A 57,671-nucleotide genomic window follows, 5' to 3' on the forward strand; every position below is an offset into this window, starting at 1 on the left:
GAAAGTCAGATTTATCGATCAAGGTATTGGAAGCAATGCTGATCAATCCAAAACTTAGGATAATCCAAAGGACAAACTGGGTGATGCCGACCAAGCCGATCCCGATTATCTTTCCCATCATCAATTGGAAAGGTTTGACGGAAGAAATAATGACTTCAATGATCCGGTTTGATTTTTCTTCAATAATTCCCCGCATTACCTGGGCTCCATAAAGGAAAAGGGATAAATAGATCAAGACGGAGAGCGCCATGGCAATTCCCATTGCAATCCGCGTGTCACTGTCTTTGGCTTCTCCTGAGGCTGTAATTTCTTTAGCAGCAGTATTGATCTTAGTGTCAATGCTTTTGATCTTGGAGGCGTCAATGTTGAGTTCCTTGTACTGATAATTTAGCAGGATATCCTCCAGTTGGGATTCCACTGCGGATTTGGTGCCAATATTCGGTTTTCCGGAAGAAAGGAATTCAATATGATGGGTTTGATAAAAGTCCTCAGGGATCATGAGGATATTGGTATTGCCATCAAGGTCCTTGATTTCCTGGATCTGCTGATTGAGTTCTTGGGTAGATTGGGTAAATGTAATCTGATCTGTATTCTTGAGTTGTTGACCGACTTCTTTAGTGTTGTCGACCACATAAATCAATGCTTTGGAGTCCTCGAAGCTCTTTTTGGTCAAAAAGAATACACCAACATACATCCCAATAAAAAATAGAGGCACCAGAAAAGTAGTGAGCAGGAAGGATTTTTTCTTGACCCTACTTAAATATTCCCTTTGAATGATTAATAATATCTTGTTCATATACTTTTCGGCTGTTATTTAGTTACTTTATCAATAAAGATATCGTGCATGGAAGGAATGATTTCAAAGATCTGTTGGATTTCGATCTGAGGAATCAATTGGGTCAATACATCATTTAAGGATTTGTCTTCTGGAATCTGTATGGTAAGGGCATTGCTGCCGTTGGATTCGTTTTCCATGATTTGCCATAATGTTGGATCGAGCTGAATTCGCTCGGTTTCAGGTTTCAAGTTATATTCGATCTTATAGGTTTGATTTCTATAATTATTCTTGATTTCCTTGACAGAACCTTCTAGTATAACCTTTGATTTGTTTAGGAGTGCTATGTTATCACATAGGGCTTCCACAGACTCCATGCGGTGGGTGGAATAAATAATGGTGGCTCCCTTTTTATTGAGTTCAAGGATTTCATCTTGGATAACCTGCGCATTGACAGGGTCAAATCCGGAGAAAGGTTCGTCTAGAATGATGAGATCAGGTTCATGCAGGACCGTTGCAACGAATTGTACTTTCTGCTGCATCCCTTTACTCAGATCCTCTACTTTTTTGTCCCACCAGCTTTCTATTTTCAATTTTTCAAACCAATATTTGATCTTTTCCTTAGCGTCGTTTTTGCTCAGGCCTTTCAGTTGGGCAAGGTAGATCATTTGGTCACCGATCAGCATTTTTTTATAGAGTCCACGTTCTTCCGGTAAATACCCGATTCTACTGATATGGGAGGAATTCAAAGGCTGGCCATCGAACAGGATCTGTCCTGCATCGGGTGCTGTAATTTGATTGATTATTCGGATCAGCGATGTTTTTCCAGCTCCATTTGGACCTAAGAGGCCAAATATTTTTCCAGAAGGTACATGTATGGAGACATCGTCTAATGCTTTATGATTGGCATATTGCTTAACAATATTCTTAATTTCGAGCATATATATGGATTTGTTGATGAAATTATGAATTTTTCTTGAATTGAATACGGTCTCGCTGTTATTCTGATAAGAAATAAAAGCGTTTTTAATCGTACCTTTGCCCTATGAATATCAATCGAGCAGAATTCTTAACTAGTAATACAGATGTCAATAAGCTTCCTGAGGCGAATAAAGCGGAGTATGCCTTTATTGGTCGGTCGAATGTGGGGAAGTCTTCTTTGATCAATGCAATCACCCGTAGGAAGGGCTTGGCTAAAACATCACAGAAACCTGGTAAAACCCAGTTGATCAATCATTTTATCATTAATGATGAGTGGTATTTGGTCGATCTACCGGGATATGGATTTGCTCAGACTTCCAAAAAGAACCGTGCGACCTGGGAGAAATTCATCCGTGAATATTTGACGAAGCGTGAAAACTTGCAATGTGTATTTGTTTTGATTGACAGTAGACATGAACCACAGAAGATAGATTTGGATTTTTGTTATTGGTTAGGGGAGCAGGGGATTCCTTTCTTTTTGTTATTTACGAAAGCAGATAAGCATTCTGCGGTCAAAGCGGATCAAAATATTGCCAAGTTCAGAAAGGCATTGAAGGTTTGGTTTGAGGAAGTACCTCCACATATCTTGACTTCTTCGGAGACCAAATTAGGTTGTGAGGATGTATTACAGACCATAGGTGAAATCAACAATAACTTTGTTTCTCCACTTAGCTAGTTTATGAAAAAATATATGTCCTTGGTGCTTTTTGCACACAGTATATTTGCTCTTCCCTTCGCTATTATCGGTTTTTTCTTGGCTATCCATACGACGGATTATCAATTTGAATGGAAATTGTTCCTTTTGATGTTGGTCTGTATGGTCACGGCAAGGAATGCAGCCATGGCTTTTAACAGGTATTTGGATAGGGATATAGATGCTTTGAATCCGCGAACGGCAGTTCGAGATATTCCAGCGGGGCGGATCAGTCCCAAGCAGGCCTTGTTATTTACGATAATAAACTGTATCGTTTTTATGGTTGCCTGTTATTTCATCAATTTCATGTGCTTTGTGCTGTCACCAATAGCCTTATTCGTGATTTTGTTCTACTCCTATATGAAAAGAATATCTCCCTTATGTCATATTGTTCTGGGGGTAGGATTAGGCTTGGCGCCGGTTGGCGCATATTTAGCCGTTACAGGGGAATTTAATATCGTACCGATTTTTTATGGATTGGCCGTATTGACATGGGTCAGTGGGTTTGACATTATTTATGCCTTGCAGGATGAAGAGTTTGACAAGGCGAATGGGTTGAATTCGATTCCAGCAAATTTTGGAGGAAAGACGGCATTAAGGATCTCTGAAGTGCTTCATGTCCTGTCCTTTATATTTGTGCTTTTACCTGTCTTATATATGCCGGTCGGTACCTTATATTATATAGGTGTTGCATTTTACGCGGCATTATTAATTTATCAGCATCGAATCGTAAGTCCGACAGATTTAAGTAGAGTGGACCGCGCATTTATGACCACCAATGGCATTGCTTCCGTGGTTTTTGCAGTGTTTTATTTACTGGATATTTGGATTAAATGATAAATGATTGTACTCACTTTTTTGCCATTGGGGATAAAAAAGAATTTGCATTCCATTTTGAAATCGTTTTCTTTGCATCAAATCAAAGAATTTAAATGGCAAAAAATTTATTGATAGTCGAGTCACCCGCAAAGGCTAAAACAATAGAAGGATATTTAGGCAAAGATTTTTTAGTGAAATCCAGTTATGGTCACATCCGTGATTTGGTGAAAACCGATGACGCGATTGACACGGAAGATAATTTCAAACAGAAATATGAAGTTCCGTCGGATAAAAAAGCTTTGGTCAGTGAGTTAAAGAAGTTGGCGAAATCTGCAGAGACAGTATGGTTAGCGTCCGATGAGGACCGTGAGGGGGAAGCTATTTCCTGGCACTTATTCGAGACCTTGGGATTGAAGGATGATAAGACCAAACGTATCGTTTTCCATGAGATTACCAAGCCAGCCATTTTAAAAGCGATAGAATCACCAAGAAAGATAGATTTTAACTTAGTCAATGCACAGCAAGCACGCCGTGTATTGGATAGGTTAGTTGGTTTTGAGCTATCTCCGGTTTTATGGAGAAAAGTTAAGCCTTCACTTTCTGCGGGAAGGGTTCAATCTGTAGCGGTTCGACTGATTGTTGAACGCGAAAGGGATATCAATAAATTTAATGCAGAAGCTGCATTCAAGATCGTTGCCATATTTAATACTGGCAATGCCAAGGATCGTTTCAAAGCAGAATTGCCACAAAGGTTTGCCACAGTAGAGGAAGCTAATCAGTTCCTGAACGATTGTGCCAATGCTGTGTTCCAAATCAAGAGTTTAGAAACTAAACCATCAAAACGTACTCCATCTGCACCATTTACCACCTCTACCTTACAACAAGAGGCAAGTAGGAAATTAGGTTTTTCAGTTGCCAGGACCATGCAGGTCGCTCAACGTTTATATGAGGCTGGACGCATTACCTATATGCGTACTGACTCGGTAAACTTATCTGACACGGCATTACAGGGCGCACAAGCTGAGATTATCAATGCTTATGGGGAAAAGTACCATAAATTACGTCAATACCGTACGAAGAGTGCAGGGGCCCAAGAGGCTCACGAAGCAATTCGTCCGACTTACTTCAACGATCATACGATTGATGGGGATAATTCGGAGAAACGATTATATGAATTGATCTGGAAGCGTTCGATTGCTTCGCAGATGAGTGAAGCTGAGTTTGAAAAAACGACGGCTAAGATTTCCATTTCGAGCAGAACTGAAGATTTAGTAGCAACAGGAGAAGTCATGAAATTTGATGGTTTCCTGAAGGTATATTTTGAGTCTTCCGACGATGATAACGATGAAATTGATTTGGACAATTCAGATAATGCCATCCTTCCTCCGTTAAGTAAGGGTCAGGATCTGAAATTAGAGATCATGCATGCTACTGAAAGGTTCTCTAGACCTCCGGCAAGATTTACGGAAGCTTCATTGGTTAAGAAATTGGAGGAATTAGGTATTGGTCGTCCTTCGACTTATGCACCTACCATTTCGACCATTCAAAACCGTGGCTATGTGGTAAAGGAAGACCGCGATGGGAAGGAAAGAGCCTACAGGGTTCTAACCTTAAATGGCGGACAGGTAAGTTCACAGACCAAAACTGAAATTACTGGGGCTGAACGTAATAAGATGTTCCCTACTGATATTGGTGTTTTGGTTAACGATTTCTTGGTTCAACATTTCAAGGGAATCGTTGATTACCATTTTACGGCGAAAGTAGAGAAGGAATTTGATGAGATTGCACAAGGATTCAAAGAGTGGACCGATATGCTGTCCAATTTCTATGGTCCATTCCATTCGGAAGTACAGAATACATTAGATAATGCCGATCGTGCAACCCATGAACGTGAACTTGGCGTTGATCCCGTATCGGGCAAACCGATTTCGGTTCGTGTGGGACGTTTTGGCCCATTGGTTCAGATTGGAACGGCGGACGATGAAGAAAAACCAGTTTTTGCTTCATTACGTAAGGGTCAGATGATCGAGACCATTACCTTAGAAGAAGCCTTGGAATTGTTCAAGCTTCCTAAAAAAGTGGGGGAATTTGAAGGGAAAGAAATGACGGTTGCTATTGGTCGTTTTGGGCCATATATCCGTCACAACAGCAGTTTCTATTCCTTACCTAAGGGATTGGACCCATTGGATGTTGAGCAAGATCAGGCTATCCAGATCATTGAGGAGAAACGTCAGAAAGATAAGGACAAGGTCATCAAGATCTTTGATGAAAACCCAGAGGCTAAGATTGAAAATGGACGATGGGGACCATTTGTTCGTTTTGGTAAGCAGAACCTTAAAATCCCTAAAGGTACAGAAGTAGAGAAGATCACTTATGCGGACGTACTGAAATGGGCTGAGGAGGACAGTAAATCACCTTCGGCGAGAAAGGCAGCCAAAGCAACGAAAGCGACCAAAACAACAGCAAAAAAGACAACGACGAAAAAAGCTACTGCTAAAAAGAAATAGGATAAAATGAAGAAGGATCTACCTTTAAATATAGTTGAAGATATCTCGGTTGCCGTTGTGCTGGAAACTGAGTCTCCGACTACAAAGGTTTGGAATGTTTATTTGATCAATGAAAAAAATGCAGCCCTCCAGAATGTACTGGTTTCCTCCAAAGGATATGGTATAAAGGATGGTAAGGAAGTGAAAACGACCATTTTGAGACATTTCATTGGTGATATGGAAGCCAAGACTTCTCAGAAAATTGAAGCGATCGACCCTCAGGTTTTCGGTTTGACCAATGAATATTGGTTGAGTTATTATATAGACGGTACTATTTATGACAAGAAGTATGTTTTCTTACCTGAAAGTATCGTTGATGAGAATATGATCAAGATTCCTTTGGTAAATAAACCCGGTGTAATGATTGGAGGAACCAACTAATGGTTATGAAGAATTTTGTAATTGCTATTGATGGTTTCTCATCATGCGGAAAGAGTACAGTTGCAAAAGCATTGGCGAAAGAATTGAACTTTGTTTTTATCGACAGTGGGGCAATGTACAGGGCAGTAACCCTATATATTCAACAGAACCAGATCGATATCAATGATGAGGAGGCTGTGTCTACTGCCTTAGAGAACATTCATATAGATTTTATTCCAAATCCTGAGAAGACACAGATCTTACTGAATGGAAATGACGTTTCAGACGCAATCAGAACGATGGAAGTATCTGAATATGTTTCTGAGGTTAGTGCATTGAAGGCAGTTCGTAAGGCTATGGTCAAGCAACAGCAGGATTTGGGAAAGAAAAGGAATATTGTAATGGACGGTAGGGATATCGGGACTACGGTATTTCCGCAGGCTGACCTAAAGATCTTTATGACGGCAAGCCCACAGGTGCGAGCAGAACGTAGATTTGCGGAACTGTCAGCAAAGGGAGAGGTTTTGACGATGGAAGAGGTGAAAGAAAATCTTTCACATCGCGATCATATTGATAGTACCAGGGAAGAAAGTCCGTTAAGACAGGCTGAGGATGCCATCGTTTTGGATAACTCAGAATTGAACCAAGTTGAACAGTTGAATTTTGTGATTCAATTGGTAAAGGAAAAGATAGAATTGCCCCAATCTTAGGGAAAAGATTTATAAAGAAAAATGCCTCCATATGGAGGCATTTTCTATTATTTCATATTATCGATTTCCTGTTGTTGTTTCAACTGATCGATATTATTTTTACTTCCAAAGTCATCTGTTTTCTCTTGGAAGGAATTGAGGATCTCCAGAATAGCTTCAGAGTTGTCGGCAGTTCGCTGATAGATATCAGGGATTTTGCTTTCGATAGTTTTATCTCCTAACTCTATATTGTCAATTTCTACTTTAGCGATTTTTTCTAAAACAGCCTGTTGGCTATTTCTAATGTCCTCTAATTCTCTGGATATTTTCTCCATTAATTCGAATTTCTTTAATTTATCCATATATATTATTCATTAGTTTCTACTATTATAAACGCCAAAGATTACAAATTGTTGTATATTTTTTATAAATAGCTGAAATACAGGGTTTTAATAAGTGTTATTTATGTATTTATTAAGATAGGTATGCGGGGAAAATAAAAAGGTCGCTAGGGAAACTAGCGACCTTCAAATTTGATTGAGGTATAAACTTAAACAGTTCTACCTGGATATTCTTCTAGACCTTTTTCTAAGCAAAGCAGTGCTTTTTTAAGATCATCTTGGTTTAAGACATACGCTAAACGGACTTCATTCGATCCTGCTCCAGGAGTAGAATAGAAACCAGTTGCGGGAGCCATCATAACTGTTTCATTGTTGTATGAAAATTTCTCCAACATCCATTGACAGAATTTATCAGCATTATCGATTGGCAGTTTTGCAATGACATAGAATGCACCACCTGGGTTAGGGCAGAAGACACCTTCAATTTTATTAAGACCATTGACCAATGTATCCCTTCTTGCAGTGTATTCTTTGGATACAGCTTCAAAATAACTATCAGGAGTATCTACTGCAGCCTCTCCAGCGATCTGACCTTCCAAAGAAGGACTAAGTCTAGCTTGAGCAAATTTCAATGCTGTCAAATAAAGTTCCCTATTTTTGGTGATGATACATCCGATCCTTGCTCCACAAGCGGAATAACGTTTTGAAACGGTATCAAATACCACTACATTTTGCTCTAGACCTTCTAATTGCATTGGGGAAATGAATTCGCGGCCATCATAACAAAATTCCCTATAAGCTTCATCAGAGAACAGATAAAGATCATGTTTCAGACATAATTCTTTCAATGCCTCCAACTCTTCGCGTGAATACAGGTATCCAGTGGGGTTATTTGGATTACAGATTGCAATTGCTTTAGTTTTTTCTGTAATTACTTTTTCAAAATCTGCAATGGAAGGTAATGCGAAACCATTGTCTATGACAGACATGATTGGTTTTACGATAATGTCTGCTGAACATGCAAAGCCATTATAGTTGGCATAGAAAGGTTCAGGGATAATAACTTCTTCACCTGGGTTCAGACAAGCTTGCATTGCAATGGTAATTGCTTCCGAGCCGCCATTGGTGACCAAAATGTCGTTAGGAGTGATGTTATAATGGATTTTATTATAATACTCAGCTAATTTAGTTCTGTAAGAAAGCGTTCCTTCAGATGAAGTATAGGCCCAAACTTTAAAATCAATGTTTTTTAAAGCATTTAACATGACTTCTGGAGTTTCAATATCAGGTTGGCCTATGTTCAAATGGTAAATTTTCTTTCCATCTTTTTTTGCCTGATCGGCAAAAGGAGTTAGTTTTCTAATAGGCGATGCAGGCATATTGATGCCCTTATGAGAAATAGTTGGCATTATAATTTTATTATGTTTTCAATCTTTACAAAAATACAAATAAAACTGAGCTTGTCCTAAAAAATGAAAGCCGACCTCAAGAGGTCGGCTTTCCATGATATTTTTATTTTTTCTCAGAATTGTTTCATTCTGAATGACATTTACCTTATTCTACGATACCTTTGATAGTAAGGGTTTTAACAGGGGTTTTGGTGTTTGATTTTACAATAAATGATTTTGTAAAAGGACCTTTAGCAGCTGCATTGAAAGTAACTTTAATGGTTCCCGCCTCGCCTGGTTTAACAGGGGTTTTGGTAAATTCTGCTACAGAACATCCACAAGTTGGTTGTACATCTGAAATAATGATTGGTTCATCTCCCGAGTTGCTGAATTTATATTCATGAGAAACCGGTTTATTCAAAGGAATCTTTCCGAAGTCATGGGTTTCTTTGTCAAATTTAAACTCTGCAGCAAACATTCCCATCGCAGTCAAACTAATAAATGCAATCAATACTGCACATATACTTGTAATCTTTTTCATCGTTTCAATTTTTTCGTTGCTTTATTCAATCAAATCTAAGACCATTTTTATAAGAATACGATTCTTTAGTGAATTTTTGAAATAAACACACAAGAATTTTACAATCTTGATATTAGATAATGCCTTCTTTTAAAATGTCTTGCAGGTGAATAATGCCCGCATATTTTCCTTCATCGGTAACCACCAATTGGGAGATACTATTCTGGCGCATGAGGTGAAGTGCATTTGCCGCTAGTTCAGTTTTGTCTATGGTTTTAGGATTTAAGGACATGATATCCTTTGCCTGAAGGCCAGAAACGTCCTCATATTTACCTAGCATCCGGCGGATATCACCATCGGTAATGATGCCAAGGATATTTTCGTTTTCAATGACCACGGTTGCTCCAAGTCTAAATTCCGTAATACTGATCAATACGGAACGGATATTCGCATCCGCAGCCACCATTGGGACACCGTTATGATCAGAAAGGTCACTTACTTTTAGATATAGTTGTTTTCCCAAAGCTCCACCTGGATGGTATTTTGCGAAATCTTGGTCGGTGAACTGTCTTTTGGTCTGCAGGCAGACAGCAATGGCATCACCCATAGCAAGTTGAACTGTAGTACTGGTGGTTGGAGCTAAATTATTAGGGCAAGCTTCCCTCGTAATGCTGGTGTCGAGGATATAATCCGCCTGTTCAGCAAGGAAGGATTCCTGGTTTCCAACCATGGCAACTAAGACGTTCCCTGTTTGTTTAAGATATGGTACCAGAACTTTGATCTCCGGTGTATTGCCACTTTTTGAAATCGCGATGATGAGGTCATCTTTTTGGATGATTCCAAGGTCACCGTGAATAGCATCTGCGGCATGCATAAAAATGGCGGGAGTGCCGGTGGAATTTAGGGTTGCGACAATTTTTTGAGCGATGATTGCGCTTTTTCCGATTCCGGTTAATATTACCCTACCTTTCAGCGTCAGAATCTTCTCAATTACCTCTACAAAATCGCTGTCGATTTTTTCAGATAGAGCCAATACGTTAGCCGCTTCAAGTTCAAATGTGCTCTGTGCCAACGATTTGATATCTATATTGTTTTTCACGTAATATTTCCTTAATTTTATATATAAATATGATGTGTTCGCTACAAAAATACATTATTTAACACGTATTATTCATACCGTTATTACATCTATTTATTTTGCATAGTCAATGGAAATAGAAAAATCACTTTTCGACAATCTTCAAGATTTTTTTGGGTTCGACACTTTTAAAGGCGATCAGGAAGCAATTATTACGAACGTTCTGAACAGGAAGGATACATTCGTCATAATGCCTACAGGTGGCGGGAAATCAATCTGTTATCAGTTGCCAGCTTTGATGAGCGAGGGGACTGCAATTGTAATCTCACCGCTTATTGCTTTGATGAAAAATCAGGTCGACCAGGTACGCGCTTTTGGAGGTAGAGATAGCATTGCGCACTTTTTGAATTCCTCCCTTACCAAAAATGAAATTCAACGCGTAAAACAGGATGTACAAGAAGGGAAAACCAAGCTCTTGTATGTAGCTCCTGAATCTTTGGCCAAAGAGGAAAATGTTAACTTTTTAAGGAGCATAACAGTTTCATTTGTGGCCGTTGATGAGGCGCACTGTATTTCAGAATGGGGACATGATTTCAGACCGGAATATCGAAAGATCCGTCAAGTCATCAATGAAATTGGTGAGGATATTCCAATTATCGCATTGACGGCTACCGCTACTCCAAAGGTTCAGTCGGATATTCGTAAGAACCTACAGATGAATGATGCTGCCTTGTTTAAGTCTTCCTTTAACCGTACGAACCTGTACTATGAAGTGAGGCCTAAAGAGGATGTTATCAAGCAGATCGTTCGTTTTATTAAAAACAATGCAGGTAAGGCCGGTATTGTGTACTGTCTGAGCCGTAAAAAGGTTGAAGAGATAGCTGAGGTATTGAACATCAACGGGATTAAAGCCCTTCCTTACCATGCTGGTTTGGATGCAAAGACCCGTGCTGATACACAGGATAAGTTTTTGATGGAAGATATTGAAGTGATCGTAGCGACGATTGCTTTCGGAATGGGTATCGATAAACCAGATGTACGATATGTGATCCATCATGATATCCCAAAATCAATGGAAGGTTACTATCAGGAAACTGGTCGTGCCGGACGTGATGGTGGGGAAGGCTATTGTTTGGCTTTTTACTCTGAAAAAGATGTAGAGAAGCTGACCAAGTTCATGAAAGATAAACCCGTTTCTGAAAAGGAAATCGGTACTCAAATATTGAAGGAGGTGATTGATTACTCTGAATCGGCTGTTTGTCGTCGGAAGCAGATCCTCCATTATTTTGGGGAGAAGTTTGACGAAACTGGATGTAATTCCATGTGTGATAATTGTCGGTCGGCAAAGAACTATTTCGATGCCGAGGAGCCTTTATTGACTGTTCTGAATTTTATAAAAGAGCAGGGTGATAAGTTTGATGATCAGCATATAATCAATGTGTTGATTGGACAGAACAATCAGCCTATTTCGAAATATAAACATGATACCCATGCCTTATTTGGCACGGGGAAGGAGCAAGGAGTGAATTTCTGGAATTCCTTGATCCGCCAGGCAGAATTAGCTGATTTTATCAAGAAGGATATTGATCACTATGGTCTATTGCAATTGACCCCTGGTGGTAATAAGTATATCAATAATCCGTATCCATTGAAGTTTATTTTAAATAAACCGATGGAAATGTCTAAATCAGACTCTTCAGATGAAGGTTCTGCTCAGGCAGGTGCATTGGATGCAGAATTGCTGAAAATGTTAAAGGATCTTAGAAAGAAGATCGCTAAACAGAAGTCGCTGCCGCCATTTGTCATTTTCCAAGATCCTTCATTGGATGAAATGTGCACCCATTATCCGGTAAGCATTGATGAGTTGAAACAAATCCAAGGTGTTGGATCGGGGAAAGCCATGAAGTTTGGAGCTCCATTTGTAGAACTGATCAAAAAGTATGTGGAGGATAATGATATCGATAGGCCACAGGATTTAGTGATCAAGAGCACGGCCAATAAATCTGCCTTAAAAGTTTCTATTATCCAGAATATCGATAGAAAGATCTCTTTGGAGGATATTGCCTCGTCAAAAGGAATCAGTTATGAAGATCTTTTGCGTGAGGTGGAGTCTATCGTAAATTCAGGGACTAAACTGAATATTGGTTATTTTGTTGATGAAATGATCGATCAGGACCGTCAAGATGAGGTCTATGATTATTTCAAAACTGCGGAGAATGATGCTATCGAAACTGCGTTGGATGAATTGGGGGAGGAGGATTACTCCTTTGAGGATATCCAATTGATGCGCATCAAATTTATGTCGGAACTAGGTAATTAAAATTATATGATCAATACATATTTGCCAGAAATAAAAAATGGCAACTCTACTTCATTCTTTTTGATGGCAGGACCTTGTGCCATCGAAGGTGAAGAGATCGCTTTGCGTATAGCGGATAAAATCGTAAATATTACTGATAAACTGAACATTCCTTATATTTTTAAGGGATCTTATCGCAAAGCAAATCGTTCGAAAGGGAATTCCTTTACTGGAATCGGTGATGAAAAAGCATTGAAGGTGTTGGAGAAAGTAGGGAAGACCTTTGGCATACCTACCGTAACAGATATTCACGAAAGTCAGGAGGCTGCAATGGCCGCTGCATATGTGGATGTGCTGCAGATTCCTGCATTCCTATGTAGACAGACTGACCTTTTGGTTGCTGCAGCGGAAACTGGAAAAGTCGTTAACATCAAGAAAGGACAGTTTTTATCAGCTGAATCGATGAAATTCGCTGTGGAAAAGGTTCAAGATGCTGGAAATCCTAAAGTTATTCTTACAGACCGTGGGAATACTTTTGGTTACCAGGACTTGATCGTAGACTATAGAGGATTACCTGTCATGAAATCTTTTAATGTTCCTACGGTTATGGACTGTACGCATTCCTTGCAACAGCCAAACCAGAGTTCAGGAGTGACTGGCGGTAAACCGGAACTGATCGAAACTATTGCTAAAGCTGCCATTGCAGTGGGTGCCGATGGTCTGTTTATTGAAACTCATCCTGATCCTGCAAATGCCAAATCTGATGGCGCAAATATGCTCCACCTTGATCTGTTAGAAGATCTGTTGGTGAAATTGCAAAGAATAAGGGAAGCGATTCTTTAAGACATAAAAAAGCTGGTTTATTAAAACCAGCTTTTTTTATGTCTTAGATTTTAGAAATTAGATTTGATTATAGAGATAGTAGAAATTCTATTCAAATTAATATCTCATGTCTCAGATCTCAAATCTCACATCTACTATTCAAAATACTCTTTAATTCTCTCAAAGAATGATTTTTCGCTTTTACCAGGTTGTGGTTTGAAGTTAGCAGAGTTCTTAAGTTTTTCTAGAAGTTCTTTTTCTTCTTTTGAAACTGTTTTTGGAGTCCACACATTCACATAAACCAATTGGTCACCTTTGTGGTAGGAATTTACTTCTGGAAGACCTTTGCCTTTTAGACGGAGGATCTTACCACCTTGAGTACCTGGTTCGATCTTGATTTTTGCCTTACCATCAATGGTTGGTATTTCTACGCTTGTGCCTAATGCAGCATCAGCAAAATTGATATAAAGATCATAGATGACATTGATGCCATCGCGTTTAAGTGTTTCGTGAGGGACTTCTTCAACCAGGATAATCAAATCACCAGGGATTCCACCACGTGGAGCTGCATTACCTTTTCCACTCATGGACAGTTGCATGCCTTCGCTTACACCTGCAGGAATATTGATTGAAATGGTTTCTTCACCACGAACTAAACCTTCGCCTTTACAAGAAGTACATTTGGCTGTGATTTCGACTCCTTCACCGTTACAGGTAGGACAGGTGCTTGTGGTTTGCATCTGACCAAGGATAGTATTGGTTACACGTCTTACTGAACCTGAGCCACCACAGGTGTTACAGGTATGGTAAGAGTTTTTGTCTTTGGCACCAGTACCATCACAGGTATTACATTTTACCTGTTTGTTTACTTTTACCTTTTTCTCGACTCCTTTTGCAATTTCTTCAAGGGTAAGTTTTACTTTGATTCGCAGGTTGGTTCCGCGTTGTACACGACGTCCGCCACGAGTACCTCCGCCGCCGCCTCCGAAGAAGCTTTCAAATGGGTTGCCGCCACCAAAGATATCTCCAAATTGACTGAAGATATCATCCATGTTCATGCCGCCACCCCCATATCCAGATGCAGAGTTGCCTGCATGTCCGAACTGGTCATAACGTCTTCTCTTTTCAGGGTTGCTCAGGACTTCGTATGCCTCAGCAGCCTCTTTGAACTTGTCTTCAGCCTCTTTGTCTCCAGGGTTCTTATCTGGATGGTATTTGATGGCTAGCTTACGATATGATGTTTTTATTTCTGTTACTTCTGCCGTTCTGGTTACACCAAGGACATCGTAATAATCTCTTTTTGACATCTTTTATATTTATTGGCCTACTACTACTTTCGCAAATCTGATTACGTTGTCATTCAATGTATAACCTTTTTCAATAACATCGATAACCTTATCTTTTAAATCTGGGGTAGGTGCAGGGATGAGGGTTATGGCTTCTTGGAATTCAGGATCAAAAGGTTGACCAATAACATCGATTTCCTTTACACCTAATTGTTCCATGGTTTTTTTAAGCTTATGATAAACCAAGTCAATGCCTTGTTTCATTGGATCATCAGCAGGAACGTCTTTCATAAAGCTTAGGGAGCGATCGAAATCATCAACTACAGGTAATAATTTTAATATTACATCCTTACCAGCTGATTGCATTAAATCAATCTTTTCCTTTGCAGTTCTCTTTTTGTAATTGTCAAACTCCGCAAACAATCTTGCATATTTATCGTTGGATTCGTTTAACTTATTGGTAAGTTCTTCGGTAGCTGCAGAACCTTGCTCTACATTTTCCTCCGAATTGTTCATTTCTGGGTCTTGAATATTCTCGTTCTCGTTTATCATCTCCTAATATCTAGTTTAAGTAACCTTAACATGGCATCCATCAATTTTTTTGCCAACAAAAAAAATCCGACATGCTGTCAGTGTTTACTGGTTTCGTTAGCAAAATTGTCGGATTTAAATGGTATTGTCAGCTATTAGATGCTGACATTGTCATGCAACGCACCATCTGCTGTTTTCAGGATGCGTGCAGGCATATTTCTAATAATTTGGTAATCGTGTGTTGCCATCAGGACAGCTGTTCCAGAGGAAGCGATGTCACGTAATAACAATACAATTTCTTCGGATGTAGCAGGGTCTAAGTTCCCTGTTGGCTCATCGGCAAGGATGATTTCCGGGTTGTTCAGTAATGCACGGGCAATTACGACACGTTGCTGCTCACCACCGGAAAGTTCATGAGGCATTTTCTTCAGTTTCGAACGAAGTCCAACTTTTTCCAACACATCGATAATTCTGTTCTCGATCTGGGCCTTTTCCTTCCAACCTGTAGCTTTAAGGGCAAACTCTAGGTTTTTTTCAACTGTACGGTCGTTCAATAAATGGAAATCTTGAAAAACGATCCCCAATTTACGTCTTAGGTAGGGGACATCATTTTCATGAAGTTTTTTCAGGTCGAATCCAGCAATCATCCCTTCACCATTCGCGATGTACAGGTCTCCATAGATTATTTTCAATAAACTACTTTTTCCTGAACCAGATTGTCCAATAAGGTATAAAAATTCTCCTTGGGCAATGTCTAAGTTAACATCTGAAAGTACAAGGTGTTTTTGTTGATAGATATCTACATGTTTAAGTTTGATAACCGTATTTGTCTCTCTCATGGTAATTTATAAGTCGATTTTCTTTATTTGGCCAAACGGTAATTCACGAACAACATCCATAATGTATTCGGATTTATCAGCAAGACCGATTTTTTCCAATGATTTGTCGGGTCTATCCACGCGGAAATAAGCCAAAAGCGTAAATGCATCGTCCCTTAATTGAACATAATCTGGAATTTTTGCTACACCTTTAACCTTAATAACATACATAGTCAACAAAATTATAATTTTTTACGAATTCACACTCATATAACGACAATAAAAGCTAATTATTGGTTGGCCAATAAAAAGTCTAATGTATTTACATTGTCTGCATAATCATCCAATGCAGGATATTGGCTAGCTCCAAATGGGAATACAGGAACATCAGCTACCTGAATATCCATATCGCTAGTTACGCATTGAATGTCCTCTTTGTGGTCTATGATGTATTTTTCTACATCTTCCTTAGCTTTATAGTATTCAAAATGAACGACAGCAAGGGGAGAAGCTAGACTTTCATCTTCCTTTAACAATAGAAATCCATTATCAAAATGTTTGTTCTTGTTGATCAAATAAATTGACTTATTGAAATCGTAATTGTTGTTGTATTTCGAATGGTCTTTTATGGGATGGAAAGATTCTAGATTGTCCAAAAGCTTAGCGATATCATAACCTTCCGGGATGAATATTTTGGAAACTGACCTGCATCCCAAACCGAAATAATCAAAGATGTCATGGCCAAGAGCTTGTAGTTGTTCCTTAGTTTCATTTCCAGAAAGCACAGAAAGTGAGTTTCTGTTTTTGCGGATAATATTTGGTTTTTTACCGAAGTAATATTCAAAATAACGCGCTGAATTATTGCTTCCTGTAGCAATGACAAGATCAAAATTCTCTAGCTTATCCAGTAATTGGATCTTATTGGCAAATTGAGGTTCGATATCAATTAATTGATCCAGAATAAATTTTGTTAAACCGGCATCATCTGAAGAAACTTTGATTTTAGCCGTGAATCCAGCCAATAGCACACACATGATATCGTGAAAACCAACTAAGGGAAGATTTCCGGCCAACACCAAGCCTACAGATTTATTAATATCCTGATCTGGAACATCCTTAAGCCATTTCTCCAATTGATCATGGGTCAGATTTTGCGCAATGGCATGGATCTGTTGCAAAATATTTGGTTTGGTATACCAAGCATTTTTATGAACTGCTGAATCAATGATTGGGGAGTTCTTCAACTCATCAGATTGAAGGAATTGTCCGAGTTTTACGAAGGCGTTTATTCTTTGTTCTCTTGTCAAAATCTTACTATTTATAATTAATCTGTGTTTTTTTTGCCGTATATTTGCCATATCAAAGTAAATAACTACTAATTTTGTATACTTTTATTTTTGAGTATATAGCTTTAGTATTACCTTTGAAAGTGCAAAATTAGTTTATTATTTTATTGTAAGGACATAAATGGCAATTAAAATTACTGACGAATGTATAAATTGTGGGGCATGTGAACCAGAATGCCCAAATAATGCAATCTATGATGCTGGTGTAAGTTGGAAGTTTTCAGATGGTACAGCATTGGATGGTGTGATTGATTTTGGTGATGGAGTAACTCTCGACGCGAACGAATCACAGGATGCTATTTCCAATGAAGTTTATTACATCGTTTCAGATAAATGTACGGAGTGTGTGGGATTCCATGATGAACCTCAGTGTGCTGCTGTATGTCCAGTTGATTGTTGTGTTGAGGATGAAGACGTCCGTGAAACTGAAGAAGAACTATTAGCGAAGAAAGCTTGGCTTCACGCTGAATAATCTTAAAGATATTCTATAGAGAAACCACCTTGTGAGAGGTGGTTTTTTTATTTTTCAGGATCGTTGAAAAGGAAAATCAGGAGATTTCTAAGTTCTATGAATCCTTTGTACCTCTTATTTTACAATCTTCCCCGATCTTTTTATCCTTAACCCATCTCTCTGATTCAATATTTTACAGATGAAAAAGCCGTAATTCAGCACAATTTAGGAAATACAATAACGTAAAAGATTTGGTTTGCAGAGCTATTTTTTTATTTTTGTTCGTCTAAAAAGTAAAAAAAAGAAATAAATAACCTTATTAAATCTACATGTCAAAAAAAACTACAGGATATGTTCTACTTGCGACCATTGCGATAGCATCTATCCTGACCCTCCTTTATGAATTTAATCTTGCGCCAATTCCTGCATCCTTGATGATGGCTGTCCGTTGGGTTACTGCCATTGTTTTGGTATGGAACGCGATTGTACGGAAAGGGTTGACCACATGGATCCTAACCTGTATGGTATTGGGTATTTTTGTTGGGCTTGATTTTCCAGATGTAGCTAAGGCATTGCAGCCCTTAAGCCAAGGGTTTATCAAGTTAGTGAAAACCATTGTGGGGCCAATTTTATTCTCCACCTTGGTGTTCGGTATTGCAGGCCACTCAGACCTTAAGCAAGTTGGTCGTATGGCTTGGAAATCCATGTTGTATTTCTTCTGTGCTACTACCTGTGCTATATTTATCGGTCTAGGTGCTATTAACTTAACCCGTGCTGGAGTAGGAATCGATATTGAGCACATGCCGCACGAAGAACTACCGCAGACATCCGCAGTTTCTGATGCAGATAAGATCGCGCTTGAACATATTGATGAAAGTGCCCATTGGATCTATAAATTCACCTCATTCTTTAGGGATACATTTCCTGAGAACATTGTAAAATCAGTATACGAGAATAAAGTTTTACAGATCGTTGTATTTGCCGTGATCTTTGGTATCGGTTTGGCCATGGTGGATGAGAAGAAGCGAAAGCCCTTTGTGGACTTCGCAGAATCGCTCTCCGAAGCCATGTTCAAATTTACCAACCTGGTGATGCTCTTTGCGCCCATTGGTGTTGGTGCAGCAATGGCCTATACGGTCGGGCATTTGGGTATCGATATCCTCAAAAACCTGTTTATGTTATTGGCAACACTTTACCTAGCATTGATTTTCTTCCTTGCCGGGGTGTTATTGCCGGTAGCCCTTTATCTGAAAATTCCAGTGAAGCAATTTATCAATGCCATTAAAGAACCTGTTTCTATTGCATTTGCAACCACAAGTTCTGATGCAGCTCTACCAAAAGCGATGAGTGCTATGGAGAAGTTTGGTGTGCCAAGGAAAATTGTTTCGTTTGTAATTCCTACTGGCTATAGCTTTAACTTGGACGGAACTTCACTTTATCTTTCATTAGCTTCCATCTTTGTAGCTCAAGCTGCTGGTATCCACTTATCCTTTGGACAGCAACTGATGATCGCCTTTACTTTGATGATTACTTCAAAAGGGGTGGCAGCAGTTCCTAGGGCATCCTTGATTATTTTGATCGCAACTGCTGATCAATTTGGATTGCCAGTGTTTGTTATTGCAGCAATTCTAGGTATTGATGAATTGATGGATATGGCCAGGACATCCGTGAATGTAATTGGAAACTGTTTAGCTACGGTAGTAGTCGCCAAGTGGGAGGGGGAATTTGATGAAACCGCCCCATTTAGGCAGGATTCTGATGAAGACGGCATTGAAGAGATTGCCGAAGTCATTGAAGAAGGACCGGAAGGGGAAACCAGGTCTTAGACCATAAAGATATTTAAATAAATAAGGGAGCTTTTCATTCGAATTGCTCCCTTTTTCTATCTATTAATTGTGATTATGAAATAAATCCTTTGACATACTGTTTCGTAATTTCATGCTTAGGTTCCAAGAGAATCTGTTCTGAGGGGCCAAATTCAATAACCTCACCATTGTATAGGAATAAAATATAATCTGATACCCTTCTGGCTTGGCGGAGGATATGTGTGACCAAAACAATGGTATAATCTTGTTTTAATTGTACCAATAAGTTTTCGATGACCTGAGTTGAAATGGGATCCAAAGCAGAAGTAGACTCATCTCCCAATATGATTTCTGGCTCTACAGCGAGACCTCTTGCTAAACAGAGCCGTTGTTGTTGTCCGATCGATAATTTACTCGCGGATCCATCTAAACGGTCTTTAACCTCTTCCCATAATCCTACATTTCGCAATTGTCTTTCTACTATAGCCTTTAAAGACTTTTTATCTTTGTTTCCATGGATTTTAGGACCATAGGCAATGTTGTCAAATATAGACATCGGCAGAGGAAATGGTTTTTGGGACAATAAGCCCATCTTTTTCCGGATATGGGTCACCTCAGCGTCCGGACCATAAATATCTTCTCCATTGACGAGTACCGACCCAGTGACCTTGACTTCAGTAGAATCATCCAATAGCCTATTAAGCGTCTTGAGCAAGGTGGTTTTGCCACATCCTGAGGGCCCAATTATAGAGGTAATGCAGTTATTTGGAATCTCAAGATTGATGTCCTTTAAAATATGTTGGTCTTCAACAAAAACATTCAACCCTTTAATCTCAATATGTGGATTTACCTGATGGATTATGCCCGGTGTTTTTTCTGTCTCGATGCTAGGTATTGCGTACATATAACAATAAGTAAGATGATTATAGTTAAAATTAATGCGGAAGCATAAGCTCTACCCTGAACTTCAGGTATAGGACTGCTCAGCTGAAAGAAAATCGCCAAGGGAAGGGTAGCAGTTGGTTCATCCAAATAAATCGGAATATTGTCGCTGAACCCGGTTGTCAATAATACGCCTGCAACATCGCCAATTGCCCTTCCGAATGCAAGTAAAATCGCGGTGAACAAACCTGGTTTAATATAGGTAATCATGACTTTGGCTGATTCCCAGCGAGTTGCTCCTAATGATGTCGTAATATGGCCTAAGTCTGTTGGAATGGTCTGGATTAGCTCATCTAAGGTCCTGACAACGATTGGAATAGTCAAAAGGGTAATCGTTATCACTCCACCGATCAGTGATGCTCGGACACCAAGCCATACCATGATACTGAAAGCTATAGCTCCATATACTATAGATGGAACTCCAAATAAAACATCAAATATTAATTTGGAAAATCTGCTGATCCTTGAACCTTTCTTAGAATAGATATTTAAATAAATACATATGGGTATCCCAATGATAGTAGCCAACAAAGTAGATAAACCTGCAAGGTAAAGCGATCCAAGTATCGCATTGAGAATTCCACCGCCTTTACCTACATAAAATCCTCCTTCAGGAGTCTTAGTGATCATATCTAAGCTCAAATATGGCAGTCCTTTGTAAAGGATCGTCCCTATGATAAAGAATAAGGAGCCTGTGATGATGATCCCAGAACCTTGCATAAGGATTTTGGCAAACTTTTCTTTTCTCAGCCTTCTATTGATGTTGCTCATATATTTTTTGCCTCCATTTTCTTTAATATCCCTCTTGAAATCAGGTTAAATCCTAAAATGATGATAAACAATAGCAATGCTGCGAACATCAATGCGGAATCATATAGAGGAATGGACATCATTTCCCCAAAGTTATTGGCAATTAAGGCTGGTAATGGATATCCCGCATCAAATATGGATTGAGGGATCTTTGGAATATTTCCACAGACCATAAGCACGGCAATGGTTTCCCCGAATGCTCTTGATACTGCTAGAACAATTGCCGCCATTATTCCAGGCCTTGCTTTCTTTAATATCACTTGTTGGATGGTTTCCAATTTAGTGGCTCCTAAGGATAGGGAAACTGATCTCAGCTCCTTAGGAATGGTTTGTAAGACCTCGACCATAATGCTGACCATGATTGGAAAAATCATGACAGCCAATACAATACCTCCAGAAAAGACTGAGTAACCGGTACTACTGATTCCAAAAATGGGAGCGATATACCCTCCAATTAAGGGAACTACAAATAGAACTCCCCATACTCCATAAAGTACAGGTGGGATGGCCGCTAAAATATTTACTAATGGCAGGACAAAATTCCGCAATCTGCTTCCGGCATACTCCACCAAGTAAACTGATGCAGCCAAACATAAGGGTACAGCAATGACTAATGCGATTAATGTAACCCATACAGTCCCCATGATAAAGGGTAAAAAACCGAAGTTTCCTTTCATAGGTGACCAAATGCTACTGCTCAGGATTGTCCACAAGGATTCAGTGGCAATCAAAGGTTCTGCCTTGATACTTAACCCAATGAGAATTGCCAATATTACCAAGAGGCATATTCCCAATAAGATCCCAGAAAGGTTTTTAATTATTTTATCTTTTATCAGTCTGTAATTCACTTGCAAGCAGTTTTTCGTTCTCTTTCTTATTCAATTCCTTATTGATTGGCACAAAGCCATTGTCCAGCAAATAAGCCTGTTGTTTGTCGGTCATCACAAAGCGGACAAACTCTTCTAGTAGCTTTGATTGATGTTCCTTATTAAGGACAAACATAAGCTCCCTTGAAGGGGGAGATGGGTATTTTCCAGTTGCCACTGCATTTGTGAGACTATCCAGTTCTGTGTAGAAGTTTTCCTGTGCATCAATCCTATGGTTTGAATTAATATCAAGTGGCAGTGCTGCAATATTTGCTGTTGTTCTTTTTGTTTCTAAATCAAAAACATAGTTGATGTTATTAAAACCAATAGCAAGCGGATTATCTTTGATAGCTTGAGCCAAGCCCGGATCACCAAATATCCCGATACCTTTTAATTCTTCTTGAGTTGCTCCAAGATACTTCGCCCAGGTCTCTGCTGCTCCGGCAGCATCCGAACGTATATACACTTCAATATTCTTGTTTGTAAAGCTTGGATCCAGATCACTCCACTTCTTGATTTTGCCTGTTACAAAGATTCCCTTTAGTTCATCTTGACTCAAACCTCTTTTTAGGAGAGCTGCGATATTGGGGTGATTGCTATTTAATGTTCCTATTACGGCATCGTTTGCTACAATGACCGGCAAAGCACCTTTTTCTATTTCAATAGGGTGAAGGTCTCGGGAAACCAATCCGATATCAACCATATTAGAAAGTACATCAGATATACCTTTTCCAGCTCCTCCCGCTGAAATATTAAACCTCACGTTAGGATGTAATTTCTTGAAATCTTCACTCCATAAAACAGCAATTGGGTAGAGCGCAAAGGCTCCAGAAATTGATATTGTGCCGACATATCCCTTGTCTTTATCATACCCTTGATCAACTTTCGGTGCGCAAGAAAATGTTACAATCTGGATTAAAGAGCTAAATATCAGTAGTTTAATTGCTTTTATTTGCTGTATTTTATACATCCTTTGAAATTAATTACACAAATATATAGTAATTTGGTAGACTTTGTATAGTTCTTTTATAATTATTTTATACATTTGTCGAATAAACGTTATCAATAACCTAACTAAAGGGGTGAAATATTACCTTTTTAATAATTGAAGATAGAATGCAGAGCTTTAGGACAGAATTAGAGAATCCTGTAGTAGCACAGGAAATCATAGAATTAGAGAAAAAGATTAGAGCTTATCGGAAAGGTGATTTACCGGAAGAAAAGTTCAGATCCTTGCGTTTAGCGAGGGGAGTGTATGGGCAGAGACAACCTGGCGTTCAAATGGTGAGGATAAAACTCCCGTTTGGAAAAGTTACTTTTCAGCAGATATTAAAAATTGCAGATATCTCTGATGAGTACGCAAGCAAAAACCTTCACCTAACTACCAGACAAGATATTCAAATCCATTTCGTAAGCCTTGATAAGACCCCAGAACTCTGGACTAAGCTTGCTGAGGACGATATGACCTTAAGGGAAGCATGTGGGAATACCGTTAGAAATGTAACGGCTTCAGCAACTGCCGGCATTGATCCGGAGGAACCATTTGACGTATCTCCTTATGCTCATCAAACTTTCAAATATTTTGTCCGTAATCCTATCTGTGCAGAAATGGGAAGGAAATTCAAGATTTCATTTTCAGCTTCCGATAAGGATAGCGCATTCTCCTATATCCACGATTTCGGTTTTATTCCTAAAGTAAGAATAGTTGATGGTAAAGAACAGAGAGGTTTTAAGGTCATGTTAGGCGGTGGATTAGGTGCCCAGCCAATTCTAGCGCATGAAGTCTATGATTTCCTTCCTGAGGACGAAATCCTTCCTTATGCGGAAGCTACGATTCGGGTTTTTGATCGTTATGGAGAGCGCAATAACCGAAATAAAGCAAGATTTAAGTTCTTGGTACAAAATCTTGGTCTTGAAACGGTCTTGAATCTGATTGAAGAGGAGAAGATCGCGGTAAAACATAAGCGTGTTCCCTTTGACATCGATGCAATCCCGCAACCTGAACCTCCATCAAATAAAGTTGAAGAAGAAATAGCTGATGACCTGCTTGGTTTTGAGCTTTGGAAAGCGACAAACAGCTTTGAACAAAAGCAAAAAGGCTATTATGGCGTTTATGCAAATATCCAAACAGGAGATATTTCCACCGAAAAAGCACGGATTCTGATCGCTGGAATCCGAGATCATGTCGCTGACGATATTCGTATCACCCAAGACCAGAATCTATTGTTTAAATACGTGCGTCCTGAATCATTGGCAAGTATTTATAATGTACTCTTGAAATTAGGGTTTGCTAAGCCTGGATATAACAGCACGGCTGATATCACCACTTGTCCTGGTACGGATACCTGTAATTTGGGTATTTCGAATTCAACAGAAATGGCAAGGGTGCTGGAGAATTACATCCATGAATTCCACCAGGATTTTATACAGGAAAAAGAATTAAAGATTAAGATTTCTGGTTGCATGAATTCTTGCGGTCAACATGGTCTTGCTCATATAGGCTTTCATGGTAGTTCGGTAAAAGTCAATGGCAATGTGGTCCCTGCTGCTCAAGTTATGCTTGGAGGCGGAACCCTTGGCGACGGAAAAGGCAGGGTGGCAGATCGAGTGATCAAAGTACCTACTAAAAGAGTCCTTCAAGTGGTTGATGTTATATTAGCTGATTTCAAGTCAAATAAGGATGGCGAGCAAAACTTCATTTCTTATTACGAACAGCAAGGGAAAGACCATTTCTATAGATTATTGAAACCCTTGGCAGAGCTTGGGAACTTAAGTGCTGATGAGCATATCGATTGGGGACATGAAGAGAGTTTTGAAACTGCCATTGGTGTCGGCGAATGCGCTGGGGTCGTAATTGATCTCGTGGCTACTTTATTATTAGAGGCTGAAGAAAAACTTGAGCTAGCAGAACTTGCTTTGGAACAAAAGCAATTTGCTGATGCAATCTATCATTCATACAGCTCATTCGTTTGGACAGCTAAAGCCCTATTGCTAGATAAAGGCATAAACGCTTCTACACAAACCGCAGTTATTGAAGAGTTTGATGACAACTATGTAAATGAAGACTATTTCCAGTTTCCATCTACATTTTCAGATAGAGTTTTACAGATCAACAAATACGTGCCTTCTGAGGAATTTGCAAGAACCTATTTGCTGCAAGCCAAAGCTTTTTGCTTTGAGGCAAAAGAACGTAGAGAAGAATGGCGTGTAGTAAATCAATAAGAGAGGAGAGAACATGAAGGAAATTAAACCATTTGTAACATTAGTAGGCGCTGGTCCGGGCGATCCAGACCTAATTACTTTAAAAGGCATTAAAGCAATCCAACAAGCCGATGTAATTCTTTATGATGCCTTAGTCAATGAGGAATTACTAGAACTTGCAACAGCTGATTGCACAAAAATATACGTTGGGAAACGAGCTGAACAGCTATCTACCTCACAAGATCAGATCAATCAACTTTTGGTTGATTACGCTTTGACCCACGGTCATGTGGTTAGGCTCAAAGGAGGGGACCCATTTGTTTTCGGACGTGGTGGTGAAGAAATTGATTTTGTAAGAAAATTCAATATTCCTACCGCAGTAGTCCCTGGACTTTCTTCTTCGATCAGCCTAACTGGATTGCAACAGATCCCATTGACCTACCGAGGGATTTCTGAATCTTTTTGGGTAATTACGGGAGCAACGAAAGCGGGTTTTCTTTCTGAAGATTTATATACTGCTGTCAACACTAATGCTACAGTTGTAGTATTGATGGGTTATGCTAAACTTCATCAAATCATTGAATTATATAAAGAAAATGGAAAGGCTGATCTACCAATCGCGTTGATTCAAAATGGATCTCTTCCTAATGAGAAGATTGTGCTGGGTAGGGTTGATAATATCCTTGAACAAGCTGAAGCATCAGCCATTGGAGTACCTGCCATAATAGTACTTGGAGAAGTCGTTGCTAAGCATCTGGAATTTGAAAAGGTTAAGGAACAATTACAATTTATTGAAGGATAATGAACGAGCTTTTTCCAATATATATCAAGTTAGATCAGGTAGAAACCTTGTTGGTTGGTGCTGGTCCCGTTGGATTGGAAAAGATACAGGCTATTATTTCCAATTCACCAAATGCCAAGGTGACCGTGGTGGCAGAGGAGATTTGTCGTGATTTCTATGAATTTGTATTGAACAAAGAAAATATAGTGGTACATAAGCGTTCATTTTCTGCCGTCGATCTTTTTTCCAAACAGGTGGTAGTGCTGGCGACCAATAATCCCAAATTAAACAGCTACGTAAGGGAGCTTTGCTCAGATCATCATATCCTTTTGAATGTGGCAGACAAACCATCCCTATGTGATTTCTATCTGGGTTCGGTGGTTCAAAAAGGAAATTTGAAAATTGGAATTTCAACAAATGGGAAATCTCCAACGATTGCCAAAAGACTCAAAGAGTTCTTGAATGATCTTTTACCAGAAGAAATTGACGAAACGCTCAATCTCATGGCAGATCTTAGAAACCAGCTTTCCGGTGATCTTAAGGAGAAAATAACAGTGCTGAATGCACATACAGAACAATTGATTAAACAAAATGAATATGATCGAGCAAATTAAAGCAGACTTAATTGGAGCAGATGCACGGTCTATCATCCAATATATTGATGAGAAATATGCCGAAAAAGCTGTTTTCTCGACTTCTTTTGGAATAGAGGATCAGGTATTGACCCACATTTTGGCCCAAGAAAAATCTAGGACTTCTATTTTCACCTTAGATACTGGACGTCTTTTCCCGGAAACCTATTATGTGTGGAATCGGACATTAGATCTCTATAAGCTAAAAATCAAAGCCTATTATCCAGAAACAAAGGCCGTAGAAGAACTTTTGGAACAGAAGGGTCCATCTAGTTTTTATAATTCCGTGGAGGATCGAAAGGAATGTTGCTATATCAGAAAAATTGAGCCTCTAAAGCGAGCAATTGCTGGTTATCAGGTCTGGATTACTGGAATCAGAGCTGAACAATCTCAAAATAGAGACCAAATGGAATTTGTTGAATGGGATGATGTCAATCAGATCATCAAGATCCATCCCTTATACAACTGGACTCTGGCCGATGTAGAAAAATATTTAAAAGACAATTTTGTTCCTTATAACCCACTACATGATAAAGGATTTATCAGTATAGGTTGCCAACCTTGCACGAGGGCTGTACAAGAAGGAGAGGACTTCCGCGCCGGTAGATGGTGGTGGGAAGATAAATCCAAGAAGGAGTGTGGATTACATGTAACACATAAATAATTAGTTTATAAAATGGATTACTTAGATCATTTAGAGGCAGAAGCCATTTACATATTGAGAGAAGTAGCTGGACAGTTCGAAAATCCTGCACTTTTATTCTCTGGAGGAAAAGATTCAATTACGTTAGTTCACCTAGCAAAGAAAGCGTTTCGACCTGGTAAATTTCCATTTCCATTGGTTCATATCGATACGGGCCACAATTTTCCCGAAACCATTGAGTTTCGTGATTGGCTAGTAGATCAAATTGGAGAAAAACTAATTGTGGGTTATGTGCAGGAAAGCATAGATGCTGGTAAGGTCGTTGAACAGAAAGGCAAAAATGCCAGTAGAAATGCCCTTCAAACGGTGACTTTACTCGATACGATCGAAAAAAATGGTTTTGATGCCTGCATTGGTGGAGCCCGTCGTGATGAAGAAAAAGCGAGGGCCAAGGAAAGGATATTTTCCGTAAGGGACGATTTTGGACAATGGGATCCTAAGAGACAGAGACCAGAGCTTTGGAATATTTTCAATGGAAAAATCCAAAAAGGTGAAAATGTCCGCGTTTTCCCTATCTCCAATTGGACTGAACTCGATGTTTGGAATTATATAAAAAGAGAAAAGATCGCCTTGCCATCCATATATTTCTCCCACACAAGGGACGTGGTTTTTAGAAATGGTCAATGGATGGCAGCTGATCCTGTCCTTCAGATTGATGACAGTGATGTTGTAGAACATAAGTCTGTTCGTTTCAGGACAGTAGGCGATATGACATGTACTGCCGCTGTAGATTCTATTGCTACTGAATTAGATGATATCATCAACGAAATTAAAGCATCTACAGTTAGCGAACGTGGTGCCAGAATGGATGATAAGGTCTCGGAGGCAGCTATGGAAGATCGTAAAAAACAAGGCTATTTTTAATTTAAGGGAGGAATAGAACATGAACATTTTGAAATTTTTAACGGCTGGATCTGTAGATGACGGAAAGAGCACTTTGATTGGCAGATTATTATATGATACCAATTCAATTTTGGACGACCAATTGGAAGCTATCCAAAAAGCTAACCGTAAGAACGATGATGGTACAATTGATTTGGCAATCCTTACAGACGGTCTAAAAGCTGAAAGGGAGCAAGGAATCACTATTGATGTTGCATATAAATACTTCCAAACGGAAAAAAGAAAATTTATCATAGCTGATGCACCCGGACATATTCAATATACCAGGAACATGGTTACCGGAGCTTCAAATTCTGATCTGATCATTATCCTCGTTGATGCCAGAAAAGGCGTAATTGAGCAGACTAAGCGTCATTCATTTATTGCTAAAATATTGGGTATCAAAAAGGTATTGGTTTGTGTCAATAAGATGGATATGGTAGATTATGAATTGGCAGTTTTTGAGAATATCAAAACAGAATATCTTAACCTAGCCAATAAATTGGGCTTAGAAGATGTTGATTTTATCCCTGTATCCGCTCTTAAAGGCGATAATATAGTACAAAAGTCCCAAAGAATGCCTTGGTATCATGCTGCCCCATTACTCGCTTATTTGGAAGAAGTTGAATTTGAAGAACTTGCAAACCAAGGTTGGCGTTTTCCAGTTCAATGGGTTGTTCGACCACAAAGCGCTGATTTACATGACTATAGAGGATATGCCGGTAGGGTGTTAGGAGAGGGGTTGAAAGTAGGGGAAGAGGTCCTGGTTTTGCCAGGTGGCTCTAAATCTAAGGTAAAATCTATCGAATTTGACAGTCAGGAATTGCCTGAAGCACAAAGTGGATCATCTGTAATCATCCATTTAGAAGATGATATTGATATTTCAAGAGGAGATTTCATTGTCAGTGCCAACCATCCAGCAAAAACTGAAAAATCCTTTGAAGCTAATATCTCTTGGTTTGAAAACAAAGAACTTGACTTAAGTCAGATTTATTTATTACAGACTCATTCTAAAGTCAGCAAAATAAAAATTCCTGAAATTCTTTATAAATACGACGTCCATACACAGGAACCATTATATGATCAAACCATTGGTCTAAATGACATTGGCCGGGTACTAATAAAATCTGCGGATGAAATTGTATATGATCACCAAAAGGATTTCCCAGAAAACTCTAGAGCGATTATTATCGATCCCAGAACAAATATTACTGTAGCCGCAGCAATAATCCAATAAGACTTTTCATAATCCTATAGAGACTAACAACTTTAGAAGCTATAGGATTATTAGAAGATTAGTCAAGAGAAGGGTATATTCAATAATTACTATTTAACATAATATAAATTATTTGACTTATTCCAATTGTAAGATAATTAGCCAATTCCCATAAACCATGATAATTATTCCAGTATATATATTCTGAATAAGAACTTACCTATCAGAAAATATTTCTCACTTAAAACCAAATCCAACTTTGGTTAATAAATTAGATATCTTTTCGGATACTTAAATATGCTGCAAAACTATTATTGAACATTTGTCCATAGTCAGATCCGGCAATAATTCCAAATGTATACTAATTCCTAAACCTTCTTTTGGCATTCAGATAAAAAGAGAATTGATCCACTTGTCTAAATAATCCATATGGTTCTTCAAATTCTTTTCCTGATGATCCGCCCCATGGACCGGTACTGAAAGTTCCAAAATGCTTTGAATAAGTTCCTATAATAATTAAATGGCTTTAAATAAATTGGGATCCAATCCTAGATGGAATTCTGAAACACTTATTGATTATGGAATATTTTATAGGATTATATATTTTTCAAGCTTTAGCCTTTTCTACCATAAATCAACAGCCGTTTAAATGCATAAATTGCTGGAAAACTTTTATAGGTATTCTCTATCCTTTTTTTAAATTCATGAATAAATACTTCCTTATTCTCATCATCCAAAAGCTCTAAATAAGGCACCATTGCCGAACCGGAGATGAAATCATACAGATCGTCCACATTTTCAGCAATCTGAGGATATACCTTTTGATAGATTTCAATATCCTTTATTCCATTGTCAAACAGGATCTGGGCATATTCATCCATGGATAGAACTGGGGAATTTCGTGTGAAATGACCTAATTGAGAGGCAAAGGGTTCCTCCTGTACTAATTTTAATAGGATCTGATTTAATTTATTATCATTCTGAACGGGCATCTGAATGGCCAATTGACCACCCGTTTTTAATTTGGAAATAACTTTAGGAAAAAGAACGGTATGCTTATCCAACCATTGTAAGGCTGCATTGCTGAAAATTAAATCCCAATGCTTGTTGTCAGCTATTGCATCATCAATATTTTCCAGTTTAAACTTAAGCCGATCATTTTCGTAAGGCTTTGACTTTTCGAGCATTTCTACTGAATTGTCTACGCCCAAGATTTTAGCTTCCTTAAAGCGATTTGCAAGCGTTGCAGTCTGTTCACCAGTACCACAGCCCAAATCAATACATTCCATTGGCCCTAAATCTTCTACTAAATTTAGCAGATCATAAAATGGCTTATAGCGAATATCTTTGTATCGGTTGTATACTTCTGGATCCCAAGGCATAGTTGTAAATTATTTTAGTTTAGAAAATGCTACCTTAATTCCCATCAAAATAAATACCATACCTGAAAATTTATCCATAAATCCCTTGATTTTATTGTTGCCCTTAATCTTATTTGAAAAAAGGTTCATGGAAAGCGCCAATATGCAATAGTACAGCAATCCCAAGGCAGCATAGGTAAATCCTAATACTATAAAGGGAATTGATGAACCCACAGCGTCTTTCTGGACAAACTGAGGGAAAAAGGAAAGAAAGAACAAAGCTACTTTAGGATTCAATACATTGGTTATCAATCCAGATTTAAAGTTTTTCCATCCACTTTCTGGGGCAGTCGTAATCTCTTCCAGATTAAAGCCTTTTTCCTTCGAAAGAATGGATTTGATCCCTAAATAGATTAAATAGGCTGCTCCTAAATATTTTATGATGGAAAAAGCTAAGGCTGACTGGGCAATCAAGACCGAAAGACCCAAAGCTGCGAACATGGTATGTACTAAAATGCCCGCATTGACACCGATCGCAGAATATATACCTGCAGACCTCCCCTGGCTAATGGATTTATTCAGCACAAAAATGGTATCCATTCCCGGTGTGATAATAAAAACTAAGGTCGCAAGCAGAAAGAGCTCAAAATTTAAGATGCCAAACATGTTTCGGAATTTGTTTTCCCAAATCTAAAAATTTATGCGACGAAATCAATTGAAAAATTAACCTGACTTCCAAAATGTTTTTGATAAATTAGAAAAGAAGAAATATCTGGTTTTAACCCGCTTAAATAAAGATAATTGAGAGAGTTACCAAAAATGGATAGGAATACCATTGGCCCTTTTGCCGATGTCTCACTGTTAGATTTCTACAGCGGTGTCTTCAACTGTGTGTTTGTTTCCTTAAATCCTTTCCTACAACTTCTGGACTCTTCCACCTTGAAACTTTCTAATTTCTGGGAAATAGATGATAGAACTTCTATTGATATTAAACAAAGGATACTTCTCCATACTAAACCTATCCGATGGGAAGAGATATTAATGATATCAGGTTTTCAAGGGATTAACCAAATAGATATCGCATTGAGGACTTCTATCGGTGGATTGGTCAAGCTGAAACAAGATTGGGTCCTAGAGGAAATATTAGATAATGCAATGGAGAATAACCAAATCCTAGCACCAACTGAAGGCCGCATTCCTGAAAACCAAATCAACTCTATTCTAAAAGCGATTAAAAAACAAGGTTACGAATGGATATGTTTAGGCGCTGAATTTGGTGATGCCATGGAATTGGTCTGGATTGATGACCTGATCCAGGATCAAATAGATTATGCTACACACCAAAATCTATATACCTATGATCGCAAGATATTGATCAGCTGCCATTGGGATAGCTTCCAAATCTATATCTGTTCTAATCCAGCGACCGTGAAAAGTATCGTGAAGGATGCTTTATTGGAAGGTTTTTACGCCAATGAGAAAACAGAAGTTTATTGGAGTGTAAAAGGTGATTGATCTTAACCCGCTCAAAATATAAACTTTGGCAGCATTTTTTCAACAATATTCCTCAAATTTGCCATTCTATTGAATGATACATGAAGCTTCAAGCCATTAATCTTATTTCCAAGGAAAAAATCAATTTAAAGAATGAAATCCTCGCTGGATTAACGGTTTCCATGACCATGATCCCTGAGTCGCTTTCATTTGCCATCCTGGCGGGACTTAGTCCACTCACTGGTCTATATGCCGCTTTCTTGATGGGCATTGTAACTGCTTTTGTAGGTGGTAGACCTGGGATGGTATCCGGAGGTGCCGGTGCTACAATTGTAGTCCTGATTGCATTGGCGTCATCGCATGGTGTCGAATATTTATTTGCTGCTGTTGCCCTTGCTGGACTTATACAGATCCTTGTTGGCGCTTTTAAATTAGGAAAATTTGTCCGTCTGATTCCACAACCTGTTATGTATGGATTCTTAAATGGTCTGGCCATTATTATCTTTATGGCCCAATTAAAACAGTTTAAAACGCTTAACAATGGCATAGAAACCTGGATGACAGGCACTCCCCTATTAATAATGGCAGGTTTAACCTTGCTGACCGTATTGATCGTGTTGATCTTTCCAAAGATTAGCAAAGCTGTTCCGGCATCATTGGTTGCTATCATCGTCACCTTTGCCTTGGTTTACTTCTTTGATATCCATACGAAGAAAGTTATTGATATTGCATCGGTAAGTGGGGCTTTCCCTTCTTTCCACATACCCAATGTCCCTTTTTCCATCGAAACCTTGAAAATCATCTTTCCTTATGCTTCGGTTATGGCTGCAGTTGGACTGATTGAATCCTTGTTGACCTTAAATATGGTTGATGAAATCACGAATACCAAGGGTAGTTCAAATCAGGAAGCCGTAGCGCAAGGTATTGCGAATATGGTCAATGGATTTTTTGCAGGTATGGGAGGTTGTGCCATGGTGGCTCAAACCTTGGTGAATATCAATGCGGGTGCGCGGACCAAGATTTCAGCCATTGTTGGAGCTTTGGGAATCTTGTTTGTGATCTTGGTTGGTGGAAAGGTAATTGAACAGATTCCGATGGCTGCGTTGGTTGGCGTAATGATGATGGTGGCAATTTCTACTTTTCAATGGGGCTTCTTAAGACTCTTGACCAAAATGCCAAAATCTGACGTGCTGGTTGGTATCTTGGTAGCAGCCATTACGGTTATCTTGCATAACCTGGCTTTAGCGGTATTTGTAGGTGTAATCATATCTGCATTGGTGTTTTCTTGGGATAATGCCAAAAGGATACGCGCCAGGAAATCCATAGCAGAAAATGGCGAAAAGGTATATGAAATATATGGACCTCTATTTTTTGGTTCCACAAGTAATTTCATGGATAAATTTGATATGATTGAGGACCCCGAACATATCATCATTGATTTTCAAGAATCGAGGGTTGTTGATATGTCCGCCATAGAAACCTTGAAAAAGCTGATCCAAAAATACCAGGATTTAAATAAGAAAGTTACCTTAAGACATCTCAGTCCAGATTGTGTCCGATTATTGGATAATGCCAAGGGATTTATAGAAGTCGATATCGAAGAAGACCCAACTTATAAGGTTATGCCCAAAGGCTAACCAGTTATCATAAAAAAGCAAATTGGGTTTAAATGAATAAAACCCAATTCGCCTATTTATAGTCAGTGATTAAATCTTGTCTGTCAGTGTGCTGATATCTATCGTTGGTTTTCCCAGATTCATGGCCTTGATCGCATTCTTGCATTCATCTACCATTTGTTGGGTCATTTTGTATTCATAATTTCCATAATCATCATATTTAATTTCCCCTACATAAAAGAAACCATATTGATCAAAGAAATCAGTTAAATCAGTCCTTGATACCTCACAGGCAGTCTTGATAAAATTCAATTGATGAACGGCTGGGTTTCGTTCCAAAACAACAGGCTCCCTGCCCCAGCGTTCCCGGATTTTTTGCCTAGAAGGACTATTGTTCTTGTTTTGTTTTCTCAAAGCCTCAAAAAGGTCTGGATAGAAATCTGGGTTGTTCCCCTCCCCTTCAAAATATAATTGCAATTGCCAAAATGGAACTAGCCTGTTGAACACATCAGGGTCTTGCAGATAGGAAATCTTTTTGTCAATGATCGATTCTTTAGCTAATTGGAAATTGTTTTGGGCCAAGATTCTTGATTTGTTTCCAAATGACCTCATGACGTAAAGCGAATAAATATTATTACTTACCTCTCCTAATCCTCCCCAGCTCAGCATGGGCGAAGTTTGGTGTACATGACCAACTTCATGGCTAAATCCCCAACAAGGGTCTCCATTGATGACTGAACTTGGATCTAAGACCATCTTCATGGCATAACCCTGCTTGTCTCCCATATAGGCTACTCCATCTCCATCACGGAACATATAGTAGTTATAGTTTACTCTTGCTAATATCTTATTGTCGGGAACCTTGTTGTATTTGATCAAGCCCATTAAACGATGCTGCCTATAAACAAGGGAATCGTAATTGCTGATCAACTCCTTCCCTTTTCCGTACGCATATTTTTTTAGATCCTCCACAGGGTAAGCTGTTTGTATATGCTTGCCCTTGGCATCCATGATTGGATAGACAGCATGATCCAAAAATTCATTCCAATCTTGGTCAGAATGCTTCTGTATATCAAAATAACCATTTACCTGTCCAGAGAGAAAATGTATTTTGATCGGTTTTTCATCCTTAGGCTGATCGGAGAAGTAATTGACATAAGCCAAGCTGCCAAAATCCTTTAATTCAATGATATTGACCCCATTTTTTAATTTGAATTCTTTCTTCTCGATTCCCCAACCCTTCGGGTCTTTGGTCGGCTCTTCTGGGTTAGGCGCTTTACGCATCCAATTTGGTATAACGAGCTTGATATCCTGATCATCTTCAATACCATCGGCAATAAGGATATGTTTGCCAATAGGTAGATACACTCCGGTTACATTTTCATATTTGCTATACCCATCACCAATACTCAGTTCTTGTCCCAATGTTTTCGGTGACAATAGTGCAGGATAGCTGGCATATTTATAAGGGTCTACATTTTTGCCAGACAATAATCCTTGTGCCAGGGCACGGATATCTTCATTTGCAATAGTCGCTATCTGTTTCTTGTTTACTCCCTTTTTAAGTTGGGTAGCTAGCCCATCTTGGAAGACCGCTAAATCAGCATAGACTTGATGCAGATCTTGGGCACTCTGGGCACAACTAAGGTTACTGATTAATAAGGCTGCTGAAAGTGTAATTAGTGTTTTTTTCATAATAAAGAATTGATCCAGTACTGACTAAAATACATTTAATTTTTTATCCCAATAACGTGAGTATTTGTCAAAACAGCCTAATTACGCTTTATTTGCAATTTCAATCGGTTGACTAAAATTTTATTTATTTCTGGTCTTTTGATAAACAATAAATAATTCTATGTTCCGTTTAAAATTTGAACCCTAAAAAATCATTTTCAATGCACTTTAAAACTTACTCATTAACGCTGGTTTCCAGCCTTATTTCCTGTTCTGTCTTCTCTCAAAATCTGCAAGGCTTAAAACCACAGATTGACAAAATATTAGCTAATTACCAAGCAAAAGTTGGGATTGCCATTCACAATAATGATTTTACAGATAGCTTGATAATGAATGGAGATCATCATTATCCCTTACAGAGTACTTATAAGTTCCATCTTGCCATCGCCATCCTTGATCAGGTTGACAAAGGGAAATTAAGCTTCGATCAACCTGTGGAAATCAGTAAGGCTACAGTTACCACTGATCTATACAGTCCAATCAAGGATAAGTACCCCAATGGCACAACGCTGCCATTAAGTGAAATATTAAGGTATACCGTAGCGGAAAGCGATAATGTAGGTTGTGATATTATGTTTGGAATGCTTGGAGGGACTGAGCCGGTACAAAAATATTTTGAAGATAGAGGCTATACGGAACAATCGATCAAAACTACCGAGGAAGAACAACAGAGCAACTGGAATATTCAATTCCAGAATTGGACGAAGGTGGCACAAGCCAATAGAATCCTATTTGATTATTACACAAACACCAAGAAATTACTCTCAGACAGTTCCCATAAATTTCTTTGGGATACCATGCGTTCCACCAGTACAGGTAAGAATAGAATAAAAGGTCTATTGCCAGAGGGTACCGTGGTCGCCCATAAAACCGGATATTCCGGAGTCAATAAAACAACAGGCATCATAGCTGCAGTCAATGATATTGGCGTAGTCAGGTTGCCAGATGGCCAGGTTTTCTATATCTCAGTCTATGTTACCGACTCCAAAGAAACCGAACCGAACAGCGCCAAAATTATTGCAGAAGTTTCAAAAGCCGTTTATGACTTTTTGAAAAAGTAAAGTTGGTATTGATGCCTAAAAGAGATTGATTGAAATTATGTGGAGGGCTTATTAATTTGAGGAAACTATCTTGGTCTATCCTCTCATCCTCGTTGGGTGAGCGGAGACGAACCCCATCCTGGTTCAAAACTTTCAAAAATTTTCAAACAATCTCACAAAATTTTCTGTTTGAACAATTACATTTGTTTAATACGAACTAGAACAATGGAACCAAAAAAATTAGAACCACAGCGTGCCGAGGAACTATTGGAAATCCTTAAAAAGCGATTTGAAAAAAATATGCACAGGCATCCTAATATCAACTGGGAAGATGTTAAAGGGAAATTAGAGGCATCTCCTGATAAACTATGGAGCATCAATAAGATGGAAGCATCAGATGGTGAACCTGATGTGGTATCGATATATGACAATGAAGAAATCATCTATATAGACTGTGCTGCAGAAAGCCCAAAAGGCAGACGTAGCTTATGTTATGATGAGGAGGCATTAGAATCTCGAAAAGAACATAAACCTAAAGATTCGGCGATCAACTTAGCCAATCATATGGGCATAAAAATATTGAATGAGACAGAATATGCTGCCTTACAGGCATTGGGTCACTTTGATGAGAAGACTTCTAGTTGGCTGGAGACCCCAACTGAGATTAGGGAAAAAGGCGGCGCTATCTTCGGAGACTATCGATTTGGCCGGGTTTTCACCTACCACAACGGAGCGGAATCCTATTATGCAGCCCGTGGATTCCGTGGATTGATTTCGCTTTCCTAAAAATATCAATAATTCTTTCAAGGATTATACAAAACCTAGCAGAGGAAATTTCAGCTAGGTTTTTAATTTTTATACGGTGTTCCATTTGGGATTCCTTTTGACCTTATTCGAGACACATTCGAGAGATTTCGAATCGGATGCAATGGTTCTCGAATGATTCTCGAATATGCCTCGAATGAAACTGTCATACTTGGCTAATTTTTGAACCTGAAGAAAAGTGTTGATTGCTAAAGAATCTCTAATTTTCCTTATATTTAATTATAAATTTAAGTTATGGGAATGTATTGCACCCTCAGAAGGGTAACTATGGATAAATTAGAGTCCTACCTCGAGGACAGTCATAAGTTGGAGCAAGATTTCTTTTCCAATGAAGTTACACAAGCTCCTTCCTTAGATATTGATAAATCATGGGATGGCATAATTTTTTTGTTAACAGGATCCTCTTTTGAGAACGCTGTGGAGAACAAAATGAGTCATGTCATTTTAGGATCTGCATCAGTAGATGAAAACCAAGATCTGGGTTATGGTCCAGCAAGATACTTGCTTCCAGAAGAGGTCAAGAGCTTGAATGAAAAAATCAAAGCAATTGGAATTGAAGACCTGAAACTTAGGTTCAATCCTCAAGAGATGAAGGAACAGTCCGTCTATCCCGATATTTGGGACGAACAGAATAGCTTTGACTATTTAGAAGAATATTTTGTGAAACTTCAAAGCTTTTTCCAACATGCCAGTTGGGCAAATGAAGCCATTGTAATCATCATTAATTAGTTTTACTTGCTCGGATGTACCGGTCAGTTAGGATTTAATGATCGTATCTAACTGTTCCGATAATTTCTTCAAAACAGTTCTATCACCCCCGTTTACTTCCAAGGTCATGTATTGACCTTTATAGTTGATGTCTTTGATGGTTTTCATGACCTGGGACCAATTTACATCCCCCTGGGTGAGTTCTACTTTGAAGCCCTTCCCTAGCCCTTCCTCATTCATGATCTTCTTGCTATATTCCTTGACATGGAGCTTGAACACTTTGTCTCCAAGGACTTCCAACCAATGGTCTGGCCATCCATATCGTAGGATATTGCCCAAGTCAAAGTACCAACCGACTAATGGATGATTGATTTTATCTAGAAAATCCTTGGCCTCTATGGGACTGAGGATAAAATTATTCCATACGTTTTCCAATGCTATTTTTACCCCTGTTTTTTCAGCGTGGGGAATCATTTTTCGAATAGAATCCAAGGCATTTCCATAAGCAGTTTTATAGGATACTGCATCACTGACCACCCCGGGTACCAGCAATACAGTATCTCCTCCTAACTCTTTGGTCTGTTCCAATGATTTCACCATGGAGTCAATGGTAAACTGCCTCACAGCAGGATCAGGGTCTGAAATCGGTTTGCCCCAGTGATCCTTGTTGACCGTACTTGGAATCTCAATGCCCGTTTTATCACGCGCTTCCAACAAATCTTTCAAGGGAATGTCCAAGGGACTGTTGAACTCAATGCCATCAAAACCAAGGTCCTTGACCAACTTGAACTTGTCCAGTAAAGAAAGGTCTTCCTTGATCATCCAATAGCCTAGCCCCTTTTTTATTTGGGGTGAATTAGCATTGACTTTCAGGTTATTGCCAATTACATCCGTTGATAAACTTGTAGCTGCTAGGATTCCAAGAGATTTGATGAAGTCTTTTCTTTGCATTGGATTTTATTAAAATTAAGAAGGTTGATTTCCTAAAGATAGAAATTTAAAACCAATTGCTATATGCAAATAAGCCTGCCGTGCCTCCGGTATGGATAAATAATATAGGTTCTCCTTTGGGATATTTCCCCAATTTAATGTCGTTGACCAAACCGGTAAAGGCCTTGCCTGTGTAAACAGGGTCTAGGAAAACACCTTCTGTCTTAGCGAGATGCTTGATGGTTGCCAATGTTTGTTCATTGGGTATTCCATAGGCCTCTCCTACATAATCATTGCATAATCGGTATTCGATTTTGGATTTTGAATCGTTCAGTTCGAAAATATCGAGAATACCTTCCGTAATATGCTTGGTTTCTGTCAAAATAGGTTCTCGGTCCGGTTGCACATTGTAGGCCTGGATAAAGACTTTCTTTCCCTGGATTTCATAGCCAGCGATTATACCTCCATGTGTTCCTCCTGATCCACTTGCCAAAGCAATATGTTGAAAATTGACACCTAGGGCAGCAGCTTGGGTTTCGATCTCAAAGCTGGCTCTAGCATACCCTAATCCACCAACCACATTAGAACCGCCTACGGGAATAAAGTATACTTTCTCCCCTTCGGTTTCGTAATGTTTGCTGAGGTTACTAATAAAGGTATTGGCTGTTCCATCGTTGGGAATTTCGTGGATGTTTGCGTCAACAATATTATCCAACACAAGGTTCCCGTTGAGCTGATAACTCTCTGTATCAAGCGGGACTGAATTTTTGAGGACCAAATCGACCTCAAAGCCCTGCATTTTTGCTGAAATTGCCGTAAGCCTTGCATGGTTGGATTGTCTGGCTCCGATGGTGATGACTCGGTTAGCTTGCTGGTTCTTCGCTTCTGCCAAGAGGTATTCTAACTTTCTAAGTTTATTTCCACCTGTTCCGAGCTCAGTAAGATCATCCCTCTTGATAAAAATTGGGGTATCAAGTTCTTTGCTCAGAGATTTTAGTTGTAGTAATGGACTGGCTTGGTTTAATAGGTTAATTCGGTGGAATCCGTTTGAAACCAAGTGATGGTCAAATCCGCTTAATTCTTTCATGAAATAAAATTAAGGAATTATATGCATTGATTAAAAACATAAAATATTGGCATTTTTCTGGAATTTTTGGTAATATTGCGTTGAATCAAATAATTATTTAATAATAAATGTCCCTTAATTTTAAGAATTTCATTAAACAAGTAGATCAGCGTAATCCAAATGAACCTGAATTTCTACAAGCAGTTACCGAAGTAGTTGAGGATTTAATTCCCTATATCACTGAAAACAGACAAGATTTTATTGATCTCAAGATTCTGGAGCGTATGGTCGAGCCAGAACGTGTAGTTTCCTTTCGCGTGGCATGGTTGGATGACAAGAACCAGATTCAAGTTAACCGTGGCTATCGTGTACAGATGAATTCAGCAATCGGGCCATATAAAGGCGGGTTGAGATTTGCACCGGACGTAAACTTGAGTATCTTAAAGTTCTTGGCTTTCGAACAGGTTTTCAAGAATAGCTTGACGGGTTTGCCAATTGGCGGTGGTAAAGGAGGTTCTGATTTTGATCCTAAAGGTAAATCAGACAATGAAATCATGCGTTTTTGCCAAAGCTTCATGACGGAATTGCAAAGACATATCGGTTCAGAAACGGATGTCCCTGCAGGCGATATCGGTGTAGGAACAAGAGAAGTTGGGTATTTATTTGGCCAATACAAAAGATTACAGAATAATTTCTCAGGTGTGTTAACTGGAAAGGGAACACAATGGGGAGGTTCATATATTCGACCAGAAGCTACAGGTTATGGTCTACTCTACTTCGTGCAATGTGTATTGGACTACAATAACGAAAGCATCGAAGGAAAGACAATCAGTATTTCTGGAGCTGGAAATGTAGCCTACTATGCTGCGGAAAAAGCCATTCAATTAGGTGCAAAGGTGATTACTTTATCAAATAGCCAGGGGACAATATATGATAAAGATGGATTCACGATTGAGAAACTGGTTTATTTGGGGACTTTAGGCCGTGATCTTGGCAAGTTCAGCAAAAAATATCCATCAGCGACTTACCATGCTAAGGAAAACCCATGGCAATTTAAATGTGATATCGCATTACCTTGTGCTACACAAAATGAAATAAATGAATCCGATGCCAAGAAATTAGTAAAGAATGGTTGTACTATCGTTGCTGAAGGTGCCAATATGCCTTCCACAGCCGAAGCAATCCGTGTTTACCATCAGGCAAAGATCCATTTTGGTCCTGGTAAAGCCGCTAATGCGGGTGGTGTTGCGGTTTCTGGATTGGAAATGTCGCAAAATGCGATTGGCCAACAGTGGTCTCCTGAAAAAGTAGACCATCGATTGAAATTGATTATGGAGAATATCCATAAGACCTGTGTTCGTTTTGGAAAGGAACAGACAGGTTATGTCAATTACTTGAGAGGTGCCAATATTGGAGGCTTTATAAAAGTTGCGGAAGCAATGAAAGCCCAAGGAGTCGTTTAGAATAGTAATAATTTATAATTTTGAAGTTCTGGTTTTTAAAAGCCAGAACTTTTTTATTTAAATATATAAGAAAAGATATGCGAGTACTAGCAGAGTTGCCACATCCTGACTGTAAGATCAGTATCTTCGGGATGAACCAAAAGTTTATTATCAAGTTTGAACAAGGGACTTTGGAACAGTCCTATAAAATAGCCGAAGTAGATGTTGTTGGCGGAGTCAATGGCGTGTTTGAAATGCTTGATGAAGAGTTTATGAAGAAGGTTCTTGACCTTTTTGTGCAGATGAGATCCGCAATTATAGAAACTTACAACAAATATCAATAATCAATTAATATAAAATACATAAGTATCTGATTATTTATGTATTAAAAGATAAAAAACCTGTAAACCAAATAATATTTGGTGTTACAGGTTTTTTTATGTTCAAGTTTATATTTAAGTAAAATATAACATTTATATAAAATGATATAATTATTTGATAAATAGTATAGTTATATGTACTCACAAAATATTATTTGGGTAGATATTTTGCCAAATAATCCACTCCTACACTGGCCTTTTCAGCTATTTTCAGCACTACTGGTGGTACGCGATATTGCTCAGCATTTGGGTCGATAAGGATGAGTTTGCAGTCAGGTTTAGTTTCGTAGATCAGGTTTGCAGCAGGATAGACTTGCAGGGATGTTCCAATGGTTATAAAGACATCTGCCTGCCTTGCTATTTTATAGGCTTCATTCATATTTGGAACTGCTTCTCCAAACCAGACCACATGTGGGCGCAGTTGAGAGCCAAGTTCACATAGGTCCCCATCCTTAATATCTGTCCCATCGATATCATAGATAAGATTTGGATTTATTGATGACTGCCCTTTCCTAATCTGTCCATGTAGATGCAATACTTTGCTGCTGCCCGCACGCTCATGTAAATCATCGATATTCTGGGTGATAATGGTGATATCATAATCTTTCTCCAATTCGGCCAGTTTCCTATGGGCATGGTTAGGTTCTGCTGCCAAACAATCTGACCTTCTCTTATTATAGAAGTTTTGAACTAATTCAGGGTCTTTTTCCCAGGCTTCAGGAGTGGCGACATCCTCAACACGATGACCTTCCCATAGTCCGTCAGACCCTCTAAATGTAGGCAGGCCACTCTCTACTGATATTCCAGCACCTGTAAATACAACTATTTTTTTCATGAAAAATGGATTAAAAAAAATCGGTTTCATTATTCAATGAAACCGATTGTAAAATTAATTGTGAATTTTATTTCACAAAATATCTGTGCTCAATAACTGTAGCTTCGGGTTTCTTTTCTTCAATCGCTTCCTTGATTGGACAACTTCCCGTGACACCTCTCAGTACAAGTGCGCCACCAAGGGTTATTCCAGAGAAAGCTGTGATCGGGTTTTTGAGAAGCTTCCTAGCTCCCATACCGATAATAAAACCGCCAGCAATTACTGATAATATACGTTCTGATGTTCCCACATTACCATATTCGCAGGATTCTTCTAGTTTAGTTTTTACTTTGTCAATTGCAAAATTTAAAATACCGCTCATAATTTTCGAAATTTATTCCTCTACAATATAACGATTGAAATATTAAAATGTTTCCAGTTAGGTATAAATTTTGTGTTTAGGACATTAATATTTGTAAATTCAGGCAGAAAAGAAAAACATGCGCGTAAAAAAATATTCAGGTGAGCTGGTACCTTTTGATGAAACAGCATTACGTCGCTCCTTAACCCGATCTGGAGCCAATGAACAAGAAGTCAATATGGTTTATGAATCTATCAAAGGTTCGGTATATGATGGAATTCCCACTAAAGAATTATATGAAATGGCATTTAATGCCCTTAGAGGCAAGAAAAATTCCTATGCCGCACGATATAGTCTGAAACGTGCCATTCGTGAATTGGGGCCAGAAGGCTTCTATTTCGAGAAATGGATCGCGAGGTTATTCCAAGAAGATGGCTACGAGGCTGTAACCGGACAGACCGTCCAGGGTCATGCCGTAAGCCATGAAATTGATGTAGTTGCCTTAAAGGGCAATGAAATGTTGGCCATAGAATGTAAGTTCAGGAATGACGCCGACGCCAAGATCTCCGTAACTACACCCATGTACTTTAAATCAAGAAAAGAGGATATTACAGGAATATCTTACCGTTTCTTCAACCAAGATCATGAGTTTACGGATGGCTGGTTGGTGACCAACGCATACCTAACCACCGATTCTATAGCTTTCGGAAATTATTATAAGGTCAACTTACTTTCTTGGGATTATCCTAAAGGAAGTTGTTTGAAGACACGTGTTGATAGTAATGCTGAATATCCGGTGACCTGCTTGACGAATGTGACTGAACAGGACAAGGCTATGCTCCTGAAATTCCAGTGCATATTGGTTAAGGATCTGGTTAAGTCTCCCCAAATCTTGGATAAAATCCAAGTGCCAAAGGATAAACAAAAACTTATCCTGAAAGAGGCAAATGAGTTAATTAATAGCCCTTTAGAACATGAGTAATAAATATGTACGTGAGGAAATCAATTTCCTCAAAGGAGCTCGAGGTAGATGGAATGAATTGAAATATGCCATCGGTGTTGTATTTCAATTTATGAAAGGATTCCGGACCTTACATTTCGTCGGTCCATGTGTTACCGTATTTGGTTCTGCCCGTTTTGGCGAGGATCATCCCTACTATATCCAAGCTCGAGAGCTTTCGGCAAAACTTGCCGACCAAGGCTTTACCATCATGACAGGCGGCGGCCCAGGGATTATGGAAGCGGCCAATCGAGGTGCAAAAGACGTGGATGGCAATTCGGTGGGCTGCAACATTGTATTGCCCCATGAACAGAAGCACAATCCTTACATGGATAAGTTTGTAAACATTGATTATTTCTTCGTCCGTAAAGAATTGCTCCGTAAATATTCCTTCGCTTTTGTCATAATGCCCGGAGGTTTTGGAACTTTGGATGAATTCTTTGAAACGCTAACCCTTATACAGACCAAAAAGATCTCTCAATTTCCAATCGTTATCATGGGCATGGATTATCATAAAAACATCAAGGAACATGTCGACATGATGATCGAGGCAAAAACGATCAGTCCAGAGGATCAAGACTTACTATTGTTTACGGATGATATCACAGAAGCTGCCCTGCATATCATGAAGTATGCAGATACAAATAAGATTATCAAGCTTAAGGAACCGAAACCAAATTGGATATTGGGCGAGAAAAAGGCTATTTAATTGTAGTATCTAGTATCTAGTATTTAGTATTTAGATTTGGGGGCACTCCTAATTGTTTGCTTACAAATTGATTTGGAGATTGTAAAGATGTGCGTTTATGCCAGTGGATTATGGTTGCTATAATTCGACTGGCATAAAAACTTTTCCGTATTTATTTAATTCCTTTAGGTCTACTTCTCCTTCAAATATCCCGAACACTGATGATCCTGACCCACTCATTGAAGCGTAGATAGCTCCTTTTTCATAAAGTTTTGCTTTAATATCTCCTATTAAAGGATAGCGATCAAAAAGGGAAATTTCAAAATCATTGATGATATGATATTTCCAGTCTTGAATGGGAAGTTTAATGGCTTCTCTTAGGTCTACACTTGGAACCATTGGACTTACCCTGCTGTATGCTTCAGCCGTTGAGATATGAATTTCCGGTTTGATTATTATGATCTTATAAGGGCTTAGGTCGAGCTGGATCTCGCTGAGTTCGGTTCCAATCCCTTCTGCATACATCGCCTTGTTATCAATAAAAAATGGGCAGTCTGCTCCCAACTTTGCTGCATATCGCTTCAGGTTTTCCTTGCTTAAGTTTAACTTGAAGTAATCGTTCAAAAGCTCTAAGGTTGAACTGGCATCTGACGATCCACCGCCCAGACCTGCACCTATTGGGATGTTCTTCAATAGATGGATTTTTACAGGATCTATATGGTGGTCCTGTTGCAGTAAACGGAAAGCTTTAAGGCAAAGGTTTTGATCATCTGCAAGGAGATCAGAATTCCAGATTTGGAGTTCCAGTTTTTCAGCCGGCAGGATTTCCAGAACATCATAGATCTTGGCTGGATAGAATATGGTTTCCAGTTCATGATATCCATCTTGCCTTTTGCTACGGATGTGTAAACCAAGGTTAATTTTAGCGTTTGCGAACTTCAGCATATACAAATTAAATGATTTTCCCTTAAGTAGCCAATGAGAATTTTAATGTTCATGAGTAGCTTTTATTATATTTGGTCCTTAAGAATATGAAGTTGCTGAAGTATTTCCTAGTTATCTTACTTTTTGTTGGTCATTTTATCGAATTAAATGGTCAGAACATCCCGCGTGTCGGTTCTCCTTATGTGCAGCAGTACAGTAAGACTGTCTACCATGCAGGAAACCAAAACTGGGGAATAGCCGTGAGTCCTGAAGGAATGATATATTCAGCGAATACAGAAGGTCTTCTTCAGTATGATGGCCAGGAATGGGAGCTTTATCGGATGAAAAACCATGCGGGTCTTCGCAGCGTAAATATTGATCCCACAGGAAGGATATTTGTAGGTGGTGCTGGGGAATTCGGCTATTGGAGCCGATCCGACTATGGGAAAATGGAATATAGCAGTTTATCCGGGTTGGTCAGCGACCAACAGGCATTAAAAAATGATGAAATCTGGCGGATCATCATTGATGCAGATAAGATTTACTTCCATACCTTTTCCAAAAGTTACCTCTATCAGAACAACCAGATCAAAACCATCACCGCTGATGGTGAGCCCTTTTTATTTGGCTTCCAGGTAAACGGAAAAATGTATTTTGAGCAACTTCCTTCTGGTTTACATGAACTCCATGAGAGCAGGTTAATTGCCATAAAAGATAAACATAAGATTTTAGGATATAACATATTAGCTATGCTACCCTATAGTTCTAATGAAGTGTTGATAGGGACTGATCGCAATGGCGTTTACAAGATGAATTCCGATGGTAGCATGGAGCCATGGAAAACCGAAGCCCAGGACTTGCTGAAAAAATATCAGATCAATAATGCAGTAAAGCTTTTTGGAAACCAGTATGCATTTGGTACTATCCAAAATGGAGTCATCATTGTCAATCAAGCGGGGGAAATTGTTCAGCATATCAATAAAAACAATGGCCTGCAGAACAATACGGTCCTCAGCTTAGCCGTAGACAAGCAATCCAATCTCTGGGTTGGACTTGATAATGGCATTGATCGGATTGACATCAATAGCCCATTATATTATTATTCAGACCTGACAGGTAATATCGGTACGGTCTACAGTTCGATAATCTTTGACAACAAGATTTACCTGGGCACCAATCAAGGCCTATTTGTAAGTGATTGGCAAGGGGTCAATGATTATAAGTCGTTAAATTTTAGGGTTGTGCCAAATTCCCAAGGTCAGGTATGGAAATTGGCCAATATCAAAGGGCAATTGATCTGTGGCCATAATAATGGAACTTTTGTGGTTGAGGGAAATAGCATGCGACGGGTTTCTTCGGTTACCGGTGCTTGGGATTTTGTCTCCATGCGAGATTCTAAATATTGGCTTCAGGCTAATTATACGGGTGTGAGTTTGATGCAGAGCGATCCTTCTGCAAGCTTTGTAAAACAGTTTTCCTATAAAAAGGACCCCATTAGGAATATAATGCAGATTGGTCCTGAAAGCTTTTGGTTGAGTAACTCGCAGAATGTGTTCAGCTTTAAATTAAGTCCAAACTTTCAGGACGCGTTAGAATTTAAATTAGAGAATAATGGTTTGCCAAAAGGCAGCAAATTGCATGGGATTTATAATTTGGCCAATAATATTGTTTTTGCTAGTGATTCCGGTTTTTACTTATATGACAATATCCTTCGGGCTTTCAAACCTTATGAGGAACTGAACAGCCAATTGGCTAGTTTTGCTTCCGCCAATAAAATCATCCCTATCCATAATAATGCTTATTGGTTTATCAAAAGATCACATTTGGCCAAAATACAGTTCCTAAGCGATGGCAAGCTAAAGATTGATTCCAGTTCATGGAATTCCCTGAAAGGTCGTATGATGAACGATTATGAACAGGTCTTAAATGTGGATGAAAACCTCTCCCTAATTGGTTTAGATAATGGCTTAGCCCTGTATTTCAATCAATATCCGGTTCAACAAAACATCCCTAAACCTATCATTACAAGTATTTGGAACACAACGGCTGAGCCTTATTCAATTTATGATGAACTTGAGATCCCCAATAAGGAGAATAATATCAGGTTTTCGTTTGCATCAGCTTGGTATTCCTCCTCAGCATTGAAGTACCAGTATTATCTGGAAGGATATACTGAATCATGGTCAACATGGGAGGAAATAGCATTTAAGGATTTCACCAATCTACCTTTTGGAAGTTATACATTTCAGGTCAGGGCCATAACTCCTAATGGTATTAAATCTGAGATTACCTCTGTTTCATTTAAAGTATTGCCGCCTTGGTACCTGAGTTGGCCTGCTATTCTTGCTTATTTCATTGCATTTGCCGCAGTGATATATTTCGGTAAGAGATGGTATGAAAACAGGTTGTTGGAGCATCAGCGAAGGGTCAAGAAGAAATTATTGGAGGAGCAAGAAGAACGAATGGCTCGCGAGGCTGCTGCCAATGAGAAAAAATTGATATCCTTGAAGAACTTGCAATTGGAGCAGGAATTGGAAAGTAAGAACAGGGAATTGGCCAATGCAGCCATGAACATTGTCTATAAGAATGAGATGCTCAACAATCTGCATCATGAACTGACCAATCTAAATGACTCCAGTGGCAACAAATTGAGCAACGATCAATTGCGAAAGGTGAATAAACTGATCGATGAAGCGCATAGTGATGATCGGGACTGGGATCTTTTTGAGAAAAGCTTCAACGAAGCGCATGAGAACTTCTTCAAGAAGCTGAAATCTGAATACCCAAGCTTGGTACCCAATGACCTTAAGTTATGTGCTTATTTGAGGTTAAATATGTCCAGCAAGGAAATTGCTTCCCTCTTGAACATCAGTACCCGTGGCGTCGAAATCCGCAGGTATAGACTGCGGAAGAAGTTGAATTTACCTACCAATAAGAACCTTACTGAATTCCTTTTGGAAATGTAAGGCATCCCTCCTTTTATTTCATTTTCATTAGCTAAATTTCTTAATGAGTAATCACTCATTTGCTAAAATGTAGCTCTTTTTTAGCATGTGAACTGCTAAAAACACTTGAAATATTTGTTAAATATTTACTTTCCAGTACTACATCACTACATCATTACGCTAATATCAATTATGTGTTATTTATACACTAACTTAATTAATTTGTGATGAACATGATTGTTTTAAACATTTAGTTATCAAACATATATCATTTAAATAACATTTAAATGAGCAAGTAAAAATTGAATGTAGTAGTAATGTATATATGGATTATTTTAATTACAAACTTATACATCACATATTTGTTAAGTGAACAAACACTTTTTTACTTACTAAACATTATTCACTCAATTAAACCATTTGTTATATGAGGAAGTTATTTACACTGACCTTTGTTTTCCTTATTAGCTTTACATGGCTATACGGTCAAAGCAAAACCGTTACAGGTACGGTAAAGGACAGCCAAAGCATGATGGCTTTGCCTGGAGTTTCCGTTTCTATAAGTGGTAAATCAGGAGGAGCTCAGACGGATGAGGCAGGCCGTTTTAGCTTAGAGGCTAGCCCTACTGATTCATTGGTATTCTCTTTTATAGGATACGTGTCGCAAAGCATCGCTGTTGGCGACAAAGATCAAATCAATGTTTTCTTAGACGACGAGAACATGGCTTTAGAAGAGGTTGTGGTTGTCGGTTATGGTACACAGAAGAAAGTAGACTTAACAGGTTCCATTGGAAGTGTTAAGGCTGAAGAAATCGTGAAACAACCAGCCATGTCAGCTATGCAGTCTATTCAAGGTAAAGTAGCTGGTTTGAACGTAACGGCTTCAGAAGCTCCAGGTTCTACCCCACAGGTTACTATCCGCGGACTAGGAACAGCATTAGGAGGAAGAAATCCATTATATATCGTGGATGGTTTCCCAACTGATAACCTTAATTCAATCAACCCTGCAGATATCGAATCCATTAACGTATTGAAAGACGCTTCTTCGGCTTCTATCTATGGTGTTCGTGCTGCGAATGGTGTAATCATGGTTACTACCAAAAAAGGTAGAGCTGGTTCTGTTAAGATTGGCTACGAGGGCTATGCAGGTATGAAAAACATGCTGAACCGTGTTAAGATGGCTGATGCTTCTCAGTATATCCAATATTATAACGAAAACATTCAGGGAATCGGAAGAGGTACCTTATTGGCAGCAAACCAAGCAAATAATACAGATTGGTTTGATGAAATCCTGCAAAATGGTACCGTATTCAATAATTCCATCAATATTTCTGGTGGATCTGAAATTGTAGACTATTTCTTCAGTGCGAACAATTTCACTGAACAAGGTATTATCGACGGTTCTAAATTCACTAGAAATACCATCAGAAACAACAATACCTACAAGTTTTTGGACAACAAACTTAAGTTTATCCAAACCTTAAACCTTTCATTCAATAAATCTACGCCAAAACCTTTCGGTGCATTTAATGATGCCTACCGCCAGACTCCATTGGCTCCAGTTATGTTTGACAACGGTCGTTATGGTACTTCAATTTACAATTCAACTACTGGTGTTGCTGGATACCAAACTCAACCTGGTGAAACTACCGGTAAATTGAACTCGATCGGTAACCCAGTTTATGCAATCCAAAGAGCTAATCAATTGTTGAACAATACCCGTCTTCAAGGTGGTATCGAAGCGGAATACCAAATCTTTGATTTCTTAAAGATCAATTCACGTATCGGTGGTACTAAGATCTTCAGCAATGAAAGATCTTTTACTGACATCAAAGATGCTTGGTTAAATGGTAATCCACTTCGTACTGAAGCAGATTTCAATAAATTGAAAAATGACAATCCAAATGTCACTCAATATGCAAACAACAGCTTGATGTACAAAAAGAATGAAGATTTCAGATGGCAATGGGAAACCTTCTTGACATTTGACAAAAACTTCAATGGCCATCAAGTAAATGCTGTTGCCGGTTTCTCTAGGGAGAAATCTAATATTTCAAATATGCTTTCAGGAACTGGATATGACTTACCTGTTTTGGAGCAATATTGGAACATTGACATGGCTTCAGCAGATTATACCAAGGTGTTGAACCAAACTTATTATACACCAAGAGCCTTAGCTTCCTATTTCGGTCGTGTTCAATATAACTACAACAGTAAATATTATGCTACAGCGACCATCAGACGTGATGGATCAAGTGTTTTCAGAAACACAGGTAACTACTATGCAACCTTTCCTTCATTTGGTTTAGGTTGGACCATCTCCAATGAAGACTTCATGAAAGACAATACCGTATTGAATTTCTTGAAATTAAGAGCAAACTGGGGTGTATTAGGAAACCAAGATATTCCATTGAACGTTTCTCAATTATTGACTGCTGAAGGTAGTTCAAACTATAACTACGTATTTGGCCCTGGTCAAGATCTAGTATTGGGCGCAGCTTTTGGTAGCCCTGCATTACCATTGACTTGGGAGAAAACTCAAGAAACTGGCGTAGGGTTGGATTTTGAAATGTTCAACAGAAAACTTTCAGGTTCCGTAGATTTCTACAACAAGTTGAATACAAACGTATTGATGAACGTTCAACCAATCTTGAACTCCCCTTTCGCCAATAACTTCTACGATCACGGTGGTAAGGTAAGAAACAAAGGTGTTGAAGTAATCTTAAACTGGGCTAACTCTGTTTCTGAGGACTTGAACTACAATATCGGAGTTAACTACTCTTACAACCACAATGAGTTGACTGATGTAAAAGCAGCTTATGACGGTGCTATCGGTGGTAGTCTTGCAAATGGTCAGATCACCAAGCAGATCAAATCTGGACAGCCTATCTACGGTTGGTGGATGTGGGAGACCGATGGCGTTTGGCAAAATAATGATGAAATTGCCAACAATGCAAAATATGGTACCCCTCGCCCTGGTCACTTACGCTATAAAGATCAAAATGATGATGGCGTAATCGATAACAGGGATAAAGTTTTCTTCGGATCGTATATGCCAACTTCTACTTACGGAGTGAACCTAGGTATCAACTACAAAGCGATTGATTTCTCCCTTTCAGGATATGGTGTTGCAGGTAACAAGATCTACAATGCATTGAAAGGAACAAGGATCAATGGTGGTGAAAACATCACAGAAGATACTTTCAACAACCGTTGGACAGCAGATAACAAATCTAACACCAACCCAGGAGCTGATAGAGATTCCTATGCATCTAGTTATTACTTAGAATCTGGTAATTATTTCAGGATCAATAACATTACCCTAGGATATACCTTCAAAAAGTTATATAACTCTACATCAAACATGAGATTATATTTCACAGCGCAGAATCCATTTATGTTTACCAAGTACACTGGTTTCTCACCAGAGATCGCTAGCGATGGTAACCCGGCGTTGACTTCAGGTATTGAGTTATCGGCATACCCTACTACAAGAAACTTCTTGTTTGGTATCAATGTTCAGTTCTAATTATTTAATGACGACAACATGAAATTTAGAAATTTAAATATAGCATTATTGGCAGCTGCAGGTCTTTTGATGACTGGCTGTTCCAAGGATTTTTTAGACGTGCCATCCCAGGAAGTAATTGAAGCTGAAGACAGTAATGAAAATTACTCACCCGAAGTCCTAGTGAATGGAATCTATGGGATGTTTACGGATTGGAATTATGGATTCTCCTTTATGGGAATTACAGAGATCATTTCGGATAATTCCGATAAAGGTTCTTCACCTACCGATACTGGTGGTGACAAAGATATCTTAGACAACTTAACCTATACCTCTACGGCTGGTTCATTCGCTGCTTTATGGGAACAATGGTACAAGTCTATCGGTAGAGCGACGAATTCCATCCAATATACAGAGGAATATGGCATGACAGATGAAACCTTAAAAAACAGGTATATCGGTGAAGCTAGGTTCTTGAGAGCATTGAATTATTTTTGGTTAGTTCGTGGCTGGGGCGATGTTCCTATCCAGGAGAAAGACCTGATCATAAGAGCTCCTCAGGCTGAAGTGTATGCTTACATTGAAGCTGACCTTCAGTTTGCGATCAATAACCTTCCTGATAAGTCCAAATATGCCGCTAAAGATTTGGGTAGAGCAACTAAAGGTGCTGCCCAAGGATTATTATCCAAGGTATATCTATACCAAGGGAAATGGCAACAAGCATTTGATATGGCGCAAGCTGTAATCGGTTCTGGAGAATATGCTTTGGAGCCTGATTATGCCAAGATCTGGAGACTTGCAGGGGAAAACGGTTCTGAATCTCTGTTTGAAGTTCAGGCAAGAGGGTCTTCAATCGCTCACGGTATACAACAATATTCGCAAACACAGGGTCCACGTGGTGGAGCTGCTGGAATCGGTTGGGGATTCAATACGCCATCTCAAAACTTATTGGATGCATTCAATGCGGAGAAAGATGATATCCGTCGGGATGCTACCATTATTTTCAGAAATGAAACCATGTTTGATGGTCTACAGATCGGAAATACCGAGAATGAAATGTACAACGAAAAGGCATATTCATCTGCAAATGGTGGAGCTAGCGATACAGATAAAAACCTTAGGTACTTACGCTTAGGAGAAATCTACTTAATCAAAGCGGAAGCTGCCAATGAGTTGGGCAATACATCTGAAGCCTTGACCGCTTTAAATGCCGTTCGCTCTCGTGTTAAACTAGCTAATTCAACAGCTTCAGGCCAAGTAGCCATACGTCAAGCGATCTGGAAGGAACGCCGTCTAGAGTTGGCAATGGAACATGACCGTTGGTTTGATTTGGTAAGGACCAAACAAGCTGAAGCAGCGATGAAAGCTGCAGGCAAACCGTTCGTTGCTAAGCATTATCTGTTCCCTATTCCAGATAATCAATTGATTCAGACACCAGATATGGTTCAGAATACTGGCTGGTAAATTTTCATACAATTAGAGGGAAGGTCTTCGGATCTTCCCCTCTATTATCCTTTCAAGCATGAGAAATCTATACTCCACTATTTTATTGTTCAGTTCAATTTTCATGGCTTGTTCTAAAAACGAAGCCCCAGATAAGCCTTCTAGTACCGGTTTTACACTGACTTCTGTTAGCAACGGCAATAAGGTGTTGAAAACCACTTCCAAAGGAATTGAGCTTCAGCCTGAATTTATTATTGAGTTTGATGAGAATCTTTCAAATCAAGATCTAAATAGCTTCATCCAGATTTTGGATGCTAATAAATCAACTATTTCAAGCACTGTAAAACTACTGGAAGCAGGTAAAAAGGTTTCCATCAGTCCGACTAAAGCCTTAAGCCCACTATCAAAATACGAGGTATTGGTAAAGAATACGCTGAAAAGCAATGCTAATAATTCCTTAAAACAACAATACAACTATTCATTCAACACAGCGATTGACCCTTCTGACAAGTTCAAGAGGATATCGCAGGAAGAGTTGATGACCTTAGTTCAAAAGCAGACCTTTAACTATTTCTGGACCTTTGCACATCCTAGCTCTGGAATGATCAGGGAGCGAAATAGCTCTACTGAAACAGTCACTACTGGCGGAACTGGGTTTGGTTTAATGGCTATCGTAACTGGGATTCATAGGAACTTTATCAGTAAATTGGAAGGACTTGAAAGAACCAAGAAAATTGTTTCCTTTCTCAAGACAGCGGATAGATATCATGGTGCTTTTTCGCATTGGTACCAAGGTGGGACAGGAAAAACCCAGCCGTTTAGTGAGCAAGATAATGGGGCCGATATCGTTGAGACTTCCCTACTCTTTCAAGGGCTATTGGTCGCTAGAGAATATTTCCAAGATGCCAGTTTAACTGCTGATATCAATGCTTTATACCAGGCAGTGGAATGGAATTTCTTCCAGAACGGGCAAAATGTCCTCTTTTGGCATTGGAGTCCGAACCATAATTGGGATATGAACCTGAAGGTTCAAGGTTGGAATGAATCATTGATCACTTATGTATTGGCAGCAGGCAGCAGTAAGTTCAGTATTGATAAAAAAGTTTATGACGAAGGTTGGGCTAGAAACGGTCAGATGAAAAATGGAAAGCGTTTCTTTGAGATGGAACTACCTTTAGGTCCTGATCAAGGTGGACCGCTTTTTACAGCACAATATAGTTTTCTTGGAATCAATCCAATGGGATTAAAAGATGCATATGCCGATTATGAGGTACAGGTGAAAAACCAGACATTAATCAACCGAGCTTATTGTATTTCAAATCCAAAAGGATTTTATGGATACGCTGCAAATAGTTGGGGCCTTACAGCGGGTGATATCCCTAATGGATATTCAGCGATGTCGGCAAGTAATGATCTAGGGATCATCAGTCCAACAGCTGCATTGACTTCCATGGCATTTACACCAAAAGAATCTATGGAAGCCATGGAGTTCTTTTACTATAAACTTGGGGACAAATTATGGGGCCAATATGGTTTCAAGGATGGTTTCTCCTTAGATGAGCCTTGGTTTGCGGAAAGTTACATCGCAATCAATCAAGGACCTATTATCATAGGGATAGAGAACCACCGCAGTAAATTAATCTGGAACTTATTGATGAAGAGTCCAGAAGTAAAAAACGGATTAAAGAAATTAGGGTTTAATTCTCCTAACATTTAATATATTATGAAGATACGAGCAATTACAATCGGGTTATTATTAGCAGCTGCAGGGACTCAATCTTGTCAAAACGTACAGAAAACGGATAACAAGAAAGAAACAAGCCAGTCTGTAGATAGTGTTGCCCATTCAAACGATTCCCTGATGAACAAGATTCAGCAGCAAACTTTCCAATATTTCTGGGAAGGTGCTGAACCTAATTCAGGAATGGCTAGAGAGAGAATCCATATCGATGGGGTCTATCCAGAGAACGATGAAAATGTCGTTACCATCGGTGGTAGTGGATTTGGCATTATGGGATTGATCGTTGGAATGGAGCGTGGATACATTTCCAAGAAAGAAGGTGAAGATCGCTTAAACCATATCATGGATTACCTGGGGAAAATCCCAAGATTCAAGGGCGCTTGGTCACATTGGTACCATGGGGATACCGGAAAAGTTAAAGCATTCAGCGAAAAAGATAATGGTGGTGATTTAGTAGAAACAGCATTTCTAGCGCAATCACTGATCGTAGTGAGAGAATATTTGAAGAATGGATCTGATACCCAGAAAACCATTGCCAACAAAGCTGATGAGCTATGGAAAGAAATCGACTGGAACCATTATACCAATGGCAAGAATGTCTTGTTATGGCATTGGAGTCCAACCCACGATTTCGGCATGAATCATCCTATCCAAGGATATGATGAATGTCTGGTTACATATGTATTGGCGGCTTCCTCGCCTACCCATGGTATTGATACCGCGGTGTACAACCAAGGTTGGGCAAGAGATGGAAAAATTAAGTCAGATCTTAAAAAATTTGATATTCCTATTGGAATCAAGCATAATGCAAAAGAAGGCCAGGTTGGACCATTATTCTGGGCCCATTACTCCTTTTTAGGATTAAATCCAACGGGTTTAAAGGATCAATATGTAGATTATGGGGAAGTAGTCGTGAACCATGCTAAGATCAATATTGCCTATGCTGAGGAGAATCCTAATCATTATAAAGGATATGGTGCAGATAAAGGTTGGGGATGGACCGCTTCATACTCCATCAAAGGATATGATGCCCATCATCCTGACAACGATAAGTCAGTTATCAGTCCGACTGCTGCCCTTTCCTCTACCCCTTATACCCCAAAAGAAAGTTTAGCTTTTGCGAGATACCTGTTCAATAATTTAGGTGATAAGGTATGGGGAAAATATGGTTTTTATGATGCTTATAGTGAAACTGAGAATTGGTTTCCGCAGCGATATTTAGCCATCGACCAAGGTCCTATCGTGGTCATGATGGAGAATTACCGTTCTGGTTTGATCTGGAATCTGTTTATGCAAGCTCCAGAGATTCAGTCAGGATTGAAAAAGTTAGGGTTTCAAAGTCCAAATTTGAAATAATTAGTGGTTAGTAATGAATGCTCAGCCCTGCATTGGGCTGAGTTTTTATGAATCAATTTGCAATGAAATTTATTAAGAACATACTCTGTTGCGGACTAATCCTTAGTTCCAATATGTTATTTGCCCAACAGGATCAAAAGATGGATTCTTTCATCAATGACCTCATGAAGAAAATGACCATTGAAGAGAAAATTGGGCAATTGAACCTGGTAACTGCCGGTGAGGCGACGACAGGTTCTGTAGTATCTACGGATGTGGAATCTAAGATCAAGGCAGGAAATATCGGAGGTATCTTCAGTATGACCTCTCCTGCTCGAATCCGTAAAGCCCAGGAATTGGCAGTAAATCAATCACGTTTAAAGATTCCCATAATTTTCGGAATGGATGTCATCCATGGTTACAAAACCATCTTCCCGATTCCGTTGGGATTGGCAGCAACCTGGGATATGCCGTTGATCCAAAAGACGGCACGTGTAGCTGCTGTTGAGGCTTCAGCCGATGGATTAAACTGGACTTTCTCACCTATGGTTGATATCTCAAGGGATGCCCGCTGGGGAAGAATCTCAGAAGGTAGCGGAGAAGATACCTACTTAAGTTCTCGGATTGCCAGAGAGATGGTCGTTGGCTATCAAGGTGATGACCTGAGCAAGAACAATACGCTAATGGCCTGTGTAAAGCATTTTGCTCTCTATGGAGCCGCTGAATCTGGAAGG

At 39.1% G+C, this 57,671-nt stretch carries 53 protein-coding genes (2 of these 53 cut by a window edge); 30 read left to right on the forward strand and 23 right to left on the reverse strand.

Annotated features, from left to right (window positions below):
* Window positions 1-796: the 5' portion of an ABC transporter permease gene (locus RT138_RS02265; protein ID WP_313189349.1), read on the reverse strand. It extends 521 nt beyond the left edge of the window; the window shows 796 of its 1,317 coding nt (coding positions 1-796); its start codon is at window positions 794-796; its stop codon lies beyond the left edge, outside the window.
* Window positions 797-810: 14 nt separating this feature from the next.
* Window positions 811-1,716: an ABC transporter ATP-binding protein gene (locus RT138_RS02270; protein WP_313189350.1), complete on the reverse strand. Its 906-nt coding sequence runs from the start codon at window positions 1,714-1,716 to the stop codon at window positions 811-813.
* 104 nt (window positions 1,717-1,820) lie between these two features.
* Here RT138_RS02270 and yihA point away from each other — a divergent pair, with 104 nt between their 5' ends.
* From yihA to cmk, 5 genes are all read left to right on the forward strand, one after another.
* Window positions 1,821-2,432, forward strand: a complete 612-nt coding sequence (gene yihA / locus RT138_RS02275; protein WP_313189351.1) for a ribosome biogenesis GTP-binding protein YihA/YsxC — start codon at window positions 1,821-1,823, stop codon at window positions 2,430-2,432.
* Between the two features lie 3 nt (window positions 2,433-2,435).
* Window positions 2,436-3,287: a UbiA-like polyprenyltransferase gene (locus RT138_RS02280; protein WP_313189352.1), complete on the forward strand. Its 852-nt coding sequence runs from the start codon at window positions 2,436-2,438 to the stop codon at window positions 3,285-3,287.
* Window positions 3,288-3,382: 95 nt separating this feature from the next.
* Entirely contained in the window at window positions 3,383-5,776 is a 2,394-nt protein-coding gene (topA, locus tag RT138_RS02285) for a type I DNA topoisomerase (RefSeq protein ID WP_313189353.1), read from the forward strand.
* Window positions 5,777-5,782: 6 nt separating this feature from the next.
* Window positions 5,783-6,196, forward strand: coding sequence for a hypothetical protein (locus RT138_RS02290; RefSeq protein ID WP_313189354.1), 414 nt, complete (start codon window positions 5,783-5,785; stop codon window positions 6,194-6,196).
* Complete coding sequence (gene cmk / locus RT138_RS02295; RefSeq protein WP_313189355.1) at window positions 6,196-6,885, forward strand: (d)CMP kinase; 690 nt, start codon at window positions 6,196-6,198, stop codon at window positions 6,883-6,885. Before RT138_RS02290 ends, cmk begins: the two co-directional genes overlap by 1 nt.
* 47 nt (window positions 6,886-6,932) lie before the next feature.
* On the opposite strand, the gene RT138_RS02300 is transcribed toward cmk, so the two are convergent.
* The 4 genes from RT138_RS02300 to RT138_RS02315 form a co-directional block, all read right to left on the reverse strand.
* Window positions 6,933-7,226 carry a hypothetical protein gene (locus RT138_RS02300; protein ID WP_093096576.1) on the reverse strand — a complete coding sequence of 98 codons (294 nt, stop codon included), beginning with the start codon at window positions 7,224-7,226 and terminating at the stop codon, window positions 6,933-6,935.
* Between the two features lie 188 nt (window positions 7,227-7,414).
* Window positions 7,415-8,614, reverse strand: coding sequence for a pyridoxal phosphate-dependent aminotransferase (locus tag RT138_RS02305; protein ID WP_313189356.1), 1,200 nt, complete (start codon window positions 8,612-8,614; stop codon window positions 7,415-7,417).
* 145 nt (window positions 8,615-8,759) lie between these two features.
* Window positions 8,760-9,134, reverse strand: coding sequence for a DUF1573 domain-containing protein (locus tag RT138_RS02310; RefSeq protein ID WP_093096571.1), 375 nt, complete (start codon window positions 9,132-9,134; stop codon window positions 8,760-8,762).
* 112 nt (window positions 9,135-9,246) lie between these two features.
* Window positions 9,247-10,212 carry a KpsF/GutQ family sugar-phosphate isomerase gene (locus RT138_RS02315; protein ID WP_313189357.1) on the reverse strand — a complete coding sequence of 322 codons (966 nt, stop codon included), beginning with the start codon at window positions 10,210-10,212 and terminating at the stop codon, window positions 9,247-9,249.
* Between the two features lie 109 nt (window positions 10,213-10,321).
* Here RT138_RS02315 and recQ point away from each other — a divergent pair, with 109 nt between their 5' ends.
* Entirely contained in the window at window positions 10,322-12,511 is a 2,190-nt protein-coding gene (gene recQ / locus RT138_RS02320) for a DNA helicase RecQ (protein ID WP_313189358.1), read from the forward strand.
* Window positions 12,512-12,517: 6 nt separating this feature from the next.
* On the forward strand, window positions 12,518-13,333 hold the full coding sequence (gene kdsA, locus RT138_RS02325) for a 3-deoxy-8-phosphooctulonate synthase (RefSeq protein WP_313189359.1): 816 nt from the start codon (window positions 12,518-12,520) through the stop codon (window positions 13,331-13,333).
* 134 nt (window positions 13,334-13,467) lie between these two features.
* Here the strand turns inward: kdsA and dnaJ are convergent, their stop codons facing one another.
* The 5 genes from dnaJ to RT138_RS02350 all read right to left on the reverse strand — a co-directional run bounded on the left by dnaJ (window position 13,468) and on the right by RT138_RS02350 (window position 17,254).
* Complete coding sequence (gene dnaJ, locus RT138_RS02330; RefSeq protein ID WP_093096560.1) at window positions 13,468-14,619, reverse strand: molecular chaperone DnaJ; 1,152 nt, start codon at window positions 14,617-14,619, stop codon at window positions 13,468-13,470.
* A 9-nt stretch (window positions 14,620-14,628) separates the two neighbouring features.
* A complete protein-coding gene (locus tag RT138_RS02335; protein WP_185212164.1) occupies window positions 14,629-15,150 on the reverse strand; it encodes a nucleotide exchange factor GrpE in 522 nt (173 codons plus the stop codon).
* A gap of 134 nt (window positions 15,151-15,284) precedes the next feature.
* Window positions 15,285-15,968: a cell division ATP-binding protein FtsE gene (locus RT138_RS02340; protein ID WP_185212163.1), complete on the reverse strand. Its 684-nt coding sequence runs from the start codon at window positions 15,966-15,968 to the stop codon at window positions 15,285-15,287.
* Between the two features lie 6 nt (window positions 15,969-15,974).
* Window positions 15,975-16,178 (reverse strand): fructose-6-phosphate aldolase, encoded by a 204-nt coding sequence (locus RT138_RS02345; protein ID WP_185212162.1) that lies wholly within the window; start codon window positions 16,176-16,178, stop codon window positions 15,975-15,977.
* Between the two features lie 59 nt (window positions 16,179-16,237).
* Entirely contained in the window at window positions 16,238-17,254 is a 1,017-nt protein-coding gene (locus RT138_RS02350) for an acyl-CoA reductase (protein WP_313189360.1), read from the reverse strand.
* A gap of 160 nt (window positions 17,255-17,414) precedes the next feature.
* On the opposite strand from RT138_RS02350, the gene RT138_RS02355 reads away from it, so the two are divergent.
* On the forward strand, window positions 17,415-17,765 hold the full coding sequence (locus tag RT138_RS02355; RefSeq protein WP_093096554.1) for a 4Fe-4S dicluster domain-containing protein: 351 nt from the start codon (window positions 17,415-17,417) through the stop codon (window positions 17,763-17,765).
* 308 nt (window positions 17,766-18,073) lie between these two features.
* Window positions 18,074-19,570, forward strand: coding sequence for a dicarboxylate/amino acid:cation symporter (locus tag RT138_RS02360; protein ID WP_313189361.1), 1,497 nt, complete (start codon window positions 18,074-18,076; stop codon window positions 19,568-19,570).
* A 73-nt stretch (window positions 19,571-19,643) separates the two neighbouring features.
* Here RT138_RS02360 and RT138_RS02365 read toward each other — a convergent pair whose 3' ends face one another.
* Genes RT138_RS02365 through RT138_RS02380 form a run of 4 tightly spaced genes read right to left on the reverse strand, consistent with a single transcriptional unit; the run spans window position 19,644 to window position 23,137 of the window.
* Window positions 19,644-20,453 (reverse strand): phosphate ABC transporter ATP-binding protein, encoded by an 810-nt coding sequence (locus RT138_RS02365; protein WP_313189362.1) that lies wholly within the window; start codon window positions 20,451-20,453, stop codon window positions 19,644-19,646.
* Window positions 20,408-21,262, reverse strand: a complete 855-nt coding sequence (locus RT138_RS02370; protein ID WP_313189363.1) for an ABC transporter permease subunit — start codon at window positions 21,260-21,262, stop codon at window positions 20,408-20,410. The genes RT138_RS02365 and RT138_RS02370 overlap by 46 nt, the downstream gene beginning before the upstream one ends.
* Window positions 21,259-22,149 carry a phosphate ABC transporter permease subunit PstC gene (gene pstC / locus RT138_RS02375; protein ID WP_313189364.1) on the reverse strand — a complete coding sequence of 297 codons (891 nt, stop codon included), beginning with the start codon at window positions 22,147-22,149 and terminating at the stop codon, window positions 21,259-21,261. Before pstC ends, RT138_RS02370 begins: the two co-directional genes overlap by 4 nt.
* Complete coding sequence (locus RT138_RS02380; RefSeq protein ID WP_313189365.1) at window positions 22,124-23,137, reverse strand: PstS family phosphate ABC transporter substrate-binding protein; 1,014 nt, start codon at window positions 23,135-23,137, stop codon at window positions 22,124-22,126. The genes pstC and RT138_RS02380 overlap by 26 nt, the downstream gene beginning before the upstream one ends.
* 146 nt (window positions 23,138-23,283) lie before the next feature.
* Here RT138_RS02380 and RT138_RS02385 point away from each other — a divergent pair, with 146 nt between their 5' ends.
* The 6 genes from RT138_RS02385 to RT138_RS02410 are packed head-to-tail and all read left to right on the forward strand — an operon-like array spanning window position 23,284 to window position 29,603.
* A complete protein-coding gene (locus tag RT138_RS02385; RefSeq protein ID WP_313189366.1) occupies window positions 23,284-25,389 on the forward strand; it encodes a HEPN domain-containing protein in 2,106 nt (701 codons plus the stop codon).
* 13 nt (window positions 25,390-25,402) lie between these two features.
* The gene (gene cobA / locus RT138_RS02390; RefSeq protein ID WP_313189367.1) at window positions 25,403-26,170 is read left to right on the forward strand and encodes a uroporphyrinogen-III C-methyltransferase; all 768 of its coding nucleotides are present in this window, start codon (window positions 25,403-25,405) and stop codon (window positions 26,168-26,170) included.
* Complete coding sequence (locus tag RT138_RS02395) at window positions 26,170-26,763, forward strand: bifunctional precorrin-2 dehydrogenase/sirohydrochlorin ferrochelatase (protein ID WP_313189368.1); 594 nt, start codon at window positions 26,170-26,172, stop codon at window positions 26,761-26,763. The genes cobA and RT138_RS02395 overlap by 1 nt, the downstream gene beginning before the upstream one ends.
* Window positions 26,741-27,445: a phosphoadenylyl-sulfate reductase gene (locus tag RT138_RS02400; RefSeq protein ID WP_313189369.1), complete on the forward strand. Its 705-nt coding sequence runs from the start codon at window positions 26,741-26,743 to the stop codon at window positions 27,443-27,445. The genes RT138_RS02395 and RT138_RS02400 overlap by 23 nt, the downstream gene beginning before the upstream one ends.
* Window positions 27,446-27,457: 12 nt before the next feature.
* The gene (gene cysD, locus RT138_RS02405; RefSeq protein WP_313189370.1) at window positions 27,458-28,348 is read left to right on the forward strand and encodes a sulfate adenylyltransferase subunit CysD; all 891 of its coding nucleotides are present in this window, start codon (window positions 27,458-27,460) and stop codon (window positions 28,346-28,348) included.
* A gap of 19 nt (window positions 28,349-28,367) precedes the next feature.
* Complete coding sequence (locus tag RT138_RS02410; RefSeq protein WP_313189371.1) at window positions 28,368-29,603, forward strand: GTP-binding protein; 1,236 nt, start codon at window positions 28,368-28,370, stop codon at window positions 29,601-29,603.
* Window positions 29,604-30,196: 593 nt separating this feature from the next.
* Here the strand turns inward: RT138_RS02410 and RT138_RS02415 are convergent.
* Both RT138_RS02415 and RT138_RS02420 read right to left on the reverse strand, forming a co-directional pair.
* Window positions 30,197-30,964: a methyltransferase domain-containing protein gene (locus RT138_RS02415; protein WP_313189372.1), complete on the reverse strand. Its 768-nt coding sequence runs from the start codon at window positions 30,962-30,964 to the stop codon at window positions 30,197-30,199.
* Between the two features lie 9 nt (window positions 30,965-30,973).
* A complete protein-coding gene (locus tag RT138_RS02420; RefSeq protein ID WP_313189373.1) occupies window positions 30,974-31,609 on the reverse strand; it encodes a LysE family translocator in 636 nt (211 codons plus the stop codon).
* Between the two features lie 135 nt (window positions 31,610-31,744).
* Between RT138_RS02420 and RT138_RS02425 the strand changes: the two genes are divergently transcribed.
* Both RT138_RS02425 and RT138_RS02430 read left to right on the forward strand, forming a co-directional pair.
* Window positions 31,745-32,458: a DUF2711 family protein gene (locus RT138_RS02425; RefSeq protein WP_313189374.1), complete on the forward strand. Its 714-nt coding sequence runs from the start codon at window positions 31,745-31,747 to the stop codon at window positions 32,456-32,458.
* 80 nt (window positions 32,459-32,538) lie between these two features.
* Window positions 32,539-34,074, forward strand: coding sequence for a SulP family inorganic anion transporter (locus tag RT138_RS02430; RefSeq protein WP_313189375.1), 1,536 nt, complete (start codon window positions 32,539-32,541; stop codon window positions 34,072-34,074).
* 69 nt (window positions 34,075-34,143) lie between these two features.
* Here RT138_RS02430 and RT138_RS02435 read toward each other — a convergent pair whose 3' ends face one another.
* The gene (locus RT138_RS02435) at window positions 34,144-35,748 is read right to left on the reverse strand and encodes a M60 family metallopeptidase (protein WP_313189376.1); all 1,605 of its coding nucleotides are present in this window, start codon (window positions 35,746-35,748) and stop codon (window positions 34,144-34,146) included.
* 200 nt (window positions 35,749-35,948) lie between these two features.
* Between RT138_RS02435 and bla the strand changes: the two genes are divergently transcribed.
* From bla to RT138_RS02450, 3 genes are all read left to right on the forward strand, one after another.
* Window positions 35,949-36,848, forward strand: a complete 900-nt coding sequence (gene bla, locus RT138_RS02440) for a class A beta-lactamase, subclass A2 (protein ID WP_313189377.1) — start codon at window positions 35,949-35,951, stop codon at window positions 36,846-36,848.
* Window positions 36,849-37,052: 204 nt separating this feature from the next.
* On the forward strand, window positions 37,053-37,613 hold the full coding sequence (locus RT138_RS02445; RefSeq protein WP_313189378.1) for a DUF4256 domain-containing protein: 561 nt from the start codon (window positions 37,053-37,055) through the stop codon (window positions 37,611-37,613).
* 279 nt (window positions 37,614-37,892) lie between these two features.
* Window positions 37,893-38,381, forward strand: coding sequence for a YfbM family protein (locus RT138_RS02450; protein WP_313189429.1), 489 nt, complete (start codon window positions 37,893-37,895; stop codon window positions 38,379-38,381).
* Window positions 38,382-38,408: 27 nt separating this feature from the next.
* Here RT138_RS02450 and RT138_RS02455 read toward each other — a convergent pair whose 3' ends face one another.
* Window positions 38,409-39,311 (reverse strand): sugar phosphate isomerase/epimerase family protein, encoded by a 903-nt coding sequence (locus tag RT138_RS02455; RefSeq protein ID WP_313189379.1) that lies wholly within the window; start codon window positions 39,309-39,311, stop codon window positions 38,409-38,411.
* A 46-nt stretch (window positions 39,312-39,357) separates the two neighbouring features.
* Window positions 39,358-40,377, reverse strand: a complete 1,020-nt coding sequence (locus tag RT138_RS02460) for a D-cysteine desulfhydrase family protein (protein ID WP_313189380.1) — start codon at window positions 40,375-40,377, stop codon at window positions 39,358-39,360.
* Between the two features lie 107 nt (window positions 40,378-40,484).
* Here RT138_RS02460 and gdhA point away from each other — a divergent pair, with 107 nt between their 5' ends.
* Window positions 40,485-41,819 carry an NADP-specific glutamate dehydrogenase gene (gene gdhA / locus RT138_RS02465; protein ID WP_185212139.1) on the forward strand — a complete coding sequence of 445 codons (1,335 nt, stop codon included), beginning with the start codon at window positions 40,485-40,487 and terminating at the stop codon, window positions 41,817-41,819.
* 77 nt (window positions 41,820-41,896) lie between these two features.
* The gene (locus RT138_RS02470; protein ID WP_093096477.1) at window positions 41,897-42,142 is read left to right on the forward strand and encodes a hypothetical protein; all 246 of its coding nucleotides are present in this window, start codon (window positions 41,897-41,899) and stop codon (window positions 42,140-42,142) included.
* A 187-nt stretch (window positions 42,143-42,329) separates the two neighbouring features.
* Here RT138_RS02470 and RT138_RS02475 read toward each other — a convergent pair whose 3' ends face one another.
* Window positions 42,330-43,013: an NAD-dependent deacylase gene (locus RT138_RS02475; protein WP_313189381.1), complete on the reverse strand. Its 684-nt coding sequence runs from the start codon at window positions 43,011-43,013 to the stop codon at window positions 42,330-42,332.
* Between the two features lie 67 nt (window positions 43,014-43,080).
* Window positions 43,081-43,374 (reverse strand): DUF2892 domain-containing protein, encoded by a 294-nt coding sequence (locus tag RT138_RS02480; RefSeq protein ID WP_185212136.1) that lies wholly within the window; start codon window positions 43,372-43,374, stop codon window positions 43,081-43,083.
* Between the two features lie 118 nt (window positions 43,375-43,492).
* Here RT138_RS02480 and RT138_RS02485 point away from each other — a divergent pair, with 118 nt between their 5' ends.
* Together RT138_RS02485 and RT138_RS02490 are read left to right on the forward strand one after the other, a co-directional pair.
* Window positions 43,493-44,335 (forward strand): ATP cone domain-containing protein, encoded by an 843-nt coding sequence (locus RT138_RS02485; RefSeq protein ID WP_313189382.1) that lies wholly within the window; start codon window positions 43,493-43,495, stop codon window positions 44,333-44,335.
* On the forward strand, window positions 44,328-45,062 hold the full coding sequence (locus RT138_RS02490; RefSeq protein WP_313189383.1) for a TIGR00730 family Rossman fold protein: 735 nt from the start codon (window positions 44,328-44,330) through the stop codon (window positions 45,060-45,062). The genes RT138_RS02485 and RT138_RS02490 overlap by 8 nt, the downstream gene beginning before the upstream one ends.
* Window positions 45,063-45,179: 117 nt before the next feature.
* On the opposite strand, the gene ispE is transcribed toward RT138_RS02490, so the two are convergent.
* Window positions 45,180-45,986, reverse strand: a complete 807-nt coding sequence (ispE, locus tag RT138_RS02495; RefSeq protein WP_313189384.1) for a 4-(cytidine 5'-diphospho)-2-C-methyl-D-erythritol kinase — start codon at window positions 45,984-45,986, stop codon at window positions 45,180-45,182.
* 86 nt (window positions 45,987-46,072) lie between these two features.
* On the opposite strand from ispE, the gene RT138_RS02500 reads away from it, so the two are divergent.
* The 6 genes from RT138_RS02500 to bglX all read left to right on the forward strand — a co-directional run.
* The gene (locus tag RT138_RS02500; protein WP_313189385.1) at window positions 46,073-48,931 is read left to right on the forward strand and encodes a triple tyrosine motif-containing protein; all 2,859 of its coding nucleotides are present in this window, start codon (window positions 46,073-46,075) and stop codon (window positions 48,929-48,931) included.
* Window positions 48,932-49,337: 406 nt separating this feature from the next.
* On the forward strand, window positions 49,338-52,439 hold the full coding sequence (locus tag RT138_RS02505; protein WP_313189386.1) for a TonB-dependent receptor: 3,102 nt from the start codon (window positions 49,338-49,340) through the stop codon (window positions 52,437-52,439).
* An 18-nt stretch (window positions 52,440-52,457) separates the two neighbouring features.
* Window positions 52,458-53,882, forward strand: a complete 1,425-nt coding sequence (locus RT138_RS02510; protein ID WP_313189387.1) for a RagB/SusD family nutrient uptake outer membrane protein — start codon at window positions 52,458-52,460, stop codon at window positions 53,880-53,882.
* Window positions 53,883-53,940: 58 nt separating this feature from the next.
* Window positions 53,941-55,578 (forward strand): glucoamylase family protein, encoded by a 1,638-nt coding sequence (locus RT138_RS02515; protein ID WP_313189388.1) that lies wholly within the window; start codon window positions 53,941-53,943, stop codon window positions 55,576-55,578.
* Between the two features lie 6 nt (window positions 55,579-55,584).
* Window positions 55,585-56,958 carry a glucoamylase family protein gene (locus RT138_RS02520; RefSeq protein ID WP_313189389.1) on the forward strand — a complete coding sequence of 458 codons (1,374 nt, stop codon included), beginning with the start codon at window positions 55,585-55,587 and terminating at the stop codon, window positions 56,956-56,958.
* A 62-nt stretch (window positions 56,959-57,020) separates the two neighbouring features.
* Window positions 57,021-57,671: the 5' portion of a beta-glucosidase BglX gene (gene bglX, locus RT138_RS02525; RefSeq protein WP_313189390.1), read on the forward strand. The gene runs 1,632 nt beyond the window's last position; the window shows 651 of its 2,283 coding nt (coding positions 1-651); it begins with the start codon at window positions 57,021-57,023; its stop codon lies beyond the right edge, outside the window.

The organism is Sphingobacterium sp. (genome assembly GCF_032065005.1).
Lineage (GTDB): Bacteria > Bacteroidota > Bacteroidia > Sphingobacteriales > Sphingobacteriaceae > Sphingobacterium.

What these genes read in the sequence shown, in the direction of transcription:
- RT138_RS02300 (WP_093096576.1), bottom strand. Translation starts at nt 7,226, where the DNA reads ATGGATAAATTAAAGAAATTCGAATTAATGGAGAAAATATCCAGAGAA.
- RT138_RS02515 (WP_313189388.1), top strand. Translation starts at nt 53,941, where the DNA reads ATGAGAAATCTATACTCCACTATTTTATTGTTCAGTTCAATTTTCATG.
- RT138_RS02365 (WP_313189362.1), bottom strand. Translation starts at nt 20,453, where the DNA reads ATGTACGCAATACCTAGCATCGAGACAGAAAAAACACCGGGCATAATC.
- RT138_RS02410 (WP_313189371.1), top strand. Translation starts at nt 28,368, where the DNA reads ATGAACATTTTGAAATTTTTAACGGCTGGATCTGTAGATGACGGAAAG.
- cmk (WP_313189355.1), top strand. Translation starts at nt 6,196, where the DNA reads ATGGTTATGAAGAATTTTGTAATTGCTATTGATGGTTTCTCATCATGC.
- RT138_RS02475 (WP_313189381.1), bottom strand. Translation starts at nt 43,013, where the DNA reads ATGAAAAAAATAGTTGTATTTACAGGTGCTGGAATATCAGTAGAGAGT.
- RT138_RS02510 (WP_313189387.1), top strand. Translation starts at nt 52,458, where the DNA reads ATGAAATTTAGAAATTTAAATATAGCATTATTGGCAGCTGCAGGTCTT.
- RT138_RS02370 (WP_313189363.1), bottom strand. Translation starts at nt 21,262, where the DNA reads ATGAGCAACATCAATAGAAGGCTGAGAAAAGAAAAGTTTGCCAAAATC.
- RT138_RS02305 (WP_313189356.1), bottom strand. Translation starts at nt 8,614, where the DNA reads ATGCCAACTATTTCTCATAAGGGCATCAATATGCCTGCATCGCCTATT.
- RT138_RS02460 (WP_313189380.1), bottom strand. Translation starts at nt 40,377, where the DNA reads ATGAAAGAATTAAGCGGATTTGACCATCACTTGGTTTCAAACGGATTC.
- RT138_RS02490 (WP_313189383.1), top strand. Translation starts at nt 44,328, where the DNA reads ATGAGTAATAAATATGTACGTGAGGAAATCAATTTCCTCAAAGGAGCT.
- ispE (WP_313189384.1), bottom strand. Translation starts at nt 45,986, where the DNA reads ATGCTGAAGTTCGCAAACGCTAAAATTAACCTTGGTTTACACATCCGT.
- cobA (WP_313189367.1), top strand. Translation starts at nt 25,403, where the DNA reads ATGAAGGAAATTAAACCATTTGTAACATTAGTAGGCGCTGGTCCGGGC.
- RT138_RS02485 (WP_313189382.1), top strand. Translation starts at nt 43,493, where the DNA reads ATGCGCGTAAAAAAATATTCAGGTGAGCTGGTACCTTTTGATGAAACA.
- RT138_RS02450 (WP_313189429.1), top strand. Translation starts at nt 37,893, where the DNA reads ATGTATTGCACCCTCAGAAGGGTAACTATGGATAAATTAGAGTCCTAC.
- RT138_RS02310 (WP_093096571.1), bottom strand. Translation starts at nt 9,134, where the DNA reads ATGAAAAAGATTACAAGTATATGTGCAGTATTGATTGCATTTATTAGT.
- recQ (WP_313189358.1), top strand. Translation starts at nt 10,322, where the DNA reads ATGGAAATAGAAAAATCACTTTTCGACAATCTTCAAGATTTTTTTGGG.
- yihA (WP_313189351.1), top strand. Translation starts at nt 1,821, where the DNA reads ATGAATATCAATCGAGCAGAATTCTTAACTAGTAATACAGATGTCAAT.
- RT138_RS02290 (WP_313189354.1), top strand. Translation starts at nt 5,783, where the DNA reads ATGAAGAAGGATCTACCTTTAAATATAGTTGAAGATATCTCGGTTGCC.
- RT138_RS02520 (WP_313189389.1), top strand. Translation starts at nt 55,585, where the DNA reads ATGAAGATACGAGCAATTACAATCGGGTTATTATTAGCAGCTGCAGGG.
- RT138_RS02435 (WP_313189376.1), bottom strand. Translation starts at nt 35,748, where the DNA reads ATGAAAAAAACACTAATTACACTTTCAGCAGCCTTATTAATCAGTAAC.
- RT138_RS02455 (WP_313189379.1), bottom strand. Translation starts at nt 39,311, where the DNA reads ATGCAAAGAAAAGACTTCATCAAATCTCTTGGAATCCTAGCAGCTACA.
- RT138_RS02395 (WP_313189368.1), top strand. Translation starts at nt 26,170, where the DNA reads ATGAACGAGCTTTTTCCAATATATATCAAGTTAGATCAGGTAGAAACC.
- cysD (WP_313189370.1), top strand. Translation starts at nt 27,458, where the DNA reads ATGGATTACTTAGATCATTTAGAGGCAGAAGCCATTTACATATTGAGA.
- RT138_RS02355 (WP_093096554.1), top strand. Translation starts at nt 17,415, where the DNA reads ATGGCAATTAAAATTACTGACGAATGTATAAATTGTGGGGCATGTGAA.
- RT138_RS02505 (WP_313189386.1), top strand. Translation starts at nt 49,338, where the DNA reads ATGAGGAAGTTATTTACACTGACCTTTGTTTTCCTTATTAGCTTTACA.
- RT138_RS02380 (WP_313189365.1), bottom strand. Translation starts at nt 23,137, where the DNA reads ATGTATAAAATACAGCAAATAAAAGCAATTAAACTACTGATATTTAGC.
- RT138_RS02360 (WP_313189361.1), top strand. Translation starts at nt 18,074, where the DNA reads ATGTCAAAAAAAACTACAGGATATGTTCTACTTGCGACCATTGCGATA.
- RT138_RS02340 (WP_185212163.1), bottom strand. Translation starts at nt 15,968, where the DNA reads ATGAGAGAGACAAATACGGTTATCAAACTTAAACATGTAGATATCTAT.
- bla (WP_313189377.1), top strand. Translation starts at nt 35,949, where the DNA reads ATGCACTTTAAAACTTACTCATTAACGCTGGTTTCCAGCCTTATTTCC.
- RT138_RS02480 (WP_185212136.1), bottom strand. Translation starts at nt 43,374, where the DNA reads ATGAGCGGTATTTTAAATTTTGCAATTGACAAAGTAAAAACTAAACTA.
- RT138_RS02470 (WP_093096477.1), top strand. Translation starts at nt 41,897, where the DNA reads ATGCGAGTACTAGCAGAGTTGCCACATCCTGACTGTAAGATCAGTATC.
- RT138_RS02500 (WP_313189385.1), top strand. Translation starts at nt 46,073, where the DNA reads ATGAAGTTGCTGAAGTATTTCCTAGTTATCTTACTTTTTGTTGGTCAT.
- RT138_RS02430 (WP_313189375.1), top strand. Translation starts at nt 32,539, where the DNA reads ATGAAGCTTCAAGCCATTAATCTTATTTCCAAGGAAAAAATCAATTTA.
- RT138_RS02335 (WP_185212164.1), bottom strand. Translation starts at nt 15,150, where the DNA reads ATGATAAACGAGAACGAGAATATTCAAGACCCAGAAATGAACAATTCG.
- topA (WP_313189353.1), top strand. Translation starts at nt 3,383, where the DNA reads ATGGCAAAAAATTTATTGATAGTCGAGTCACCCGCAAAGGCTAAAACA.
- dnaJ (WP_093096560.1), bottom strand. Translation starts at nt 14,619, where the DNA reads ATGTCAAAAAGAGATTATTACGATGTCCTTGGTGTAACCAGAACGGCA.
- gdhA (WP_185212139.1), top strand. Translation starts at nt 40,485, where the DNA reads ATGTCCCTTAATTTTAAGAATTTCATTAAACAAGTAGATCAGCGTAAT.
- RT138_RS02270 (WP_313189350.1), bottom strand. Translation starts at nt 1,716, where the DNA reads ATGCTCGAAATTAAGAATATTGTTAAGCAATATGCCAATCATAAAGCA.
- RT138_RS02445 (WP_313189378.1), top strand. Translation starts at nt 37,053, where the DNA reads ATGGAACCAAAAAAATTAGAACCACAGCGTGCCGAGGAACTATTGGAA.
- RT138_RS02420 (WP_313189373.1), bottom strand. Translation starts at nt 31,609, where the DNA reads ATGTTTGGCATCTTAAATTTTGAGCTCTTTCTGCTTGCGACCTTAGTT.
- RT138_RS02345 (WP_185212162.1), bottom strand. Translation starts at nt 16,178, where the DNA reads ATGTATGTTATTAAGGTTAAAGGTGTAGCAAAAATTCCAGATTATGTT.
- RT138_RS02400 (WP_313189369.1), top strand. Translation starts at nt 26,741, where the DNA reads ATGAATATGATCGAGCAAATTAAAGCAGACTTAATTGGAGCAGATGCA.
- RT138_RS02280 (WP_313189352.1), top strand. Translation starts at nt 2,436, where the DNA reads ATGAAAAAATATATGTCCTTGGTGCTTTTTGCACACAGTATATTTGCT.
- RT138_RS02415 (WP_313189372.1), bottom strand. Translation starts at nt 30,964, where the DNA reads ATGCCTTGGGATCCAGAAGTATACAACCGATACAAAGATATTCGCTAT.
- kdsA (WP_313189359.1), top strand. Translation starts at nt 12,518, where the DNA reads ATGATCAATACATATTTGCCAGAAATAAAAAATGGCAACTCTACTTCA.
- RT138_RS02385 (WP_313189366.1), top strand. Translation starts at nt 23,284, where the DNA reads ATGCAGAGCTTTAGGACAGAATTAGAGAATCCTGTAGTAGCACAGGAA.